This is a genomic window from Herbiconiux sp. VKM Ac-2851, assembly GCF_013205105.1.
Taxonomy (GTDB): Bacteria; Actinomycetota; Actinomycetes; order Actinomycetales; family Microbacteriaceae; genus Herbiconiux; species Herbiconiux flava.
Map to the genome: position 1 here is coordinate 283,743 of NZ_JABMLJ010000002.1, position 54,193 is coordinate 337,935.

Consider the following 54,193-nt stretch of genomic DNA (forward strand, 5'->3'; position numbering starts at 1 on the left):
TCGGGCATCAACCAGCTGTCATAGCTGCCGTCCGCCCGCGCTTCATCCAGGAGCCCACGTTTGAACTCATCGGCGTCGACCACGAGATACTTGCCACGGTCCGCGCCCAGAACCTGCTGAAGGACGGTGCTCTTGCCGGCGCCGGGAGGGCCAGCAAGCACGATCGCGCGGCGCTGCTGCTCGACCTCCGGCGCTGCGTCTCGCGCCTCTTCGAGGAGGCGTCGATGGAGTCGACGCCTCGAGGGCATCGGCTCCTCGGCATTGAACCACCAGGCGGGGTTGTTGATGGTCGCTGTAGGGGCGAACGGTGCAAGAGCCTGGCCAGGCTTCGAGAGCTCGCGCACCGCTTCCATGTGGCGAGTAATTACCTCCGAGGACACGCTTTAGACACTCCGCCGATTGCGACTGTTCCTAGTGATCTTGATGACCCCTTTGCCATCTCGGCGAGTGACGACGGATTTTCCGCTCTTCGCGTCGCGGGTTCCGTAAGCGTTCTTCGCAGCCTTAGCGGCCGGCGCCGGCCGCTTCGCTTCCTCGACGTCGAGACCGTGCCTCCTGTTGAAGATCTCTTCGTAGAGGTCATCCTCGATGAGACCGCGACGGTTGGCGTCATCGACCTCGGCCCACGTTCCGGGAGGATCGACGATGAGCGAGTCATACCCGTCGGTCGTTCCACCCTTGGCGTAGGGGAACCGGGTGAGCTCATCGACGAGTTGCGCGCGCTCGAGGAAGCCAGCGGCGTAGCGTTGGCAGATCTCGGCAGGCGTAGCGCCTGAGAACCCATTCAGTGGCATGGCAACCTTTGACGCGGTCTTGAGAGCGCTGAGCACGGACGGCTGCGCGATGTTCAGCCACTTGGAGATCTCTCGCTGGCTATACCCGAACTCACTGAGGCGGCGCAGCTCACGCCGGTAGTCGAGCTCGTCGATCTCTTTTCGCTGTCGCGCGCGAACTGCGGCTCGCGCTGCGGCTGGGATTTCTGCGATCGTCATGAAAGTCTCCTCCGATAGGACACTCTATCAGGCGGCGATAGAAGAGACTATCAGCGATCCGGAGCGAGATCGGGCTGGGCTCGCCGCTTCTCCGCGGGGGCTCGGAAGGCGAATCAATCGCGGTCGTGGGCAAGGCCCTGGACCTGGTGGCGCTAGTCCGAGGTCGATTCAGGGTCTTACTTGTTGAGGCGAATGCCGAGCTCGGAGATTTCGATAACTCCGCGCTGGGCGAGTCTGTCGAGCAGCTGGCCAATGTCCACGGTCGCATCCGTGTAGGACTCCTGCAGCCGCTCAAGCGGCACCGGACGGAGGTATGGATTCTGGTCTGGGTAGCCGAGAAGAACGTGAACGGCTTCTGCTTCGTCCTCGCTCAGCAGCTCAACTCGTCGAAGTCCCGAGATCACCGCGACCATAAGAGGGGCCGCGCCGCTCCCGCCGGTTAGCAGCGCAACTGCCAGTGCGATTGCCGCGTCGACCCATACGCTCTTGAGCTTGGCGAAGTTGACATACACACGATTGCGGAGGAACGCCGACTCCTCGAGGATCACAATGGCGGGCCCCGGTGGATCGAGGTTGATGCCTTCGACGAAGATCTCGTCTGCGTTCGGCGATTCACGGATGATGTCAGAGATGTAGCCCCGGAAGGCTGCGGGGAATTCGACGCCCGGAGCGATCTTGCTCGGGATGCCCTGCAGTCCCTTTACTTCCACCCACTTCGGATCATTGGTCGTCGGGATTCGGAACGGATTCTCTGCTGCTGACATGCGGCTAGGTACTCCAGGAAAGTCCGAGCGTGTTGAACGCTTCGACGAGCTCAGGGGTTTCCGGAGTGAGCTGGTGCAGTCGTGGCGACGCGATCAGCGGCGACGTGTCACTTTCCGTTGAGGGGCGTTCGAAGATTGCCCAGAGCCGGAGATCATCGCCATGGCGGGAACCGAACTCGACGCCATCGACGACCGGGGACGTCTGGGCATAGAGCCACGAGGCCACTGAGCGGGTCAGGTCGCGGGGACCTGAGTCCTTGAGTGCTGCCGCATCAAAGTCCGCTGCTCCCGCCCCGAGGGCTACCTGCACGAATTCAGCCCACAGAGCGGCGATGCTCGTCGAGGCACTGACGTCGCAGAAAGCGCCCCGAAGTTCACCACTCGACGCGCAGCGGGGCTCGAGCCAATCGAAGCTGACCGTGGCGGCTGGCCGCGGCGGGTATTCGGCTGCGTCAGTCGAATCGATGACGATGTTGCCGAGGGCATTAGCCAAGACCGAATCCAGGCAATATTTGGCGAGCACGTCGATCAGGCATGCGTAGAGCGTTTGGCCATCGTAGACGGTACGGAATTGCCCTCGGATGTCATCCCAGCGGCCGTTGAAGCGGCCATCATCAGTTGCGTACTTCCAGTCGCTCCAAGCCCAGGGATTGGGCTTGAATCCGACTCTCCATACCTGACCTGGGTCGTCGCGGAGCGCAAGTCCCACTCCTTGCATGCTCACTTAGCCGTGCGCGATGAAGGATCGGGCTGCCGACAACACTGCAGGTCCCGCGGTATCGAGATCCTGCTCCCGGAGCACGCGGGCCGGCGCGACATCCTCGAGCTCAGGGTTCATGCCCTGAAACCAGCTCGCCACTGTAGCTGGCGATTCCCTATCCCGGAGCATGGCCATCACGTAATAAGAGGTCCGGAGTCGCTGAACTGCCTCACCTGACGGAGAGCGAACACCTTCAGCCCACTCGCGGACCGCACGCGTCTCACGGACGCCCCCAAGATACGCGACGAGCGCGGCGCCCAAAGTCTCTCTCAACGACGAGACAATCTCGGCGGGCGCCAACCGCAACGAATCTTCGTACGCGCGAAGTCCGGGACGTGAAGTAGCAATAACCATATGCCTATTCCATCCCATCACAGTCAATAAGGCAATCGAAACCCGGCCTATTCGCGGGCCAAATCACACCCCGTATCCCACCCTAAATAGCTGATAACGTTTCTTATGTAAAGAGCAAGTGGAATAGCCGAGGCCCGCGCCTGCAGATGCCTCATTCGGCACCGCTCCAACTGCTGGATCATCCCGCGCGCTCCTCGCGACCGACAGAGACAGTCGGGACGGGTCGGTAAACCAATAGTCCCATCGACTGTCCGCAGTGCAGAATTCATCTATGGCTGCGCGACATCACACCGTCCCCCAGATGTACCTGCGCAACTTCGCCGACGGTTCCGGGGGCATCATGTTGGCCAACCGCGACGATCCCGGTCTCACGTTCAAGACATCGACTCGTAAGGCTGTGGCAGAACGGGGGTTCTACCGCATCGAGACCGAGGATCTCGCCCGCGACGAGGATCGCGTAGAACACGACCCGGAAGCGATCGAGAATGCGCTCAGTCAGGTAGAGGGCGCCATCGCTGCCTCAATAAAGAGGCTCGTCGAGCCCGGCTCGACACCCGATCAGACCGATTGGTACAGGCTCATTCAGTTCGCCGCATTGCAGACGGTGCGGGGGCGCCGTTGGCGGGAAGACATGGTGGCTCTTGCGACACAAGCCGCGCGCACGTCTATTCTTGCGGAGCTCGACGATGAGCACATCCGAGTATGGCTCGTCGCTCAAGATTTGCCGGCGGGTCCCGACGACGTCGCCGCCTTCTACGAATCGCTCCAGGGATCTAGGTTCCCGCGCCTCATTCCTCCCCAGGCGGTGCTCGTCCAAGAGAGTCTCAAGATGGCGTTCGGTGACCCCGCCACGGGAGATCTCGGATTGCAGCAGTTTCTCGCGGGCAAGTCGGTCTCGCTGATTAGGACGTCCAGGGTGGCAGTGTTGACCAGTGACGAGCCCGTGTGTTGGTGGTCGCCGGGTGACGCGCCGATCGGGTATGCCACCGCCCAGATGGTCTGGGTACCACTGAGTCCGCGTCTCATCTTGCAGTTCCGGGACCCGGATTTCGACCCCGCTGCGCACGGTGTTCCCGATGTGGCGGACTACTTGGCGAAGTTCGTAAACGGGCTCGTGGCCGCGCAGGCCGACCGATGGATTATTCATCACCCCAGCGACGCTCCTCTGGCTGACATGCAGCTTCCCGCTCGGGAACTATGGGGTGACGAGCTCGTAGCAGAGCGCGATGAGGAGGACGGCACGCGTCGTGAACTCTTCGTACATCGCCGTCTTCGCCCGCAGGAGTGAACACCTAGAGCGGAGCAACGATGAGCTCGGTCGGCCGTGAACGATCGTTCGTGGCAGGGGCCGTTCGACCGACGTTCGTACTTTCGCAGCGTCACCGGCGTATGCCAGAGTGGGTTTCACTCAACACCTGCCATCGTTCCATCAGCTCCGCTACCTGACGCAGATGAATCCGGAACCGCTCTATCTCGTTCAACTCGGCTTCACCGACGACGAGTCGTCAGCGCGTTGGTTGCAGGGACTACCGCTGATCGGTTGCGGCGGGTCGACGACGAACGTACGGCGGCATGGTCATGTGTCCGGTGAACTTCGCGGAATGCGCTCGAAGCGCCTCTCCTGGCCACTCAGTTATCTCGTATAGGTCTCGGTCGGGATCAAGCCTGGGCGCTGGCGAGCTGACCAACTGACTAACCCGGCCGGGCGATAGAGCTGCCGCTTCAGCGATAACGACTTTGCTAAGTCCGAGAGCTGCGGCCTCCTGGACCTTCGCGGTCTGTATCGCTTCGACTTCAACCGTGAGGGCACGCAACTTGTGCAGCATCCTGGCTGCGCCGACGACGTCAGCGAGAGCATTCTGCATTTCATCATCAGTAGCCATGAGCTAAATTTAGAGCACTAACGGTAAGCTATCAATAGGCCACTAATGATAGGGCGGATCCTTCCGGCCTCCGCTACCTCGACCGGGACGCCCAAGGGTTACAAACTTGTGCGCTTCACAAAGTCCGCCCGGACGCCAAGTTTGGTTGCGATCGACTCGAGGCGATCTTGATCTGGGCGCTCGAGGCGGCAGCTGTCCCACGCGATGAGTGCGAAGAGCAGGTGGGTAGCGGCAACGGCAATCCACGCGCTCGCGTTGGTGTGCGCCGCGTGATCACGCCACACGACGCCGACGGGCGACCGCGGATCTACCTCTGTGTAGAGATCAACGACAGTCGACTCCGCGTGGGACAGTGCAGACGCCGCTCGATACATCAGGTAGAGCCTTTCACCACCCTCAAGAGCACGAAATCGTTGCTGGATCTTGTTATTCGATGGCATGCCGAGGTCATCCAAGAGCTGCTGGCTTTCCGCCATGCGCTCCGCAGCCGGAGTGTTGTCCGGATCCATTTCGAGTACCTCCCGGAGCGCGGTGCGCTTCTTCTGCGCCGCCTCACTCACGAAAGATCGCCACGCATCCTCATCGACAAGCAACCAACCGGCGGTCATCGCGTCCTCCATCAGAGTCCGAACGATCGGCACTGCAGGGAGAGGAAGGCTGTTCTTGTAGAGCACCAGAATTGCTTGCCCGCATTCGACGGCGTGTGCAGCAAGACCACGGATGAGCACCGGCGTCGTAGGTCGCCCTAGGTCACTTCGCACCTCAATAGATCGCTCAGAACTGTGGCTACGCCAGATGGATGTGAGCTCCGCAAGCACCGCTCGGTAGTCGATCTTGTCGACGGTCATCAAGCACCCGTCCGGGGCGGGACCATCGAAGCCACGACATCGGCTCGAGCTCGATCGCGCGCAACGGCCCGATAGACGGTGCCGGCACCGACCTTGTACCGGGCCGACAGCTCGGCCACGGTGTAGTCGCCTGAGTGATACTCCGCGACGAGATGCCCTTCGATCGCTTCCGGCAGCTTCGGCTTCTTCCCCTTCAGTCGGCCCTTCGCCTTCGCCACTCGCATGCCTTCGCGGGTGCGGGACCGAATCAGGTCGGACTCGAACTCCGCCACCATCGCGAGCGCGTTGAACAGCAGCCGACCAGTCGGGTCGTGCGGGTCGTGCACGCTCTCTCCTATCCGCAGCCTCACCCCTTTCTGGGTCAGCTCGTCGACGAGATCCCCGGCGTCCGGCACGGAACGGGCGAGGCGGTCGAGCTTGGTGACCATGAAAGTGTCACCGTCGCGGCATGCCGCCATCGCTTCACGCAGCGCGGGGCGTTCCCGGTTGGTGCCGGTGAGGCCATGGTCGACGTAGAGGTTCTTCACATCAACGCCAGCGGCGAGGAGCGCGTCACGCTGGATGGTGGCGTCTTGCTTGTCGGTGGATACTCGGGCGTAGCCGATGAGATGAGCGGTCACTCCCCCACTATGGCGGTCGGGGCCCCATCACCGGAACATTCACCGGAGGGGTGTTACGGAAGACTGGGACGCGCCGAATCTCGCGGCCAGATTCGAGCGGCGAAGCGCTCCGTTCATCGATCCCCTTTCGAGGTGGTCACCTAGGCCGTAGTGCAGCTGGAACAGTGCCAACCGGTGATCGACTCGGACACTCCGCTCTTGCCGCACACGACCGTTTCTGGTCTGCGCCCATCGTCTTGAATCAGGATGAGTGCATGGATATTGCGGAGTAATGGCCTCGGCTCGGAGACGGCATCCGAGAGTGGCTCGTGGACAACAACGGCCATGCGCTACCGCCGGCTGTGCTGACGTCGATCAAAGCCGCTGGAGGTGTCGCGGTCTCAGATGCCTGGCGGGTGGGCCAGAACGCTTCGGACGGTTTCCTTCTCTCCGATGCCGCTGTCGACTGGATCGAGGAGAAGGCGAACGACGAGTAGCGTCTGAAACGATCGCTTATTGGTACTTCCGGTTGTTTGCATAGAAGACTGAAAACCGTGATCAAGAAGATTAAAGGCATCGCATGAGCACCACTCCCCCTACGCCGAAGCCTCCCTACGAGCTGCAACTCGTGCAGGCAGTGTGTGACGTTCTCGGGCAGACGGAGTATCCGGGTCTGTCTGGTTCGGAGATCGATCGCCTGCTGCAGGGCATCGGTCTCTCTGGTCGACCACCGGGGTACAACAAGCGCGAGGGCCTTTGCGTGGTGTTGTTCAACGCGCAGCTGAAGAACGGCGGCCTCTTCATTCGGTTCATCCATAGGGCCATGGAGCCGGTGCGGTACGCGAAGAACCATGCACGGTTCGAGGATCTCCGGGGGCAGCTGTCTGAGGTGATGACGTTCTACGGGTTCACGATCAACGCGGAGGGCAAGGTCGCGAAGTCCGCTCGAGCGAAGACGCTCAGCGAGGGCGCCAAGCTCAGCGGCCGGCTGCACACCGAGTTGAGGCACCGCGGTGCGCACGAGCTGCTGTTCGAGTACTGCGCGGAGGAGCTCATCAACAGGTCGCTGTTCCACGCGCTGACGGAGGCCTCGAAAAGCATCCCGAGCAGGGTGCGTAAGATAACCGGGCTGGCGGGTGATGGTGCTGCCCTCTACGATGGCGTATTCGGCACGAACACCGAGCGGCCGTTGTGGTTCATCAACGCCTTCGACTCGGCCTCGGACGTCAGCGAGCACCGCGGCTTCAAGCAGATCCTCTTGGGCGTCCACGGTCACTACCGGAACCCGCGCGCGCACTCGAGCAGGATCGACAACACCGAAGTTCTGCCTGACTTTTACGACGCGATGTCGCTGTTCTCTTACGTGCACCGTCGCCTCGACACGGCATCACGCACACCGCTGACGTAGCTCGCCCGGGTCGACGTGGTTGTCGGGTGGCGGTTACAGTGGTGGTGCGGACCCGCCCCACACACGTGGATTGGCGGGTCTGGCTCGTTAAGCCGTCAGATTTCGATCGGCCCGCCGGCGACGTCGGATGCGGCGAGGTAGTTGGCGTGCCAGTTCCACGCGAACTTGTTGCCCGGGTGGCGGTTGAGGCTCATGAACGCGGTGTAGGCGACGAGGTCGGCCATCTGCACGAGCTGCGATCGCCGGGAGTCATGGAAGGTGGGGTCTTCGATGATGTGGCGGGTGTCGAGCTCGAGGCTGCGGTGTGTGTCGAAGTAGGTGGGGTCGGTGCCGTTGCCGTCCATGCTGATGATCGTGAACGTGCTCTCCACGCGGTGTTCTTCGTTCCAGCGGTCGACGAGCTCGGCGTACACGCGGCCGCGTTCCTGGTAGTAGGCGTTGCCCTTCAAGGTGGTGCGGCGGAACACGGCGCCGACGCGGATGTCGGGGCAGCGGGCGAGTTCTTCGAGGCACTGGATGGCGACGGCCCGGCCGAGGGTCTTCCACTCCTGCAGGTCGGTGATGGTCGCGGTGGAGATCCGGTTGCGGCCGTTGATGAACTTCGTGGCGTGCAGTTCCTCGGCCGGCGGCACCTGGTGGTCGCGGTAGAGAGCCTCCGGAGCTCGAGCAGAGATCGTAGGGCGTGACGCCACCGGGTGGGGTCGCATTCGATCCACCCGTAAACGATGAGTCCGGAGTCGACGGAGCCGGAGTCGTCGACGTAGCGGAGGCGGGTGATGGTCATGAGGGTCTCTTACGGGGTCGGGTTGCTGGCGGGTGCGGGTGCGGGGCGGTTCTTCTGACGCTTGTGGAAGGCCTTCGCCGCCCGCTTCTGGAGGGCCTTGCGGGACTGGTGGCCGAAGTCGCCGGTGAGCGAGTAGTAGGTGCGGATGGTGTGACCCAGCGGCGAGAGCGGCGCCTTGATCTTCTGCCGGCGCCGGTGGACCAAGCCGAGCTGGCGGAGTTCGTCGAGGCCGTTCTGGGCGCTCTTGGGCTTGATGCCGTACCAGGGTTCGGCGTTCTCGTAGGTGAGCCAGAACTCGTCCTGGTTGCTGGTCTCCTTGGCGACGACCAGGAGCATGACGAGGCCGGGAAGGCTCAGCTGCGCGAAGATCTCCTTCTTCCAGAACGCGTCGGGGAGGGCGAAGTAGGCGTTCCACCGATCGCGGCGCCCGCCCGGGGGTTCGTACGCGCCACCGCCGTCTTCTCGTCGAGGCACGATCCGGATGAGGCGGTTCTCGCGATCCTTCTCGACGAGGCCGAGCTCGATGAGATCTGCCCAAGCACGCGACAGGGTCGACGCGGACCAGGTCGGTGCCCCCTTGGCGGTGAGTGCCCGAATCCACACGCTGGCCTGCAACGGGGTCCACTGCTTCTCGAGCCATGGCCAGCACGTCAGGAGGAGAATGTAGAGCAGCAGGGCTCGATGCTTCCGGGTGCTCATCATCGTGGCGATGGTCGAAGGGCGCGGGAGATCGCGGTCCGGTAGTTGCACGAGGATGTGCCGGATCTGCGTGTAGCCGCGCGCAGAGAGGCGGGTCATTTCCTCTCGTGTTTCTGCCGGCGTAGCGGCACCCAGTTTCATCGTCATGGGTAGATAGAACCACATCGCTCGAAATCCGATCCCAAAAAGAGCGGATCGCCGATTGCGATGCGACACCAGATAGTGCGAAGCCCCGATGCTATGCGCCGTGCAAGACACAATGCGATGCGATGCGATGCGCCATACCCCAGTCCCGCAAGAGCGGGTTTCACTTGGCGGCCGGGACCGTTGTCATCACGACTTGAGGGAGATTTTCACTCCAGCGACGGGAAGGGGTGTCGCGGGCCGATCTGGGGACGTGTGCAACTCCGACGCCGCTAGTTGCCGGTCACGCCAGCGCATGATGGTCGCTCATTCGGGCCGGCTGTCCTCGGGTTCGTCGTTGGGAGCCGGGGTCGTGCTCGGGTCGGGTGTGCTCGAGCCATCCATTCAGTCCTGCTCGAGGAACGGGAGCCCGATCGCGGCGAGCTTGGTCTGCAGGTTGAGGTCTCCGGTCACCACGGTCACAACTGATCCCGGGTGTTCCGACTGCAGCAAGAGCACGGCGGCGATCAGGCGATCGTCCGGAACGTCCAGATCCAGCCACGAGGGCAGATCATCGCTCTGCGGGTCGGCGTGCTCGAAGCGCACGTGGGTGTCGCCAGCCACTCGAGCAGCTGCCCGAACATCCCCGTTGGTGCGGTAGCCCTTCAGCCGGCGGTCGGCGCGTTTCGCTGCGTTCCGAAGTTCTTCGGTTCTCCCGGAACGTTTCAGATCGTCGAGTTCGCGCATCACGATCGGCATTACGTGCACGAGGTACCGGCCACCCACCTGGTCGGTGTAGATCGACAGATCGGGGTTATCGATCAGCGCATTCGTGTCCGGCACGAGCCGCTGAGTCCATTCATCTGCCGGTAGAAGATCGGCCAACGAGCGCAGCGCCTCGATGTCTTCGCGAGCCTGGCGGCCGTTCTTCGCCTGGTCGGGCGAGATCGAGTGATCCCGACCCATTCGTCGCAACCACAGCTCGATGTGTTTCGTGGACTCGCGAAGGGCGGACTTCACCCGAGGCAGAGGATCGGGGAACAGGAGGCCTTAGCGAGTGATCCAGTCGGAGAACGCGCTCAGGCACTGGGTGCGCGCAACCTCCTCGGGAGCGGTTGACGGGGTCCAGTCCCACACCTGGGCGCCGACGAAAATGACGCTGTCATACCCGCCCCTGTTCGGGTTCACATTCCGAATCGGAGTCGAGCCGGCGATTGCCACATACTGCTCCTCGATCGCGTCGAGCTCGAGAAGCAGATTTTGGAGGTAGCTGGCCATAAGTCGAGTATCCCAACACCCGCCGACCCGCCAGTACTCCGCTCGATCAACAACATGGGGGCGCGGAAAATCTGGGAGGACCCGGACCTTCCGCAGCCGATTTGTGTCAGTTTTTGGCGGGTCAGCTGGGCGTTTTGAGCACGGCGGCGAGCACGGCGGTCGCGCGGGCTGCGTGCTCTCGGGTGGTCTCGCGGTCGAGCTTGATGTGATGCACGGTTCCGTCCGTCCGGGCGGTCGCGTTCGAGCGAAGTGGGCGGGGATGGGACGGGGCGGTCAGCGGATGGCGTGGGCGGGGTGGGCGGCGTCGTAGGCGGCGCGGGCGTCCGCGATGAGGGGGCGGTGGGCGAGCGACCAGTCGGCGAGCGCCTTGACGAGGTGCGTGAGGCTGCGGCCCGGGCCGGTGAGCGTGTACGTCACCTGCGGGGGGATGCTCGCGTGCACCGAGCGGGAGAGCAGACCGTCACGTTCGAGCCGGCGCAGGGTGAGGGTGAGCATCCGCTGGGAGACCCCGTCGATGGCGCGCTGCAGCTCGCTGAAGCGGCGGGGGCCCGAGGCCAGCTCGACGACGACGAGCACCGACCAGGTGTCGCCGATGCGGTCGAGCACGTCGCGGATGCCGCAGTCGGCGTGACCCTCGGCGCCGCACGGCTCGAGCTCGGCGGTTACCTCCGTGTGCGTGAGTGACATGAGAGTGCCTTCTTGTGGGGTGCCGGTCGGCTGGGACACGATCAGCCTAGTTACCGAAGAGAAGCACGGAAGGCATGACCATGATCCTCGTCACCGGCAGTACCGGACAGCTCGGCCGCGCGATCCTGTCGCACCTCACCGGCCGCGGCGCCCCGGCGATCGGGAGCAGCCGCAGCGGCGCGGACGGCACGCGCATCCTGGACTTCGACGACCCGGCCGGCCTGTCGCTGACCGGCGTCGACACCCTCGTGCTCGTCTCGGCCGGCGAGGCGGAGGACGATGTCGTGATCGCCCGCCATGAGGCGGTGATCGCCGCCGCCGAGCGCGACGGCGTGACCCACGTCGTCTACACGAGCCTCGCGGGCGACGGCGATCATCTCGCCTTCGCGCTGGCGCACCGGTGGACGGAGCGGCGGCTGTGCCGGAGCACGCTGTCGTGGACGATCCTCCGCAACGGTCTGTACGCCGAGCTGTTCGGCTCGCTGCTGCCGTGGTCGGGGCCAGAGCTCACGTCGGCGTTCGGCGGCGGAGCCCTGGCCGCCGTGACGCGCGACGACCTCGCGGAGGCCGCCGCGATCGTCGCGACGGCACCCGGGGCGCACGCCGGACGGAGCTACGATCTCGTCGGGCAGCCGATCACGGCGCGCCAGGTCGCCGAGCGTCTGGGTGCGACGCTGAGCGACATCGGGCTGGCCGAGCGGCGCGTCCAGCTGGACGGGGCGGGGCTGAAGCCGTTCCAGCCGGCCATGCTGATGTCGATCCACACCGCGGTGGCGCACGGGTTCCTCGGCCGCACCGGCCCCGATCTGGCCGAGCTGCTCGGCCGCGAGCCGGCCGACACGCTGGCCGTGGCGGCCTTGGCGGCCCTCGCCTCGGCACCGGAAGGATTCGACGGCCGAGGCGCCTAACCGATCGGCATCCCGATCGGAGCACCCTCGGGCAGGAGCAGCACCCGACGCTGCCGTCCCGACAGCCCGAGCATCAGCAGGCCCGCCCCGCCGATGATGATCCCGGCGATCAGCAGCAGCACCCCCACCACGGTCAGCACACTGTCGGGCGGCGTCGCCCCGGCCACCATCAGGGCGATGCCCACCACGAGCGAGAGCACGCCGAACCCGAGCAGCACCCAGATCAGGATGCGCAGGGTGCGCCACGCCCGTGCTCCGTGGAAGCTGGGCCGCACGCCGAAGGGGGTGGCGGTGTACTGCGCCCAGCGCGATCCCGTCCACCAGCGCGAGGTGCGTGGTGCCACCGGGTACCAGCCGGCGCTCGCAGCCTCGGCGAACCCGGGGAGCGGATGCACGGAGTCGAGCGCGACCACGGCGGCAGACGGGCCGGCGGCCGGCGCGGGCATCCGCCGCACAGCCGTCGACTGCGCCGCGATGCCCAGCCAGAGCCCGGCGAGCAGCAGCATGGCCGCGCCGCTCACCCCCGACCCGGGCGCCACGAGCGCGAGGGAGAACTGCAGCAGCGCCAGCACGGCGAAGACGGCGCCGAACGTCCAGGCCAGGCCGGGCTGCTCGGAGGTGGCCCAGTCGATGCCCGGCACACCCCTCCGGATGCGCATCCCGGTCCACCTCGAACCGTCCCACCAGCGCACCACCCCCGACGACGTCGGGTACCACCCCATCGGCGACACTGTCACGCGATCATCCCCCGCACGCCCTGAGGCTCAGAGCCGGGCGAACCGCGCCCGCACGAAGGTGTAGACGCCGTAGGCGATCAGCCCCACGCCCACAGCCACCAGGATGACCACCCCGAACGGCAGCGACGCCAGCGACTTCAGCGCCCCGTCGAGCCCGGTCGAGCTGCTCGGGTCGACGGTCACGGCCGCCACCACGATCAGCACGCCCATCACGAACACCGCGACGCCCTTGGCCACGTAGCCGACCACGCCGAGCACCCGCACGGCCTTGCCGGTCGTGCCCGACGGCATGCGCAGGTCCTCCTCGAACTTGCGCGTCACACCCTTGTAGACGAAGTAGCCGCCGATGGCCGCCGCGCCCACACCCACGATGCCGAGCAGGAACGGCCCGCCGGGCAGCGACAGGATGCTCGCGCTCGCCTGCTGCGTCGAGTCGCTGTTGCTCGTCGAACCGCCCTGCGCGAACGTCAGCGCGGTCACCCCGAGCGCGATGTACGCCACCGCCTTGCCGGCGGGGATGAGGCTGCGCACCCAGCGCTTGTCGGAGGTGGAGCCGATGCCGAGCACGGCCTGCACGATCAGCCAGAGGCCGAGGGCGAACAGGCCGACGACGACGACCCAGATCACGATCGTCCCGCCCGGCAGCTTGGTGATCTCGGCCATCGCGCCGGACTGGTCGGACGACTCCCCGCCCTGGTTCACGGCGACGCGGATCGCGAGGTAGCCGAGCAGCAGATGCACCAGCGCGCTGGCGCCGAAGCCGACGCGGGCGAGGATCTGCAGGGCCCGGCTGTTGCCGGCGCTCGACGCGGCGCGGCGGGCGGTGGAACCGGCTCGTGTGCTCATGGGATGCCTTTCGGGAAGGGGTCGGGTCAGGTCAGGTGCCGTCGCGCTGCGGCTGCGAGGCGGGCCCGGTGACGGGTTCGCCCGCGATGCGCACGGTGCGGTGAGTGTCGATGGCGATGATCGCGCCGAGGATGACGAGGGAGAGGGCGACCGAGGCGGTGGTGTCGCTGATCCAGTGGTAGCCGAGGTAGAGACGGCTGACGATCTGCGCCGCGATCGCGACGACCGCCACCGAGAAGGCGGCCACGGTGAACCAGGTGCGCTGCAGCCGGCTCGCCAGCAGGTACGCGGTGATCAGCAGGAAGTCGCAGGTGCCGAGCACATGCCCCGAGGGGAATGAGAACGAGCGGTCGGGCCCGAACAGCATCTCGCCGATCGGCGGCCGCGGGTGCTGCACGATCGGCGCGATGACCTGCGCCAGCACGACGCCGGTGACCATGCCGATGGCCAGCAGGAACGGCCGCCACAGGTGACGGGCGGCGACGATCCAGCCGATCAGCACCACGAGGATGATGATCGGCAGCGCCACCGGCCCGAAGGCGACCGCGAGCACGATCATGAACGAGGTCGTCGACTCGCGCACCGTGGTGTCGAACCAGTCCTCGACGGGCTGGTCGAGGCGCTCGAAGCCGGTCTGGGTCAGCACGCCGACGAGCAGGGTGACGAACGCGATCGCCCCCACGACCATCAGCACGACGGCCGTGACGTAGAGCCGGCGCCGGGTGGCCTCCGGGAGGTAGCGCTCCTCGACGATGAACTTCTCGTTCCACGCGGCGATGCGTCCCGACCTCAGCGTCGTCATGGAACCGCCCTCTCGCCGTCCGGCCTCACGGGCCGAAGCAGCCTCGAGTCCTGCCTACCACGGTTCGGTCAATCGCGGTTGACCGAACCGAGCGAGAAGCAGCTAGAACGAGTGAGAACGAACGAGAACGAGCGGATGCGCGGCGGCGCCCTCAGTCGTCGCCGAGGAGGATGGCGGCCGCGGCGATCATCTCGAGCATCCGCTCTCTCATGTGGCCGATGTGCTTCTTGACCGCCGGCTCGATGCCCGCGTAGTCGTGGGCGACGATGGCCTGGTAGAGCTCGTCGTACTCCTCGGCGCAGGAGAGCAGCCGGCTCTGCAGCGAGGCCGCGCGCAGCCAGAAGCGCTGGATGCGGCGGCGCGTCTCACGCACCGTCTCGGCCACGAGCACGTTGCCCGCGAGCGCGTTCGCCTTGCGGTGGAAGAGCTGGTCGGCCAGCGCCCACGAGGCCCGGTCGTCGTTCGCGGCCGCGCGGTACATGTCGTCGACGTAGCCCTTGAGGGCAGCGGCTCCCTCGTCGGTGAGGGTCGAGGAGGCCTTGCGGGCGATGTAGGTGTCGAGCACCTCGAGCAGGTCGCAGGCGTCGTTCACCTCGGTGGCGGTGAGCTGGGAGACCGTGAAGCGCGCGTTGTCGGTGCGCTTGACCAGGCCCTCCTTCTCGAGCCGCTGCAGGGCCTCGCGCACCGGGGTGCGGCTGATGCCGAGCTGGTTGGCGAGGCGGTTCTCGGACAGCGGCGAGCCCGACCGCAGCCGGAACCCCGTGATCTCGGCGAGCAGCCACTCGTACGCGTCGTCGACGCGACTGCCCGTCTCGGTGCCCGTGGCCATCCATCACCTGCCTTCGGGTCGATTCTACCCGGGCTGCGGGGGCTCGGGCCCGGTGCGGCGGCTTCGCATGCGGTGACGGATGCGGCAGTGCATTCAGAGGGGGCGCTCCCGAGCACCGGGTCCAGAATGGTCGTCATGGCCCAGCAGATCCAGTACCGCACTCTCGGCGGCCCCGAGGTGCTCGAGTTCGTGACCGTCCCCACGCCCACCGCGCCGCCCGGCGGGGTCGTCGTCGAGACCCGCGCGATCGGCGTGAACCCGATCGACGTGAAGCTGCGGACGGGACTGCGGCCGAGCCCGCCGATCACCGAGCCGCGGGTGCCGGGGTCGGATGCGGCCGGCGTGATCGTCTCGATCGCCGAGACCGGTGCCGGCGCCGAGGCCCGCGCCGGAGCCGGCGCGTGGAGCGTGGGCGACGAGGTGATCGTGCGCGACGCCGCCGGCGCCTACCGCACCCATGTGCCGGCCGACGCCGCGCAGCTCGTGGCGAAGCCGGCCGCGGTGAGCTGGAACGAGGCCGCCGGCATCGGCATCCCGGTCGGCACCGCGTACCAGGCGCTGCGCTCCCTCGGGGTCGACGCCGGTCAGACGCTGCTCGTGCACGGCGGCTCGGGCGCGGTCGGCCAGGCGGCCATCCAGTTCGCGCGCGACTGGGGAGCCACCGTCGTCGCCACGGCGAGCGCCCGCAACCTCGACCGCCTCCGGGCGCTCGGCGCGATCGCGGTCGAGTACGGCGAGGGCCTCCTCGAACGGGTTCAGGATGCTGCTCCCGACGGCATCGACCGTGTCCTCGACGCCGCGGGCACCGACGAGGCGCTCGACGTCTCGTTCGCCGTCGTGAAGCACCGCTCGCACATCGGCACCATCGTGGTCGGAGCCAAGGCCGACGCCCTCGGCATCCGCGCCTGGATGGGCGGCAGCCCGCACCCCCTCACCGACCAGGAGCAGGCCTGGCGCCGCGAGGCCTACGGCGTGGCCGCCGACCTCATCGCCGAGGGCCGCTTCGAGATCGAGATCGCGGCGGTGTACCCCTTGGCGGAGGCGGCCGCGGCGCAGAGCGCCCTCGCCGACGGCTCCCTGCGCGGCAAGCTCATCCTCGACCCCCGGGCCTGACGCGGGCCCCGAGGCGGCGCGGGCCCCTACGAGCCCGCGCGAGCGGCGCCGGCGGCGGCCGAGGAGCCGAGGTCGCTGCCCGGGAGTTCGGCGCCGGAGGTGAGGGCGGCCGCCCAGGCTTCGGTCGTCGCGACGCGCGCCCAGCTCGAGCCGAGCAGGGTCATCAGGGTCTCGTGCACCGTGCGCGCATCCGCCGACCCCGCGCTGTTGGAGAGGTGGATCGCGCCCGTCGCGTCGGCGAGCACCTCGATGGTGAACCCGAGGTACTCGGCCTCGACCGCCGACGCGAGCACGCAGTTGTTCGTCATGTAGCCGACGAACGTCACGGTGTCGACGTCGCGCTCGCGCAGCCACTCGGTGAGGTCGGTGCCCGCGAACACCGACGAGTGCTCCTTCGTGAGCAGCTTCCAGTCACCGGATGCGCGGCTCTCGATCTCGGGCCGCAGCACGAACTCGGCCGACCCCGGGTCGAACACCGGAGCCCCCGCGCCCGAGCTGTGCTGCACGGCCACGACCGGGATCCCGGCCGCCACCGCGGCATCGACGGCTTCGACGATCCGCGGCAGGGAGGAGGCGTGCGGGGGGTACTGGATCTCGAGCAGTCCGTCGAAGTACTGCTGCTGCACGTCGATGACGACGAGGGCGCGGCGGGGTGCGGTCATGGCGGTGTCTCCTGTCGTCGGCCGGCGGGCCGGGCGTGCTCCTATCGTGGCCCAGCGGAGCTCTGGCGCGCGACGCTCGAACCCGCGGGGCGATTCAGGCCGCGAGCAGCAGAGCGGATGCGCCCGGGCTCTCGACGGCCGGGCCGGCCAGGGCGTGTTGGGGCCCCAGATCCAGCCGCAGCACCGGCGCCACAGGCCGGGTGCTGCGGGCGTCGTCCTCGGCGAGCACCGCAGCCGACGCCGTGAGCAGCTCGCCCGCCGAGACGTCGAGCACGCGGCACAGGGTCGCGAGGATCTCCGACGACGCCTCATTGCGGCCGCGCTCGATCTCGGAGAGGTACGGCAGCGAGATGCGCGAGCGTTCGGCCAGGCGCCGCAGTGTCAGCCCGCGCTCCAGACGCAGTCGTCTCAGAACGTGCCCGATCGCGTGGCGCAGCAGCATGAGGTCAGGCTAGGCCGTGAGGGGCGGGACGCGCATCCGCTCGCCCCGCCCTTCTGCTCACAGCAGAACCCGGGCCCCGGCCACGGGGTCAGACCCGCGCCGGCTCCCGCAGCGACGCGAGCACCTCGGCCAGCTGGTCGACTGCCCAGTCGAGCTCGCTCTGCTCGACGACGATCGGCGGCGCGAGGCGGATGGTGGAGCCGTGCGTGTCCTTCGCGAGCACGCCCCGCTCCATCAGCAGCTCGCAGACCGCGCGGCCCGAGGCCAGCCCGGGGTCGATGTCGATGCCCGCCCAGAGGCCGGCGCCGCGCACGGTGACGACGCCCCGGCCGACGAGCTCCTCGAGCCGGATGCGCAGGTGCTCGCCGAGGCGGGCGGCGCGCTCCTGGTACTCACCGGTCGCGAGCATCCGCACCACGGCGAGGCCGACGGCGGCCGCCAGCGGGTTGCCGCCGAAGGTCGAGCCGTGCTCGCCCGGGTGCAGCACGCCGAGCACGTCGCGGTTCGCGACGACCGCCGACACCGGCACGATGCCCCCGCCGAGCGCCTTGCCGAGCAGGTACACGTCGGGCACGACGCCCACGAGGTCGCAGGCGAAGGTGGCGCCGGTGCGGCCGAGGCCCGACTGGATCTCGTCGGCGATGAAGAGCACCTCGTGCTCGGTGCAGAGCTCGCGCACCCGCGGCAGGTACTCGGCCGGCGGCACGATGATGCCGGCCTCGCCCTGGATGGGCTCGAGCAGCACCGCCACGGTGTCGGGATTCGCGGCCAGGGCGGCGGCCAGGGCATCCGCATCGCCGTAGGGCACGCGGACGAAGCCGGGGGTGAACGGGCCGAAGCCGTCGCGGGCGGTGGCGTCGTCGCTGAAGCTGATGATCGTGGTGGTGCGGCCGTGGAAGTTGCCGTCAGCCACGATGATCGTCGCCCGGCCCTCCGCCACGCCCTTGACGCGGTAGCCCCAGGCGCGGGCGACCTTGATGCCCGATTCGACGGCCTCGGCGCCGGTGTTCATGGGCAGCACCATGTCCTTGCCGGCGAGCGCCGCCAGCTCCTCGACGAAGGGGCCGAGGCGGTCGGAGTGGAACGCTCGGCTGGTGAGGGTGACGCGGTCGAGCTGCGCCTTGGCGGCGTCGACGAGCAGCGGATGCCCGTGCCCGAAGTTCACCGCCGAGTACGCCGCGAGGCAGTCGAGGTAGCGGCGTCCCGTGACGTCGGTGACCCACGCTCCGTCGCCGGTGGCGACCACGATGGGGAGGGGGTGGTAGTTGTGGGCGGCGTGCTCGTCGACCTGGCGGATGGCCTCGGCGGCGAGGGCCTGGCCGGCGGTCATGCGCGCAGCTCCAGCGTGCAGCACTTCACGCCGCCGCCGCCGAGCAGCAGCTCGGACAGGTCGACGCCGATCGGGTTGTAGCCGCGCTCGCGCAGCTGCTTCTCGAAGCCGGTGGCGCGACGGGCGATGACGACGTTCAGGCCGTCGGAGATGGAGTTGAGGCCGAGCACCGAGCCGTCCTCCTCGGAGACCAGGATCGCATCCGGATACAGCTGCTCGAGCTTCGCGCGGCTGGCGTCGTCGAAGGCGCTCGGCAGGTAGGCGATGTTCGCGGTGACGTCGTCGGTGAGTGGGTCGAGCACCGAGATGGCGGTGTCGAGGTGGTAGAAGTTCGGGTTGACCAGCGTGAGGCTGACGACCTCGCGGCCGAAGAGCTCCGCGACCTCCTCGTGGCTGCGGGTGGCGCTGCGGAAGCCGGTGCCCGCGAGGATGCGCGAGCCCACGAGCAGGAAGTCGCCCTCGCCCTCGTTGACGTTCTGCGGGTCGACGACGCGGTAGCCGCGCTGCTCGAACCAGCGCATGAACGCGGGGCCCTCGGGCTGGCGCTGCTCGTGCGTGAAGCTGGCGCCGTAGGCGATGCCGTCGATGACGAAGCCGCCGTTCGCGGTGTAGACCATGTCGGGCAGGCCCTCGATCTGGTCGATCAGCTCGACGGTGTGGCCGAGCCCGACGTAGGTGTCGTAGAGCGTCTGCCACTGGCGCACGGCGAGGGAGGTGTCGGTGGGGACGGCCGGGTCCATCCAGGGGTTGATGCGGTAGGCGACCGTGAAGTGGTCGGGGCGGCACATCAGGTAGTGGCGGGGGCTCGCGGTGCGGGCCTCCGGCGTCTGGCGGGTGGTCTCTTCGAGCGTGGGCGTCGACATACGTTCTCCTACAGGGTGAAGTGCGAGAGGCGGATGGCGGACCAGCGTGCTGTCCTGAGGCCCCGACCGGGGCACGCCGCTCCCAGTGTCCCACGCACGATCCGACGGATGCCGCGCATCCAGCTCGCGTTTCATGCGTGTGATGCGGCTTGGCGCACGATTCTGCCGTAGGCTCGTCGATCATGGACGCCCTGGACCACCGCATCATCGACCTCCTCAAGATCAACTCCCGCAGCGGCTACGGCGACATCGGGCAGGTCGTCGGCCTCTCGGCCTCGGCGGTGAAGCGGCGCATCGACCGGCTCGTGGCCGACAACGTGATCACCGGCTTCACCATCCAGCTCAACCCCGCGCTCGACGGCACGGTCACCGAGGCCTACGTCGAGCTGTTCTGCCGGGGCACGGTGGCGCCGGCCGAACTCAAGCGCATCCTCTCGGGGGTGCCCGAGGTGGTCGACGCCGGCACGGTCACGGGCAGCGCCGACGCGATCGTGCACATCCGCTCGCGCGACATCCCCAGCCTCGAGGACGCCCTCGAGCGCGTGCGCATTGCTCCGAACGTCGACCACACGCGCAGCGCCATCGTGCTGTCGAACCTGATCAGGCGGTGAGCGGATGCCCGCTGCGACGCCGTCCGACTTCTCGCTGCCCATCGACCACCGTGCGGCGACTCCTCCGTTCGAGCAGCTCCGGACGGGCATCCGGGACGCCATCGTCTCGGGGTCCCTCGCCGCGGGGGCGCGGCTGCCGACCGTTCGCACCCTCGCCGCCTCGACGGGGGTCGCGGTGAACACCGTGGCTCGGGCCTACCGCGAGCTCGAGACGGATGCGCTGATCGAGACGCGGGGGCGGCTCGGCTCGTTCGTGGCGGCCACCGGGTCGCCGGTGCACCGGGAGATGCAGGCGGCGGCGCGGGCCTACGCCGACCGCGCGACGGCTCTCGGCGTCGCGCCGGAGGAGGCGGCGGCGCTCGTGGCAGCCGCCCTCGGCATCACCCCCTGACCACGCTCGCGACCGCCTCGCTGCGCGACCCTCGGGTGCGGATCTCGTCGCTCCAGGCGAGGGCGATGCCGAGCCGGCCCGAGAGGAGCTGCTGATAGTCCTCCAGACGGGTGCGGTCGGCGTGCACCGCCTCGGGCGAGGCCGCCGTGTCGAGGCAGTAGGCCGCGAGCGCCCCAGCCGCCTCGCCGATCGACCACTCCACCGGGTGCAGCCGGTACGCCCCGTTCGTGATGTGGGTCGTTCCGATGTTCTTGTTCGCCGCGAGCAGGTTCGTGACATCCCTCGGAATGAGTGCTCCGAGCGGAATCTGGAAGGGGTAGCAGTCGATGTCGACGTAGCTGCGGCCCGAGGTCGAGGGGTGCAGGTCGATGCGGTAGAAGCCGATACCGACGCTGTCGGGGAACAGGGCCGAGCCGGCGCCCTCGCCGCGCATCTCCCGGCCGATGTGCTCCTCGGTCACGGTGAAGAGCGCCCGGATGCGGCGGGACTCCCGAATATAGGCCTCCTTCGCGAGGCCGTCCGGGGTGCCGAGCACATCGCCGCGCGGGCGCAGTTCGGGGTAGCCGGTGCCGCCGTCGCTGCGCGGAGCCTCGGTCTGCAGCCAGTAGATGAACGAGGTCGTCAGCTCGCGGGCGCCGGCGAGCGCGGCGGCCTTCGCGGCGGCGTCGACATCGACCAGCGGGGCGTCCCAGTAGTCGATCTGGGGCCAGTTCACCAGGGTGACGTCGGTGCCGCCCCACTCCGGAGTCATCGCGCGGCGGGACAGGATGCGGCGGTAATGCCAGAGGTCGAGGTCGTCGTTGCCGACGGCGTCCTCGGGCGAGCCGAAGAAGATCGGCCGCTCGCGTCGCTCGAGGGTGATGGGTTCGACGTCGACCCAGGAGAGCTGGGGTCCCGGCCAGAACGAGGGCACCGCCGTGCGCCAGTGCTCGTAGTTCTGCGGGCGGTCGATCACGTGCGACTCACCCGGCCGCAGCTCGAGCGCCGCGCACCAGGTGATGGCCTGCTGATCGAGCGGGTCGGCGACCAACGGGGCATGCAGCTCGCCGGTGTCGTAGCTCGCCTCGGCCCCGATGACGTGGTCCAGACCGCCGAGATCGAGCAGGTCGCCGAGCTCGGTCGCATCGGCGACGAAACGGCCGCGCAGCACCACCTCGTCACCGCTCCGACGGTCGACGAGCCGCACCGATTCGATGCGGTCGCCGTCCCGCAGCACGGCGGTCGGCTCGTGCTCGGTGAGCACCGTGAGCAGCCCCGACGCCTGCAGGGGCGAGATCATCTCGAGGATCGCGAGGTGGCCGACCCGCGGCTCGTGGCACAGCCGCGACACGAAGCCGTCGCCGGGATTGAGGTTGACCGTGGCGCGCATCGCATCGGCGAGCGGGTACTCGCGCCTGTAGTGGTCCCGGATGCGCTCCCGCATCTCGGAGTAGCTGGGCGAGATGGGCTGCCGGTCGATCCATTCGTGCTCGTCGGGCGGCACACCCTGGCTGGTGAGCTGGCCGCCGAGCCAGTCACTGGATTCGGTGAGGATCACGCGCACCCCCAGACGAGCGGCCGTGATCGCGGCGGCGAGCCCGCCGAGACCGCCTCCGATCACGACGAACGGTGCTTCGAGATGACGAATGGGCATGAGAGTCCTTTCTGCCGGGCGATCGCCCGTGGGAGGAGAGGGTGGGGCTTGGGCGATCAGCCCTTGACGCTGCCGTCGGCCAGGCCCGAGATGAAGCTGCGCTGATTGAAGAGGAAGACCACGAGCACGGGGATGGTCGCGATGACGGTGCCCGCCATCAGCGGGCCGTACTGCACGTTGCCGCTGCCGAGGAATCGCGCGAGGGCGAGCTGCACCGTCTGCATCTCCTCGGAGCTGGTCACGACGAGTGGCCAGAGGAAGTCGTCCCACACCCCGGTGAACGAGAAGATGGCGACGACGGCGACCAGCGGCTTGGCCAGCGGCAGGTAGACCCGGGTGAAGATGCGCAGCTCGCCGGCCCCGTCCATCCGCGCCGCCTCGCCGAGCTCGAGCGGGGCGGAGAGGAAGAACTGCCGGGCCAGGAAGATGTTCATCGGCATCACCACGTAGGGCAGGATGACGCCCGCGAGGGTGTTGAGCAGACCGCTGCCGCCCTGCCCCAGGATGTCGTTCCCGCCGGCCAGCGGGATGCCGCGGGCCATCAGGAACAGCGGGATCAGCGTGACCGAGATCGGGATCGCGGCCGTCGAGATCAGTGTGTAGAACAGCGCCTTGTTCCCGGGGAACGGGAGCATCGCGAAGGCGTAGCCGGCGAGCACGGCGAGGATGCAGTTGCTCGCGACGGTCACCCCACCGACGACGGCCGAGTTGAACAGGGCCCGCGCGAGGTCGGCGTCGACGAACGCCGTGGCGTAGTTCTCGAGGGTCGGATGCGCGGGGATCAGCGACACCGATCCGAACGCCTCCTCGGCCGGCGTGAACGAGAGCGAGATCACCCAGACGAACGGCGTCAGCACCGCGAGCGTCACGAGCACCAGGACGACGATCGAGCCGATCCTGCCCTCGCCTGGCGCCCCGCGCATCCGTCGCCCGCCGTGGCGGAAGGTGCGCAGGGCGCTGGCCCGGCGGGTGTCGGTGGAGGCGCTCATTTCTGCCTTCCCGAGACGCCGCGCACAGCCAGCACCGAGAATCCGACGATCAGGGCGAAGAGCACGAACGCCATCGCCGAGGCCGAGCCGAGCTGGTTGTACTGGAACGCCTCGTTGTAGATGAGGTAGTTGACCGTGGTCGTGCTGCCGAGCGGGCCGCCACCGGTGAGCACGTAGATCTCGGCGAAGCCCTGGGCGAGGTAGATGATGTCCATCGCCACGACGTAGACGAGCATCGGGCGAAGGCCGGGCAGGGTGACGTAGCGGAAGGCGTTCCACCGTCCGGCGCCGTCGACGCGGGCGGCCTCGTAGAGCTCCTTCGGGATGGACTGCAGGCCCGCGAGCAGCAGCACCATGTTGCTGCCGAGCGCCTTCCACACCCGCATCGCCGACACGGCGTTCAGCGCGGAGTCGGAGTCGAGCAGCCACGACTGGGCCGGCAGGCCGATGCCGGTCAGGATCTCGTTGAACAGGCCCGTCTGCGAGTACATCCAGAGCCAGACCATGCTGACCGCGGTGAGCGAGACGATGTGGGGCACGTAGAGCGCCGAGCGGAAGATGCCGACGCCCTTGAACGGCCGGTTCACCAGCAGCGCGAGCACCAGGGCGATGACCACCGTGACGGGCAGCACCTGGAGCACGTAGCGCCCGGTGACCAGCAGCGCGTTGCCGAACTCGGCGTCACCGAGGAGGTCGGTGTAGTTGTCGACCCCGGTGAACTCCGGGCCGGAGCGGCTGAGGGGGCTGTAGGTGGTGAACGAGAGCACGAGCCCGTAGATCACGGGCACGAGCTGGAAGATCACCACGTAGACGGCGGCCGGCAGCACGAACAGCAGGCCGACGAGGGCCAGGCGGTTCCAGCGGCGCCGGCGCCTTGGCCGGGGTTCGGGCGGGGCGGCCCCCGCCGGCGCGAGTTCCGTCGCGCCGGCGGGGATGATGGTCGTGGTCATCGCTGCTCCGCCGCCTAGCCGTTCGCCGAGAGGATCTTGTCGGCCTCGGCCGCGGCCCGGTCGAGCGCGTCCTGCGCCGGCGAGGCCTCGTTCAGGGCCTGCTCGAGCTCCTTGTCGAGCGAGTCGCGCACCTGGGTCCAGCCGACCACGTTCGGGTTCGCGACCAGGTGCTCGGTCTGGCTGAGGAACATCGAGATCACGGGGCTGCCGGTGGCGTAGTCGCTGTCGACGGCCGAGGCGCGCACGGGGATGGACCCGGTGCCCTCGGTGTACTCGGTGCTGACCTCGGGCGAGAGCATGTAGTCGATGAACTGCCAGGCCAGGTCGGGGTTCTCGGTGTCGGAGTTGATCATCAGGCCCGGGCCTGCCCCGCCGAAGGCTGCGGGGTCGCCGCCCTCGAAGCTCAGCGCCGGCATCACCCGGAGGTCCTTGTCGGGTGCCGCCGCGAGGATCTGCGTCATGCCCGGCGCGCTCTGCACGGTCATCGCGGCGGTGCCCTGTACGAGCGGCTGCTGCGCCGCCGGGGCGTTGAGATAGTCCTCGCCGAGGTTCGCCGAGACGGCGTCGTCACCGGCGTAGAGGGCGGTGAACCAGTCGAGTGCCGAGACGCCCTCGTTCGAGGCGAAGGCGGCCTTCGTGCCGGCGTCGTCGAGCAGCGCTCCTCCCTCGCCGGCCAGCAGTGTCGTGAACGACTGCTGACGCGCGAGGGCCTGGCTCGGCATGAGGAAGCCGGAGCGCGTGATGGTGCCGGAGGCATCGCGCTCGGTGAGCTTCTCGGCCGCGCTGCGCAGCTCCTCCCAGGTGGTGGGCGGAGCATCCGGATCGAGCCCCGCCGCGGTGAAGGCGTCGGCGTCGTACATCACGAGGTAGCCCTGCAGCGAGAGCGGCATCAGGTACTGCGCGCCGTCGACGGTGCCGCCCGCCAGCGCCGTCGCGAGGTCGTCGCGGTCGGCGGCGTCGAGCTCGGCCACGTAGTCGTCGAGGTTCAGGATGCGGTCGTTGGCCACGAAGTCCGCCGCCGCCGCCGGGCCGTGCCCGAAGAGGTCGGGCGCCGTGCCTCCGGCGAAGGCCGAGTTGAGCTTCGTCGAGATGTCGGCCCAGTCGACGAAGGTCACCTCGACCTCGGTGCCGGTCTCCTCTTCGAAGGCGGGCACGATGGTGTCGGTGACGAGGTCGATCTCCGTCTGGTTGGTGCCGGGCATCCAGACCGAGAGCGTCTTCTCGGTGTGGCCGCCGGCATCGCCGGATCCGCTGGCCGAGCAGGCGGTGAGGCTGAGGGCGGTGAGGGCCACGGTGGCGAGGCCGAGGGCCCTGAGGTGCGGGCGAGAGGGGCGAGTAACGTCCATGTTGACTCCTTATTCGTATTAGCTGGGTGGTCTGGTGGGGTTGTCCGGTGGGTGGGTGCGGCGCGCGGTGCAGCTCAGGCGGGGATGCCCACGGGGGCCGCGACCGTCTCGGCACCCGGGGGGTCGCAGGCGATGGGCGCGAGCAGGGCGGGATCGAGGGCGTCGTCGATGACGCTCAGCAGCAGTCGCACCGCTCGGCGGCCCATCTCGCGGCGGGGCACCTGCACGGTGCTGAAGACCTCGTCGCCGCGCGGGTCGGAGTCGAGGCTGATCACCGAGAGCCGTTCGGGCACCGGGACTCCGGTCTGCCGGAGCACGCGGTTCAGCCCCCCTGCGAGATCGTGGGTCTCGACGACGACAGCGGTGACTCCTCCAGCGAGCAGCTCGGCGAGGAACTCCTCGGTCATCTGCCCGACCTCGCGCTCCCGCACCTCGACGGCGTCGAGCCCGAGCTCGTCGGCGAACCGGCGGAAGCCCTGCAGGCGTTCGGTCTGCGCGATGCCGCGCACCGGGGTCGCGAGGTAGCAGATCATGCGGTGACCCGCATCCGCCAGCAGCTGCGCGACCGGGCGCATCGCCTCGGCGTAGGCGGCCGTGACGGCAGGGATCTCGATGCCCGGCACGTCGCGGTGACCGATGAAGACGAAGGGGAAGCCCTCGTCGACGAGACGGGTGAGCTCGTCGTCGTTGGTCTCGAAACCGAGCATGATCGCGCCGTCGGCGAGCCGCAGCCGGTTGCTGCCGTTGCCGTAGATGGTGCGTGTGCCGTCGGGGCGCTGGGTCGAGGCGAAGAGCACCAGGTCGAGGCCCTCGGCGACCGCCTGCTCCTCGATGCCGTTGAGGAACTCGTGGTAGTAGTCGTCGGGCGAGACCGGGAAGACGCGCTCGAAGGTGTGCACGCCGATCAGCCCGTTGCGGCCACCCCGCAGCGACTGGGCGGCGATGTTCGGCACGTAGCCCAGCTCGGCCATCGATTCACGGATGCGCTGCTGAGTCGATTCGGGGATGCGGTTCGAATCGGCGCGACCGTTCAGCACCATCGACACCGTGGCCTGCGAGACCCCGGCGAGCAGGGCGATGTCGCTCTGGCGGGGCGTTCTGCTGCGGGGCACGCGGTGTCTCCTTCGACTGGTTGCAGCGAACCTATTCGCTCATACGTATAACTGTCAAGGGGCGGCGCGCTTGTAGTTATACGAATTAGCGGTTAGGAAGGGCGCACACCCATTCAAGGAGGAACGCGTGAGGACAATGAAGTTCATCGCCACGATGGCCACGGCAGTGGCGCTCGTGGCCGGGTCCCTGGTGGCCGCCGCACCGGCCGCTCCGGCGGCCGCCGCCGACACCACCTACTACATCGACTCCGTCACGGGGAGTGACGCGAACGCCGGAACCAGCACCTCGGCGCCGTGGAAGTCGCTGGCGATGGCGAGTGCGCTGACCGCGACGGCCGGCACGCGCATCCTGCTCAAAGCGGGATCGACGTGGAACGGCCAGTACCTCGACCTGAAGGGTTCGGGTACGGCCGCAGAGCCGGCCACGGTGGGCCGCTACGGCGGCACCACCCGCCCGGTGATCGACTTCGACGACACGGCCGTGGGCGGCGAGGGATTCGGCGTGCGCATCACCAACGGCTCGTACTGGCACGTCGAGGACCTCGAGATCACGAGCGGCCAGTTCGCCACCTCGAAGCGGCGGAACGGCATCCTCGTGCTCGGAACGGGGGCCGGGGGCGGCGCGTTCCGGCACATCCACATCGTGAACAACTACGTGCACGACGTGTTCGGCAACGACCGTCGCACCGGGGGCATCAACGTGCACGCCCGGCAGGTGACCTCGACCTCTCCGGAGAGCACCTGGGACGACGTGCTGATTCAGGGCAACACGGTGACGAACGTGGCCGACACGGGCATCCAGACCATGACCGACGCGCTGCTCGCGAACTCGAACTGGACGCACGAGTACGACGCCTTCCAGCACGTCGTGATGCGGCGCAACACGGTCTCCCAGATCCACCGCGACGGCATCCTCGTGCGCGCGGCGACCGCGCCGCTGGTGGAGTACAACACCACCGACCGCATCGGCAAGTACACCACCGCCGACCCGGCCGTGGTCGGCTACCTGCCGCAGGTGGCGGTCGTGGCCGCGCAGTGGGCGTACTACGCCGACCGCGCCGTCTTCCAGTACAACCAGGCGTCGCGCACCCGTCGCATCGACGGCGACGGCCAGCCCTGGGACTTCGACATCGGCGTCACGAACAGCGTCTACCAGTACAACTACAGCTTCGCCAACGAGGGTGGCGTGCTGCTGACGATGAACGGCACCTCGGGCAACATCTTCCGGTACAACATCTCGCAGAACGACCTCGACCGCTCGGTGGGCGCCTTCCACATCGTGTCCGGAGCGGGGAGTCTGGCCGTCTACAACAACGTCTTCTTCCGCGACCAGGGGCAGACGAATCCGTTGACCAATCCGAACCCCACCTCGACGGCCGCCTACACGAACAACATCTTCCTCAATCGTGCGTCGGGCAGCTACAGCACGGGGGGCGGCATCAGCTACACGGCCAACACCTACGTGGGCGCGAACGCCTCCGTGGCACCCGACGCGCAGCGTCTGACCGCCGACCCGCTGTTCACGGCTCCCGGTGGGGCGACCGGCATCGCGGATGCCGCGGCCGCCTACACCCAGGGAAGCGGGTCGGCGTCACGCGACTCCGGGGTGACGGTCGCGAACAACGGCGGGCTCGACTTCGCCGGCCGGCAGCTCTATTCGGGGGCGCCCGACCGCGGGGCCGTCGAGGGTGCTGCGGTCTCAGTGCTCTCCGGAGAGACGTTCGAGTCGGCCTCGCTCGGCGGCTGGACGGGGATCAGCGGCAGCTGGGCGGCGGGCGGCACCCCGGGAGCGCTCCGCCAGAGCGCGACAGCCGGCGAGGCCATCGCGAGTACCGGCAACCCGGCGTGGACCGACTACACCGTGTCGGCGCGCGTGACCCCGCTGACGGCAGGCGGCAACGCCGGCGTGCTCGTGCGCTACACCGACACGTCGAACTTCGCGATGCTGCGCGTGGACGTGGCCGCCTCGACACTGGACCTCTACACGAAGGTCGCCGGGGTGCTGACACTCGTCGCCTCGCAGCCCTTCGCCAGCCGTCCCGGCGAATTCGTCAGCCTCCGGGCCGACGTCCGCGGCAGCACGATCACGGGCTGGGCCGACGGGTCACCGCTGATCACGTGGACCAACCCGGGCACCTCCCTCGCCTCCGGCAAGGTCGGTGTGCGCACGGCGGCCTCGTCCGGCGCCTTCGACGAGGTCGTCGTGCGGGGGTAGGCGCAGCTGCGAGCCCCGCCCCTGCCCCCCTCCCGCAAAGCCGCGCGGCGCGGCGGGGGGGGCGGGCTCTGGCTTGCCGAAGGGCGGCTGGCGGCACGGCTGCCCGGCGCCCCGGCTGCCCGGGTGGCCGGGTGGCCGGTGCCCCGGTGGCCGGCGTGCAGCCGGCGGGCCGCGGGCTAGAGGATGCCGTCGAGGAGCGGGGTGGGGTTGCCGAAGCGGTGGGCCGTCGCCGAGACCGCCTGCTCTCGGAGGAACGGCAGCAGCTCCAGGCGGCCGGCGCGGGTGACCTCGCCCGCGTGCACCGCGAGCTCGGGCGAGCCGTCGAGGGCCACGGCGAGCGCCCCGGCGTCACCGCCGATCAGACGGATGCGCGGCACCTCCCCCACGAACTGCGGCGCCCGCTTCAGCCACGCGGCGTCCTTCTCGATGACGACCTTCACGCCCCGCTCCTTCAGCAGCACCCGGAGCGGCCTCGGCAGCTTGCTCGCCGAACTGACCGACACCTTCGACCCGGCGAGCGTCGCGGCGGCGAGCACCCGCACGAGCTCGTGCAGCGGCCGGCCCTCCGACAGCCGGATCGCGACGGGCACCGGCAGGTACCGCAGCACGTTGCGCTCGACCACGAGCGCTGAGGGGTCGCTCGGCTGGAAGAACGAGCTTAAGGCGGCCTGGTCGCTCTTGGCCCCGCGGCGGGCGGCGTCGAAGTCCTCCCAGTCGAGCCCGGCGGTGGCCGACTCGAGCAGCTGCACGACCGCCGGAGAGAGCCCGGCGAGGTTCGGCCCCTCACCCGGCTCGCCTGGCTCGGTGCGCCAGGTTCCGAGGTGCACGAGGTAGTTCGGGCCGCCGGCCTTGGCGCCTGCTCCGACCGACGACTTCTTCCAGCCACCGAACGGCTGTCGGCGCACGATCGCGCCGGTGGTGCCGCGGTTGACGTAGAGGTTGCCCGCCTCGACCTTCGCGAGCCACTGCCGCACCTCGTCGGAGTCGAGCGAGTGCAGCCCCGCGGTCAGGCCGTAGGGCACCGCGTTCTGCAGCTCGATCGCCTGCTCGAGGCTCGTGGCGTGCATGATCCCGAGCACCGGCCCGAAGTACTCGGTGAGGTGGAAGGCCGTGCCCGGCATGACGCCCTCGCGCACCCCCGGCGACCAGAGGCGCCCGCTGCCGTCGAGCTGCTTCGGCTCGACGAGCCAGCGCTCGCCCGACCCCAGGGTCGTCAGCGCTTCGGCGAGCTTGCCGCTCGCCGGCTCGATCAGCGGCCCCATCCGGCTCTCGGGGTCGGACGGGTAGCCGACCCTGAGCGAGGTCACCGCATCGATCAGCTGACGGCGGAAGCGCTCCGAGCGCGCCACCGAGCCGACCAGGATGACGAGGCTCGCGGCCGAGCACTTCTGCCCCGCGTGTCCGAAGGCACTCGACACCAGGTCGGAGACGGCGAGGTCGAGGTCGGCGCTCGGAGTCACCACGATGGCGTTCTTGCCGCTCGTCTCGGCGAGCAGCGGGAGGGTCGGCCGCCACGAGCGGAACAAGGCGGCGGTGTCGTAGGAGCCGGTCAGGATGAGCCGGTCGACCCGCTCGTCGGACATCAGCTGCCGACCGAGGTCGCCCTCGTCGACGTCGACCAGCGTGAGGAGCTCGCGCGGGATGCCCGACTCCCAGAGCGCCTCGACCATCACCGCCGCCGACCGCCGCGCCTGCGGGGCCGGCTTGATGATGACGGCGCTTCCGGCGGCGAGCGCCGCGAGCACTCCCCCGGCCGGGATGGCGACCGGGAAGTTCCACGGCGGCACCACCACCGTGAGCCGAGACGGCACGAAGACCGCGCCGTCGACGGTGTCGAGCTCGAGGGCCGTGTGCGCGTAGTACCCGGCGAAGTCGATGGCCTCGCTCACCTCGGGGTCGGCCTGATCGATGGTCTTGCCCGTCTCGGCCGCCATCACCTCGATCAGACGGTCGCGGTTCGCCTCGAGGGCGTAGCCGGCCCGACGGATGTACCGGGCGCGCTCGGCGGCACTCCGGGCTCCCCACCGTTCCCCGGCGGCGACCGCGGCGGCGACGATCCCGTCGAGCTGCACCTCGTCGTCGACCCGCGCGGACTCGATCGTCTCGACCCCGAGCGTCGACCCCGCCACCCGCGCGAGGATCCGCGCCCCCCAGGCCCGGTTCGCCGCGAGCGACGTGTCGGTGTCCGGCGTGTTCCGGAACTCCGCCGCCGCCGGCTCCAGATCCCCCGTCAGCCGGTTCTGCGTGCGCCGCGGCCCCACGTCCGCGCCCGCCGCACGGCCCGCCGAACCGACAGCTCCCGATCCCCCGGCACCAGCCGAGCCGTACGATCCGGACTCCGCCCCACCCACCGCACCGATCGACCCGGACCCCGGCCCACCAGCCGGTGAACGTTCGCCCACCGGGCCGTCTGCTGCGACCGTGCCGGACGCACTCGGGCCGCCACCACTCGGCGAGATCTCCGCGGCCGACTCCGACGCGTCCTCGCCGCTCTCGGCGTCGAGATCGATCGCGGCCGTCTCCGCCCGCAGCTCGGCGAGCGACACCTGGCGTGCCTGCTCGGCCTCCAGCTCCGCGAGCGCCACGCGCAAAGCCTCCTTGGCCTCCCGCTCCAGCTCCGACGGCTCCGGCTCGCCGCCCGAAGCGCCCTCATCCGGGCTGGCGTCGGACGGCTGCAAGTCGCTGTCCGCCTCCTCCACATCGGAATCGCCCACCGCTGGCTGTGGCGCATCGCCGTCGTGGGCCGGCGCATCCTCCACCTCGAGCTCGGCCTCGAGGGCAGCGAGCGAAGCCAGGAAGCGGTCGCGCTCCTTGTCGAAGGCCGACGGCGTCGACGCGAGCTCGAACAGCGACGACATGAAGTTCTCGTCGGACGCGTTCTCCTCGAGCCGGCGCACGAGGTACCCGATGGCCACGTCGAACTCCTTCGGTGCGACCACCGGCGTGTAGAGCAGCAGCGAGCCGACGGTCTTGCGCACGGCCTCGGCCTGGCCGGTCGCCATGCCGAGCAGCATCTCGACGTCCACCGCATCCGTCACCCCGCGCCGCTCGGCGAGCAGCCAGGCCCAGGCCAGGTCGAACAGGTTGTGGCCGGCCACGCCGATGCGCACGGCGTCGACGTGCTCGGGGCGGAGGGCCCAGTCGAGCACCCGCTTGTAGTTGGTGTCGGTCTGCCGCTTCGAGTCGTAGGTGGCCTGGGGCCAGCCGTGCAGCACGGCGTCGACGTGCTCCATCGCCAGGTTCGCGCCCTTGACGACACGCACCTTGATGGGCGCCCCACCGCGGCTGCGGCGTTCGGCGGCCCACTCGTGCAGACGCTGGAGGGCGGGCAGCGCATCCGGCAGGTAGGCCTGCAGCACGATGCCGGCCTCGAGGTCGAGGTAGTCGGGCTCGTCGAGGATGCGCTGGAAGACCGCGATCGTCAGATCGAGGTCGCGGTACTCCTCCATGTCGAGGTTGATGAAGGTGCGATCCGGATGCTCGCCCGGCGCCTCGAGCCCCAGGGGGCTCTTCTTGGCGGCGATGCGGTAGAGCGGGATGAGGGTCTGGGCGACGCGCTCGACCGTCTCGTCGAACGCCCACATCGACAGCTGGGCCGCGACCGACGAGACCTTCACCGAGACGTAGTCGACGTCGGGCCGCTGCAGCAGCTTCTTGGTGCCGTTCAGGCGGTTCTCCGCCTCGCGGTCTCCGAGCACGGCCTCGCCGAGGAGGTTGATGTTCAGACGCACGGCCCCGTCGCCGGCCTCGCGGAGCTTCTTCACCGCGGGCCCGAACTTCGAGGGGCGCGAGTCGACGATCAGGTGGCCGACCATCGCGCGCAGCACCCGCCGCGCGACCGGCACCACCGCCTGGGGCAGCACCTCGCCGACCGCGCCGCCGGTGACGACCGCCGCCCGGAGCGCCGGCGGGAGGAAGTGCGGCACCCGCTCGGCCAGCCGCTTCAGGTTCTTGGCGGCCACCGCGAGGTCTTCGGGCCGGGCCACCCCGTCGACGAACCCCACGGTGAACCCGAGCCCGTCGGGATCTTTCAGCACCCCCGCGAGCCGAGCCGCCGCCGGATCGACCGGCGCCCCCGCGCTCTCGTCGACCCACCGCCGGGCCAACGCCACCGCGGCCTCGGCCAGCGGCACCGACGCGTCGACCCCGGCAGAGTCGACCCCGGCAGAGTCGCCCACGGCAGAGTCGCCCCCCGCCGCACCCACAGCACCCGCCGCCTCGGCATTCCCGACGGAGGCGGCGCCAACGCCCGCGCCCGCACTCGCACTCGCACCCGACCCCACCCCGTCGTCCGAAGGCTCGCCCGGAGCGGGCTGGGACGGGTGGGAGTGCAGCTCGGTCATGCTCCGAGGATAGATCGCGGGTGCCGCCGTTAGGCTCAGGGCATGCCAGCTGTGCAGAACTTCGACGTCGTGGTCGTCGGTGGAGGACACAACGGCCTCGTCGCGGCCGCCTACCTGGCCCGAGCCGGCCGAAGCGTGTGCGTGCTCGAGAAGAACGACGTGCTCGGTGGCGCCGCCGTCTCGGCGTATGCCTTCGAGGGCATGGACGCGCGCTTGAGCCGCTACTCCTATCTCGTCAGCCTGCTCCCCCGCACGATCATCGACGAGCTGGGGCTCGACCTCGAGCTGATCCGCCGCCGCTACTCCTCCTACACGCCCGAGCCCGGATCCGACCGCGGTCTCCTCATCGACAACCACGACCCGGCCGCCACCCGGGCATCCTTCAGCGCCCTCGGTGCCGAGCACGACGCCGACGCCTTCAAGGGCCTGACCGCCGACCTCGCTCGCGTGGCCGCAGCCGTCTGGCCGACGATGACCGGCCCGCTGCCCACCGAGTCCGAGGTGCGGCGGATGCTCGGGGACGACGCCCTGTGGACCGAGCTGTTCGAGCATCCGCTCGGCCGCACCCTGCGCGCCCGCTTCGAGAACGACCTGGTGCGGGGCGTCGTGGCGACCGACGGCCTGATCGGCACCTTCGCCTCGCTCGACGACCCGTCGCTGCAGCAGAACATCTGCTTCCTCTACCACGTGATCGGCGGCGGAACCGGCGACTGGGACGTGCCCGTCGGCGGCATGGGCGCGGTGACGGGCGAGCTCGAACGGGTGGCCCGCGAGGCCGGTGTCGAGTTCCGCACGGGCGCCGAGGTGGTGAGCGTGTCGCCGACCGGCGCGGTCGCCTACCGCAGCACGGCCGACGAAGGCGGAGACCACGTCGAGGTGCGCGGCGGATACGTGCTCGCGAACGTGGCCCCCACGGTCCTCGATCACCTGATGGCGGCCGGACCGAACGACGAGCCAGAGCCCACCGCCGAACCCGAGGGCGCCCAGACCAAGGTCAACCTCCTCCTCCGCCGCCTTCCCCACCTCCGCGACACCTCGGTCTCCCCCGAGGCGGCCTTCGGCGGCACCTTCCACATCAACGAACTCGAGTCGCAACTCGAGCAGGCGGTGCGCGACGCCGAGGCCGGACGCATCCCCAGCCCCGTGCCCGCCGAGATCTACTGCCACTCGCTCACCGATCCGAGCATCCTGGCGCCCGAGCTGCAGGATCAGGGCGCGCAGACGCTCACCGTCTTCGCCCTGCACACCCCGCACCGCCTCGGCGCCTCCCGCGACGAGCTGCAGGCCGCCGTGCTCGCCTCGTTGAACAGCGTGCTCGCCGAACCGATCGAACCGCTGCTGCTCACCGACGCCGCCGGCCGCCCCTGCATCGAGACCAAGACGACCGCCGACCTCGAGCGGGCCCTCGGCCTTCCCGGCGGCCACATCTTCCACGGGCCATTGAGCTGGCCGTTCCTACCCGACGACGCTCCGCGCAGCACCGCCGCCGAGCGCTGGGGAGTCGCGACCCGTCACGCGCGCATCCTGCTCTGCGGCGCCGGCACGCGTCGCGGCGGCGGCGTCTCGGGCCTCGGCGGCCACAGCGCAGCCATGGCCGTGCTCGACGACACCGCCTGACCCCGCCTGGCAGCAGCCGCCACCTGCGACGAAGAGCCCCACAACCCGCGACCACCGACCCGAAGCAGATTCCGGATGCCCGCCCCCTTCGACCGCCCCACCACCCATCACCTCCCCGCCCTCCGCCACCTCACGGTCGCCGGCGTCGCCCGCGTCACCCCCGTCTTCGCCCGCGTCACCCTCACCGGCGCCGACCTGGACGGCTTCCCCGCCACCGGTCCCGACGACCACGTGAAGGTCTTCTTCCCCGACTCGGCGACCGGCGAGATCACGGTTCCGACCCCGCGTCTCCCCGGCACCGACCCCGATGCCGGAGCCCCCCGCGCCCCCGTCCTCGCCCGCGACTACACCCCGCGCGCCTTCCGCCCCGCCACCGAGGCCCGCCCGGCCACCACCGACCACCCCGCCACGGAGGCCCGCCCCGCCGAACTCGACCTCGACATCCTCCTCCACGGCACCGGCGTCGCCTCCACCTGGGCCGCCTCCGCCCGCCCGGGCGACCGCCTCGTGGTCGGAGGCCCCCGCGTCTCGAAGGCCCTCCTCGCCGACGCGACCGCGGTGCTCCTCCTCGGCGACGAGTCAGCCCTCCCCGCCATCGCCCGCTGGCTCGAGCAGCTGCCCGCCGGAACGCCGATCTCCGTGCTGCTCGAGGTCGCCGACGCCCGCGCCCGCAGCTACTTCCCCGACGAGCTCCGGATGCGCGCCGACATCCTCTGGCTCCTCCGCGAGCACGGCGCCGGCCAGCTCCTCGCGGCGCTCCGCGGCCTCGGCCCCCTCGACGAGCACGCCTTCGTCTTCGGCGCGGGCGAGGCCGCCGCCCTCGTCCCCCTCCGCCAGCACCTCCGCAAAGACCTCGGCCTCCCCGCCACCCGCGTAGCCCTGAACGGCTACTGGAAGGCCACCGCCTGACTCAGAAGCGGTCCTTCTCGTCGGCCTCGAGCACGATGTCGCGTGCCCAGCGGATCAGGTCAGCTGCCTCGCTCGCGCTGATCGCGTCGGCGCCGTACTGCACCGGCGTCTTCTGCGTGAGAAGGCGCTTCAGGCTGTTCGCCGCCTTGGTCGAGGGGTGCGTGGCCTTTCTGATGAGACCGATGGCCTGGGAATGGTCGTCACCGGAACTGCGCTCGCCCAGCACGAGGCCGCAGATCGCATCGGCTGCGGCGATACCGGCCATGATCGCGTTGGACCCCGCGACCTTGTTCTCCGCTGCACCGCCCGAGTCGAGGAGTTCAGCGGCCGAGAGGTAGAGATGCGCTTCCTTCAGCCGGGCTCGAGCCCCGGCCCTGTCCAGACTCACGGTGGTGGTTCTAGGCATGCGAGCGCGCTTCTACCCGGAGTTGACGGAGGAGCTGCTCGAAATCCGGGCCGATCACGGTCACCGCATCCTGACGGATCGACACGATGACAGGGTCGGCCGCATCGACCGACTCCCGGACGACCGTTCGCGTCGCGTTGTAGAGGTGTCCCTCGTTGCCCGTCCAGGCCAAGATCTTCTCCCCGAGATCGAAGGCGAAGTCCACGATCGTGTCGTGCGAGGTGTCGTCCGGATGCACGATGAGGATGTCGATGTCCGATTCCGGGCCCGCTGATCGTCTGGCGAACGATCCGTAGAGGTAGGCCGCGAGCCCGTCGCGCTTCGCCAGTTCGCTGCGAAGACGGTCGAGGAACATCCGCCGGGCATCGACGGCCGCCTCGATCGCGGGCCAGAGGACGTGCCGGCGATTCCCCTTCCAGAAGGTGGAGTTCCCATGGGTCGTCGAGTGGACGAGCCCCGTCTCGGACAGACGCACTAGAGCCTTGCGAACGCCGAACTGCGAGGCTGACCCGACGAGTCGGTGAACCTCCGGCGCACTGAATTCGGCATCCGCTCCGGCCAGCACACGAAGAACCTCGGCCTCCACCGGTGAGGCGATCGTGCGAAGCGGGGACTCGAGATCCATGACGCCAGTATGCAACTGAAGTTGCTCAGGAGCAACCCTGGTTGCTCAACGACAACTCGGGTTGCACTCAGCTCCAGTCGCTGCGCGCGGGCACCTTCGTCGAGGGCAGCTGGGTGCCGGCCGCCCAGCCCGCGATCCACGAGGGCATACGCCCGTCCGAAGGCGCCGCGCCGACCCCGGGCAGCTCCATCACCTCGGGCACCGTCACGATGCCGCCGGATCGCTTCAGCAACCGCGCCCGGATGAACGCCCGCGCATACACCTCGCCCTTCACCACGAACCGCTGCTCCACGTAGAGCGAGCGCTCGTCGAACCCGAGCATCCGCGTCTCGATCTCGAACCGCTGCCCCAGCTCGAGCGAGCGCCGGAAGCTCATCGTCTCGGCCACCACGACCGGGTACCACCCGCGCCGCTGCAGCTCGGGCCACAGCCCGCTCCGGGTGAGCAGGTCGAGGCGGGCGATGTCGAGCAGCGAGAAGTAGACGCCGTTGTTCATGTGACGCAGCACGTCGAGGTCGGTCGGCAGCACCCGGAACGGCCGGCTCCCGACGTCCCAGATGCCGAGCGGGGAACGGAAGCGCGCGCTGAGCATGCCGAGGAGCGTCCGGAAGAAGAAGTGCACCCAGCGATCGTAGACATCGTGCGGCGGTTCGCGCTGACGACTGTGAAGACCTACAAGCACCAGGGGCGCCGAGAGGCCGGCCATCCAGCCCCGACGACTAAAATCAGCGGATGCCCGCGCCGAAGATCATCCTCTACTACGTCTTCGCGCCGGTGCCCGACCCCGACGCCGTGCGGCTGTGGCAGCGCGATCTGGCCGAGTCGCTCGGCCTGCGGGGGCGCATCCTGATCTCGAAAGACGGCATCAACGGAACGCTCGGCGGTGAGCTCGACGCCGTGAAGCGCTACGTGCGGAAGACGCGGGAGTTCGCGCCGTTTGCGGGACTGGACGTGAAGTGGAGCGAAGGCACGGGGCTCGAGGAGGGCCGCGCATCCAGGCACACCGTGTATCGGGCGAGCACCGACTTCCCCCGGCTGAGCGTGAAGGTGCGCGACGAGATCGTGAGCTTTGGCGCCCCCGGGGAGTTGACGGTCGACGCCGGCGGCGTGGTGGGCGGCGGCACGCACCTCGCGCCCGAGGCCCTGCACGAGCTGGTCGAGGCCAAGCGCGCGGCGGGCGAGGAGGTCGTGTTCTTCGACGGGCGCAACGCCTTCGAGGCCGCGATCGGCCGGTTCGAGGGCGCGGTGGTGCCCGAGGTGGCGACCACGCGCGACTTCGTGGCCGAGCTCGACAGCGGCAAGTACGACCATCTGAAGGACAAGCCGGTCGTGACGTACTGCACGGGCGGCATCCGCTGCGAGGTGCTGTCGGCGCTGATGACCGCGCGGGGCTTCGGCGAGGTGTACCAGCTCGACGGCGGCATCGTGCGCTACACCGAGGCCTTCGGCGACCGGGGCCTCTGGAAGGGCGCCCTCTACGTCTTCGACGGCCGGGGCTCACTCAGCTTCGGCCGCGACCCGGCGCCGATCTCCCGCTGCACCGTCTGCCAGGCCCCCACGTCGACCCTGCGCAACTGCGCCGACCCGTCCTGCCGCGAGCAGCTCGTCGCCTGCGCCGAGCACCCTCCGCTGCACTGCGCGGCGCACGCCCCCGCCGCGACGCCCGCCCCCGCCTCTGCGCCCACCCCCACCTCGACGCCGGCCCCCGCCTGATCGGCCGGGGGCCCGCCGCGCAGGCTAGCGTGGAGCCATGCGGCGTCTCGTCACCACGGTCCTCGTCCCGCTGCTCGCCGTCGCGGTGATGGCGGCCGGGCTCGTGGCAATCGTCGTCTCGACACCGCAGTCCGCGTCGTTCGGCTGGTTCGCGTACGCGCCCCTGTCGGCGACGGTGTTCAGCCCGACCGGCGCGATGGTCATCGGCTGGGGCTCGATCGCGGGAGCGGCGGCCGTCGCCCTAGGGCTGGCCGCGCTGGCGTTCTGGGCGGGCTTCACCCTGGCCACGGCGCGCACCCGCCGACCGCCCCGAGGCCCGAACGCCTGAGCGGGCCCGACCGACCCTCGGGCTGGGCCTAGACGGCCGCCGGGGCGAGGGGCTCGGCGACGGTCTCGCTCAGTCTCTCGAGGAACTGCGTGATGATCGCCGCGTTCTCCGCGGGAAGGGTGTCGAAGAGCCGGTCGCTCGCCGTGCTGGTCGCGTGGGCGGCCGCCGACAGGGCGATGCCCGCTTCGGTCGGCCGGAGCAGCAGGGCACGGCGGTCGGTCGTGCTGGCGGCACGGCGCAGCAGTCCGCGCTTCTCGAGCCGATCCAGCATGACCGTGATCGAGGCAGCCGTGATCTCCAGGGCCTTGGCCAGGTGCGCGGGCCCGACGGGCTCGCCGCTCGCCCCGCCGTCGACGACCACGCGGAGCGCCTCCTGGTCGTTCTCGCTGAGGCCGGTCTGCACCTTGACGATCTTGCGCTTCTCCTCCTCGGCGGCTCGCAGCCGCACCAGAGCGTCGAGAACCGCTCGTCCGGCAGTCTCATCGGTGTTCGACATCGCGATCCCTTCCGAGCGGCAGCCGGTGCCGCACTCCCCACTCTGCTCCCTTCGGGCCCGATTACCTAGGCCGAGCGCGAAGCGGCGGTCTGCGACGAGGGCCGACCCGAGCCGTATGCTCGCTGCATGACCGACCCGCAGCGCACCTCCGCCGCCGGCAGCGCCGACGCCTACGACCCCACCGTCGCCCACCCCAGCCACGAGCTCGTGCACGACCGCGCCGACGCGCTGCTCGCCCTGCATCACGCCCCCGAGATCCTCACGGTCGTCAACGTCTGGGACGTCGCGAGCGCGCTCGTGCTCGCCGACCTCCCCCAGACGAAGGCGCTCGCCACGGCCAGCCACGCCATCGCCGCCTCCTACGGCTACGAGGACGGCGAGCGCATCCCCGTCGACCTGATGATCGAGGCCGTCGGCCGCATCGCGCTGTCGACCTCGCTGCCGGTGAGCGCCGACCTCGAGAGCGGCTACGGCGACCCGGGCGAGACCGTGCGCCGCGCGATCGGCGTGGGCGTGGTGGGTGCGAACCTCGAGGACGCCATGCGCCCGCACATCGAGTCGGTCGAGAACGTCGCCGAGGTGGTCAAGGCGGCCGAGGCCGAGGGCGTGCGCTTCGCGCTCAATGCGAGAACGGATGCTCTGCTGCTGCGCGGCGACCGGCCGCTCGACGACGCGGTGGCCGACGCCATCGAGCGCGGGCGGGCGTACCTCGACGCGGGCGCCTCCTGCGTGTTCGTGCCGGGGCTGATCGACGAGGAGCTCGCCGGGCGGCTCGTCGAGGGCATCGGCGAGCGCCGAGTGAGCGTGATCGGCGTTCCCGGGTCGCTCTCGCCGAAGCGCTACGAGGAGCTCGGCATCGCGCGCATCTCGTACGGGCCCTGGCCTCAGCGGGTGGCGCTGACGGCCCTCCAGCAGTCCGCCCTCGAGCTCTACGCGGGCGGCTCGCTGCCGCCGGGCACCCAGCTGCTCACCTGAGCCGCAGCAGCACCGACCGCAGCCCCGACCACCGCCGGGCCCGCTAGCGACCGCGCCGCGCCGCCCGGGCCTCGCGCCGCTCGAGCGCCCGCCGGTGCGAGAACCGCCGCGCATCCGTGCCCGACAGCGCCAGCAGCACCAGCACGTCGAACGACAGCCCCACCAGGTTCGTCTGCAGCGTGATCTGCGGCCCGCCGCCGAAGAAGTCGACGGCGGTGATCAGGATGGCCGCCGAGCCCAGCCCCATCGCCGTGAAGCGCGCCCAGTTGTGCCCGTGGAAGATCAGGAACGCGAGCACCGAGTACAGCGCGCTGATCACGAGCGCCAGCGCCACGAACACGGCCGCCACCAGCGACGACAGGTAGGCCGAGTCGGCCGGGGTCAGCGCTCCGGTCAGGGTGCGGAAGTCGAGCTGCCCGTCGCCGATCGAGAACGCCACGACGATCACGGCGATCAGCGCCGCGACCACCCGCGCCGCCATCAGCAGCACACCGAGGTAGATCGAGGCGGGCCGGCCGGTGCCGGCGATCGGCGACTCCGAGAACACCGCGGCAGGGCTCGGCGCCACCGGCTTCTCGGCGTGCGGGAGCCCGTCGCTCTCGGCCTCCTCCGACGTGGGCAGCGGCACCGCCGTCAGGTCGACCACGGGCAGGTCGCCGTCGGTGACGATCGCGTCGCCCCCGCCGTTGATGTGGTGGTAGCCGGTGGAGAAGTTGCGGATGAGCTCGACCGACGCCGCGGGATTGCCCTCGACCAGCGTCGAGACGATGTGGTCGCGCTCCTTGTCGGTCTCCTTGTCGATGCGGTGCGTGACCTGGAGGGTGAAGAAGGAGATGCCGATGCTGCGGTCGTAGGTGCCGGCGGCGAGCCAGTCGGCCTCGTGCCCGCCGGGCAGCAGCCAGCCCGCGGGGCAGCGCCAGAACCGCACGTGGTGGCGCTTGGAGGGGGTGCCCTCCACCTCCTGCTGATAGGTGAAGGCCTGCACGGTGCCGAAGAGGTAGAGCCGCGAGACGGGGGCGCCCGGGTAGCTGCGGTTCAGCAGGGTGCCGCGCACCGTGCGGAGCGCCGAGGTGAGGCCCATGTCGTCGGCCCGGTGCCAGCCCGCGCGGATCATCGCCTCGTGGATCTGCTCCTCATTGCCCCGCAGCGCCACGTTGACCGGGTCTCCGAGCAGCCCCTCGCGGGTGCGGGCTCGCCCGATGAAGTAGTCGGGCACGTAGAACAGGGTCAGGATGCTGTGCACCCGCGGGAGCAGCAGGTACGCCACGACCACCCAGAACACCAGCAGGAACCACAGCTGCTGCCAACCGCGGGCGAACGACTCGGTCACCACCAGGAAGGCCAGCCAGCCGATCGACACGGTGCCGAAGAAGAAGAACACGCTGTCGACGACGAGGCCGACGGAGGCGCGGAGGGTGCGGCGACGGATGTGCTCGGCGAGCGAGGAGTCCTCGAGCTCGCGCTCAGCCGCGTCGGCGTCCCGTGGAGCCATCCACAGCATCCTTTCGTCTCTGGGATTCTCTCAGATTCCCGGGATTCCTGTGACAAGCCGCGACCGCCACCCTAGGCTGGATGAGCGGTGGCGGCCGCGCGTTCCCCATCCGGACACCGACAGGACAGGCATCCATGCCCACCGGCGTACCCATCGAATTCTCAGGCCTGACGAAGAAGTTCGGGCAGGTGGCAGCGGTCTCCGACCTCACCTTCACCGTCGAGCCCGGGCAGGTCACCGGCTTCCTCGGCCCGAACGGCGCCGGCAAGACCACCTCCCTGCGCATGCTGCTCGGTCTGGTGCAGCCGAGCTCGGGCAGCGCGAGCTTCGGCGGCACCGCCTACGCCGCACTCGACTCGCCGCTGTCGACCGTGGGCGCCTCGCTCGAAGCCGCGAGCTTCCACCCCGGCCGCTCGGCCCGCAACCACCTGGCCGTGTACGCGCAGGCCGCGGGGCTGTCGAAGACGGCTCCGGATGCGGCGCTCGAGAAGGTGGGGCTCGCCGGCTACGCGAACCGCCGGGTGGGCGGCTACTCGCTCGGCATGCGCCAGCGCCTCGGCCTCGCCTTCGCCCTGCTGGGCGACCCGGGCGTGCTCGTGCTCGACGAGCCGATCAACGGCCTCGACCCCGAGGGCATCAAGTGGATCCGGCTGCTCCTTCGGGCGATGGCCGCCGAGGGCCGCACCGTGCTGATCAGCTCGCACCTGCTCAGCGAGGTGGCGCAGACCGTCGACGAGGTCGTCATCATCTCGCACGGCACCCTGGTGCACCGCGGCGAGCTGTCGACCCTCGACACCTCCGACACGAAGCAGGTGCAGGTGAACGCGACTGACCGCGACCGACTGGCCGAGATCATCCGGGGGGCGGGGTACACCGTCTCCAACCTGCGCTCGGGGGTGCTCGTCGACAACGCCGAGGCCGGCGAGATCGGGCGGCTGGCGTTCGACGCGGGCATCCCGTTGACCGGATTGTCGCAGAAGCGCACGGGGCTCGAAGAGAGCTTCCTCACGCTCGTCGGAGAGGAGGGGTCGCTGTGAGCCTCCTCCGCTCGGTCCGCTCCGAGACCACCAAGATCACCAGCACCCGCCTGTGGTGGGTGCTCGCGCTCATCATGGTCGGCTACGTCGCCCTCTGCGCGGGAGGCCTCGGCGCGATCTTCGGCGGGCTCGGCACGAACACGAACGGGCCGGTGCTGCCCGACGCGCAGATCCCGCTGCTCATCTACAGCTTCGCCACCTCGGTCGGCTACGTCTTCCCGGTGCTGTTCGGGGCGCTGGCCGTCACGAGCGAGTTCCGCTTCCAGTCGCTGACGCCCACCTTCCTCGCGATCCCGCGCCGGGGCGTGGTGCTCACGGGCAAGCTGATCACGCTCTTCCTCGCCGGCGCCGGCTTCGGGGTGCTCGCGCTGCTCGCCTCGATGGGTGCCGGGGCGGCCGTGCTCGCGGGCTTCGGCATCGACCCGCTGCTCGGCGACCCCGACACCTGGGCCTTCGTCGGCCGCTCGCTGCTCGCCATGGCGCTCTGGGCCGCGATCGGCGTCGGGCTCGGCACCCTGGTGCCCAGCCAGGTCGCGGCGATCGTGATCGTGCTGGCATTCACGCAGTTCGTCGAGCCGCTGCTGCGGCTGGGGTCGACGATCACCGACTGGTCGGCGCAGATCGGGCAGTTCCTGCCGGGGTCGGCGAGCGACGCGCTCGTGGGCTCGAGCATCTACACCGCGATGTCGGGCACCGGGGGCGTGGCGTTGGAGTGGTGGCAGGGCGGGCTCGTGCTCGCCGCCATCGCCGCGGTGACCACGCTGATCGGCTTCGCCACGAGCTGGCGGCGCGACGTCTCCTGACCGTGTCCGCCCCATTCAGACCGTCTCGATTCGAGGAGGAATCATGTCCCGTGCCTACCTGGTGACCGAGAAGGGTGCGGCGGCCGAGCTGGTCGACCGCGACCTGAGCGAGATCTTCGGCGACGACGAGAGCGGCGGCGATGAGGGTGCGGGCGGCGAGGGCGCGGGCGGCGCCGGAACCGTCGACCTCGACGTCCTCGCCACGAGCATCAACTACAAGGACGGCATGGCGCTGACGGGGAAGCCCGGCATCGTGCGCCGCTACCCCCTCGTGCCGGGGATCGACGTGGTCGGGCGGGTCACGGCGTCGCGCGCATCCGCTTTCTCGGTGGGAGACGTGGTGCTGCTGAACGGCGACGGTCTCGGCGAGACGCGGCACGGCGGGCTGGCCGAGCACGCGCGGGTGCGGGCGGATGCTCTGCTGCCCCTGCCCGAGGGCCTTACCCCCGAGCAGGCCGCCGCCGTCGGCACCGCGGGCTTCACGAGCATGCTCGCCGTGCTGGCCCTGGCCGACGCGGGGGTCGAACCGGGCGACGGCGAGGTGCTCGTGACGGGCGCGGCCGGCGGGGTCGGATCGATCGCGATCGCGCTGCTCGCGGGCCGCGGGTACACGGTGGTCGCCTCCAGCGGGCGCGCCGAGGCGGAGGGCGACTACCTCCGGCGGCTCGGGGCGTCCCGCGTGATCGACCGCGCCGCGCTCTCCGAGGAGGGCGGGCCGTTGCAGAAGGCCACCTGGGCGGGCGCCGTCGACAGCGTCGGCAGCCACACCCTCGCGAACGTGCTCGCCCAGACCCGGTACGGCGGCACGGTCGTGGCGTGCGGGCTGGCGCAGGGCTCGGATCTGCCGACGACGGTGCTGCCGTTCATCCTGCGCTCGGTCACGCTCACCGGCGCCAACTCGGTCGAGGCCCCGCGGGCGCTGCGCGAGCGCGCCTGGGCGGCCCTCGCCGGGGAGCTCGACCTGGAGCTGCTCGACTCGCTCACCACCACGGTCGCGTTCGAGGACGTGCCGGCCGTGGCCGAGCGCATCCTCGCGGGAGAGGTGCGGGGCCGCACGGTGGTGACCGTCGGGAACTGAGTCCGGCGCCCGCCCGCGCTGACGGCCCGTACTGCTCGCCCGCGCTACTCGCCCGGTGCTACTGGATGACCTCGGTGCCCTCGAGCGGAGGCAGCCGCAGCGCGCGCAGCAGCTGGATCGAGTGCGACGTCGTGACGATGATGCGCGAGAACTCCTGGCCCTCGAGGTCGATGACCACCGAGGTGCGGGTGCCCTTGACGAGCAGGAAGTCCTTGCCGTCGTGGAACTTCCAGGTGCCGACCGCGAGCGTCAGCGGCACGGCGGCGCCGGGCGCACGGATGCCGCGCACCCACACCCACGGGTCGTCGGTGAGCGCGGCCGAGCGGATGCTGTCGAGCGGCACCACGATGTCGGTGCGGCGGAACGACAGCACCTTCTCGGCTCGCGTGAGACGGATCTCGAGACGATCGGTGTGGACGAAGAGAACGGCCATGCCTCTATCCTGCCGTGGGCGACCCGGCGAGCGGGAGGCTGGTTGCCGAGTAAGCGGTAACGATTCGAGAAAACGTCGGCAACGGGGACGTGATCGGCATCGGCGAAGCAAGCGTCATGGGCGTCAGGCGGGCGTCGCGGCGGCGGCCGCCCGGGCTGCGGCGGGCAGAGCATCCACGATGCGGCCGATCGCGGTGTCGTCGTGCGCGGCCGAGACGAACCAGGCCTCGTAGACCGACGGCGGCAGCGAGACGCCCGCCTCGAGCATGCTGTGGAAGAAGGGTGCGTAGCGGAACGCCTCCTGGCGCTGCACGTCGGCGTAGTCGCGCGGGGCGACGTCGGAGCCGAAGGTGAAGCTGAACAGGCTGCCCGCGCGCTGCAGGCTGTGCGCGACGCCGGCCTCGGTGAAGGCCGATGAGACGGCATCGGAGATGATCAGCGACGCCGCGTCGAGCTTCTCGTAGACGGCCGCGTCGGCCAGGCGCAGGGTGCTGAGGCCCGCGGCGACGGCGATCGGGTTGCCCGAGAGCGTGCCGGCCTGGTAGACGGGGCCGAGCGGGGCCAGGTGGTCCATCACGTCGGCCCGGCCGCCCAGCGCGGCGAGCGGCATACCGCCGCCGACGACCTTGCCGAAGGTGACGAGGTCGGGGGTGTACGGATGCACGACCACACCGTCGGGAGCGGGAGCGTTCTCCAGCCCCCACCAGCCGGCGGAGCCGACCCGGAAGCCGGTGAGCACTTCGTCGACGATCAGGAGGGCGCCGTGCTCGTGGGCGGTGGCGGCGAGCGCCGCGTTGAAGCCGGGCGCCGGAGGTACGACGCCCATGTTCGCCGGGGCGGCCTCGACGATGATCGCGGCGATCTGCTGGCCGAACTCCTCGAACGCGGTGCGCACGGCGTCGAGGTCGTTGTACGGCAGCACGATGGTGAGCGCGGCGGTGGCGGCGGGCACGCCCGCGGAGGCGGGGAGCGCGAGGGTCGCGAGACCCGAGCCGGCCTCGGCCAGCAGCGGGTCGGAGTGGCCGTGATAGTGGCCGGCGAACTTGATCAGCACGTCGCGGCCGGTGAAGCCGCGGGCGAGGCGGATGGCCGTCATCGTGGCCTCCGTGCCGGTCGAGACGAGCCGCAGCTTCTCGATCGGGGCGACGCCGCCGGCCGTGACGCGGGCCCGCACGAGCTCGGCGAGGTCGGTCTCGGGCGGGGTGGTGGCCCCGAACGAGAGACCGCGGGCCGCGGCATCCTGAACCGCCCTGACGACCTCGGGATGCGCGTGCCCGAGCACCGCGGGGCCCCAGGAGCAGACCAGGTCGACGTACTCGCGGCCCTCGGAGTCGGTGATGTAGGGGCCCCGGGCCGAGACCATGAAGCGCGGGGTGCCGCCGACGGAGCGGAAGGCCCGGACGGGCGAGTTCACGCCGCCCGGGATGGAGCGCTGGGCGCGGGCGAACTCGCGGGCGTTGGCGCCCTGCTCCGGGGCTGGCGTGGCGTCGGCCGCGGTCGCCGCGCCGGCCGCGTGCTCGCCGCTCGTGTCGGTGCCGCCCAGGTCGATCTCGCTCGTCATCACAGGCCCTTCAGGGTTCGGGCGACCTCGACCGCCCAGTAGGTGAGCACGGCCTCGGCGCCGGCTCGACGGATGCTCGTGAGCGACTCGAGGATCGCCCGCTCCCGATCGATCCAGCCGTTGGCGGCCGCCGCCTCGATCATGGCGTACTCCCCCGACACCTGGTACGCCCAGACCGGCACGGGCACCGCGGCGGACACGTCGGCGACGAGGTCGAGGTAGCTGAGGGCCGGCTTCACCATGACGATGTCGGCGCCCTCCTCGACGTCGAGCACGGCCTCGCGCAGGCCCTCGCGGCGGTTCGCCGGATCGAGCTGGTAGGTCTTGCGGTCGCCGCGGAGCGTCGAGCCGACGGCCTCGCGGAACGGGCCGTAGAACGCCGAGGCGTACTTGGCGGCGTAGGCGAGGATCGCGACGTCCTGGAAGCCCTCGCCGTCGAGCGCGTCGCGCACGGCGGCGACCTGGCCGTCCATCATGCCGGAGAGGCCGAGCAGGTGGCTGCCGGCGCGGGCCTGCTCGAGGGCCATGTCGCGGTAGCGCACGAGGGTGGCGTCGTTGTCGACGGCTCCCCGCGCATCCAGCACGCCGCAGTGGCCGTGGTCGGTGAACTCGTCGAGGCAGAGGTCGGTCTGCACGACGAGAGCGTCGCCGGCCTCCTCGACCGCGATGCGGGTGGCGGCGTTCAGCACGCCGTCGGGGTCGGTGGCGGCGGTGCCGACCGCGTCCTTGTCGGCGTCGGCGGGTACGCCGAAGAGCATGACGCCGCCGAGCCCGACCTCGGCCGCCTCGGCGACCGCGCCGCGGAGGCTGTCGAAGGTGTGCTGCAGCACGCCGGGCATGGAGTTCAGCGGAACGGGGGCGTCGACGTCGTCGCGCACGAAGAGCGGGAGCACCAGCTGGGCGGGGTCGATGCGGGTCTCTGCCACCAGGCGGCGGAGCGCCGGGGTGCCGCGCAGCCGGCGCGGTCGGATCTCGGGGAAGGAGCCGGAGTTCATGACCTCCAGCTTAGATCGGCGCACCTGGGCCGAGGCCGGGCGCGGGCGATCCGGGTGCCGACGATCCGGCCACTCAGCTGCCCGGCGGTACGGCCTCGACCGGCTGCCGCAGGATGGTCCGGAGCCGCTCGGGCGCGGTGCGCCGCCGATCGCTGAGGTAGACCTCGTGGTGCCGGCCGCGCATCCGGAGGCCCTCGCCCGGGATGACCTCGTCGTGCATCCGTGCGAGCACCGGCCCCTCGTCGTCGAACGGCCCGAGGTGCAGGGTCTGCACGCACAGCCCCTCGTCGAGCTGCTCGAAGCGCAACCGGTCGAGCGCGTCGTGCTCGCCCTCGGCGCGCTTCGCCCGTGCGGTCGCCATCGCGGTGTCGACGAGCTCGGAGGTGATCCAGTCGGGCTGCAGGATCATCAGCGTCCAGCTCCAGCGGGACTTGTCGCGGGCGCTGGTGAAGTCGGCCCAGTCGTCCGACCACCACAGCCCCTCGAGCGGCATCACCACGTGATCGCGGTCGAGCTGTCTGCGGGCCGCCGCCTTCACCCCGTAGGCGACGGGGTAAAGCGCCTGCACCGCCTCGCCGAACGCCGACGCCGTGTTCGGGTCGCCGCGGCCATCCAACATGAGGTACCCGCGCGGGGGCACCGTCACGACGTCGAACCGCCCTCGGGCAGCGGTGTAGTCGCCCAGCTCGCTCTTCAGATCGACCTTCATCGGCACCTCCCGGTGGGTCGAGCATAGAGGGATCGGCTCGGCAGCACTAGAACACATGTTCGAATGTGGGTAGGGTTGGGGCATGAACATCGACTTCCAGACCTCGCTCTTCGACGACCTCGACGCCGACCCCGGGCTCGAGCCGCTGGGCGGCACGGTCGAGCGCACGATGCTCGGCGACGGGGCCTGGGTCGACCTGCGGCCGGGCTGGGTCACGAACTCCGACGCGCTGTTCGAGCGGCTCGCGGTCGACGTGCCGTGGCAGGCCGACAAGCGCGAGATGTACGACCGGGTGGTCGACGTGCCGCGGCTCGTCTCGCGCTTCGGGGTGGGGTCGCTCTACCCCGACCTGGTGCTGACGCGGGCGCAGGATGCTCTGAACGACCACTACGGGCGCCCTCCGGGCCAGGTGTTCGAGACGGCCGGGTTGTGCTTCTACCGCACGGGCGGCGACAGTGTGGCCTGGCACGGCGACCGCGTGGGCCGCACGATCGACCGCGACACCATGGTGGCGATCGTCTCGGTGGGGGCGGCGCGCACGCTGTCGGTGCGGCCGAAGCCGGTGAACGGCCGGGCGGTGGGTGAGACGCTGCGATTTCCCGTGGGCCACGGCGACCTGATCGTCATGGGCGGCAGCTGCCAGCGCACCCACGAGCACGCCATCCTCAAGACGAAGCAGGCGGTGGGGCCGCGCATCAGCGTGCAGTTCCGTCCGAACTGGCCGCGCTGACCCGCCGCACCGCGGGCGGCGGCGGAGGGGTGGCGGCTGAGAGGTGACGGCGGATGGGTGACGGTCAGTCGTCGTCGTCGGCCGCGCGGCGCGACTTGGCGACCTCGATCACCGCGTTGATCAGCGACTCGGCCGAGCGGCCCTTCGCGATCACGTCGACCCGCAGCCCGTAGGCGCGGGCGTCCTCGGCCGTGCGCGGGCCGATGGCCGCCACGAGCGTCGACGACGGGATCGGGCCGAGCTGCAGCTGCACCTGTTCCGCCACCGACCCCGACGTCACGAAGATCGCGTCGATCGAGCCCTCGGCCACGTCGGTGCGGATCTGCGGATCGACGGCGACACCGACCGTGCGGTACGCCACGACCGACTCCACGGTGTGCCCGCGCGCGATCAGCCCTTCGGTGAGCACCGGCTTCGCGATATCGCTGCGCAGCGTCAGCACCTTGAGCTCAGGCCCGAACTGCTCGAAGCGCTTGAGCTCCCGCAGCAGGCCGGCCGCCGAGTTGTCCTCCGGCGGAACCAGGTCGACCTTGTAGCCGGCCGCCGACAGCGCGGCCGCGGTGGTCTCGCCGACCGCCGCGATGTGCGTCTCCGGCGGCACGACGGCCTGGTGCGCGGTGAGCACGTCGACCGTGGTGGCACTCGTCATGGTGAGCCAGTCGAAACGCCCGGCCGCGAGCGCCTGCAGCGCCTGCTGCAGCGTCTCGTCGTCTTCGGTGGGCGCGAAGTTGATCATGGGGGCGACGATCGGCTTGGCGCCGACGGCGCGCAGATCGGCCGCGACACCGTGGCCCCAGGGGCCACCGCGCGGAACGAGGATGCGCCAGCCGCCGAGCGGCCGCTGCGCCCAGGCGGTCATTCGGTGCCGCCCGACCAGCGTGCGGCGGTGGTGGGGTCGGCTCCGCCGTCGGCCGCGGGGCCGACGGGTGCGAGCTCGGCCGCGCCGTCGTCGAGCAGCTGCCGCGCCACGGCCTCGCCGAGCAGCGACGCCACGTGGATGTCGTCTCCGAGCAGCCGCGCCGACCGCTCGCAGCCGAGCTCGACGGCCCCGTCGGCCTGGTAGACCGTGGCCGAGAGCGTCAGCTCATCGCCCGAGACGGTGGCCGTGGCGCCGATCGGGGCGGCGCAGCCGGCCTCGAGGGCGGCCAGCACCGAGCGCTCGGCGAGCACGGCCGTGCGCGTCGGCGGGTGTTCGATGCTGAGCAACTCGGGAATGCTGTCTCCCTCTCGGGTCTCGATCGCGAGGGCACCCTGACCTGGCGCCGTCGGCCAGAGGTCGAGGGCGAAGATCTCGGATGCTGCGTCTAGCCTATCGAGCCTGGTGAGCCCCGCTGACGCCAGCACCACGGCGTCGAGATCGCCGTCGCGCACGCGACCGAGCCGGGTGTCGACGTTTCCGCGGATGTCCACCACCGTGAGGTCGGGCCGGAGCGCCAGCAGCTGCGCCACCCGGCGGGGCGACCCCGTGCCCACGCGGGCGCCCTCGGGCAGCTCGTCGAGGGTGAGTCCGTCGCGGGCGCAGAGCACGTCCCGCGGGTCCTCGCGGAGCGGCACCGCGCCGATCACGAGCCCGTCGTAGCGGGCCGTCGGCAGGTCTTTCAGGGAGTGCACGATCATGTCGCAGTCGCCGGCGACGAGCGCTTCGCGCAGCGCGCTGGCGAAGACGCCGGTGCCGCCGAGCGACGCCAGCGACTCCTTCGAGCGATCGCCCTCCGAGGTGATGATGACCGTCTCGACCTCGATGCCGGTGGCCTCGACGAGCGCCGCGACGACGTGGCCCGTCTGGGCGCGCGCGAGGGCGCTCCCTCGCGTCGCGACCCGAAGCTTGCTACTCACGATGACTGCTGTTCCTTACATACCTCTGTTGATGCGACTGCGGCCCGGCTCAGGGAGCGAGGCCCGAGACGGCCGGCTTGAAGCCGAGCCGCACGTTCTCGCAGCAGCCCGCGCGGCACACGTCGTACCACGGGCCGAGCTCGGTGACGTGGGGGCGCGCAGCGGCCGGCGTGCCCTCGATGCGCTCGATCACGAGATCGACGAGACCGGCGACGTAGGCCGGGTCGACGCCGGGCGTCGGCGTGCGCACGCCGTACAGGCCGTGCTCGGCGCAGCTCTCCAGCGCCTCGTTGTCGAGGTCCCACATGACCTCCATGTGGTCGCTGACGAAGCCGAGCGGCACGATCACGACGGCCCGGATGCCGCGGGCGGGCAGCTCGGCGATCGCGTCGTTGATGTCGGGCTCGAGCCACGGCTGCGTGGGCGGGCCCGAGCGGGACTGGTAGACGAGCTGCCACGGCACGTCGGGCTGGCCCTCGAGCCCGGAGGTCGCCGCCATCAGCACGACCTCGGCGACCGCCTTGTGCTGGGCGGCGTACGCGCCCTCGGGCCCGAGCTCGCGGAACGACGGCCCGGAGCGCTCGGCGTCGGCGCTCGGGATGGAGTGCGTGCTGAACAGCACCTCCACCTCGGTCGTCAGGTCGATGTCGTCGAACTTCTCGCGGATGCCGGTGAGCGCCGCCGAGAGGCCGTCGATGAACGGCTGCACGAATCCGGGGTGGTCGAAGAACTGGCGCACCTTGTCGATCGTCATGGTCGACGCGAGGCCGGTCTCGTCGAGCGCCATGGCGAAGTCCTCGCGGTACTGGCGGCACGAGCTGTACGAGCTGTAGGCACTGGTGGCGACGGCGATCAGGGTGCGCAGCCCCCGCGCATCCGCTTCTTTCAGCACCGAGGGGAGGTAGGGGTCCCAGTTGCGGTTGCCCCAGAGCACGGGCAGGTCGATGCCGCGGGTGGCGAGCTCGGCCTCGAGTGCCGCCTTGAGCGAGCGGTTCTGCGCATTGATCGGGCTGACGCCGCCGAAGGCGCGGTAGTGGTGCGCGACCTCCTCGAGGCGCTCGTCGGGGATGCCCCGGCCGCGCGTGACGTTGCGGAGGAAGGGGATGACGTCGTCCTGCCCCTCCGGCCCGCCGAAGGAGGCGAGCAGGATGGCGTCGTACGCCGTGGGCTCCGAGACGTGCTCGGCCCCGGCGGCCGCGGCGGGGCTCGCGTTGCGCACCACCGGTGCGGCTTCGGAGGACAGGGTCACTGGAGCACCTCGACGATCTCGGCGGCGTCGATGCGCCGGCCCGTGTAGAACGGCACCTCTTCGCGCACGTGCCGCCGCGCCTCGGTCTGGCGGAGGGCCCGCATCATGTCGACCAGGTTGGTGAGCTCGTCGTCCTCGAGCGCGAGGATCCACTCGTAGTCGCCGAGGGCGAAGGAGGCCACCGTGTTGGCGAGCACCGAGCGGAACGCACCGCCCTTGCGGCCGTGGTCGGCGAGCATCGCACGCCGCTCCTCCTCGGGCAGGATGTACCAGTCGTACGAGCGCACGAACGGGTAGACCGTCACCCACCCGCGGGGCTCCTTGCCGCGCATGAAGGCGGGCAGGTGGTTCGACGAGAACTCGGCGTCGCGGTGCACGCCCATCGCGTTCCAGGTCGGCAGCAGCGGGGTGAACAGCTGCGTGCGGCGCAGCTGGCGGAGGGCCCACTGCAGGGTCTCGGGAACGCTGCCGTGCAGCCACACCATCACGTCGGCGTCGGAGCGCAGGCCCGAGACGTCGTAGAAGCCGCGGAGCATGACGTCCTCGGCCTCGATCATCGCGACCGCGCCGTCGAGCTCGGCCACCGCATCCGGAACCTCGCTGCCGTCGAGCACCAGAGCGCGCTCGGGGTTGCGGCGGAAGACCGCCCAGAGCGTGTAGCCGAGCGCGGGCACCTCCTCCGAGTCCTCGACGTCGCGGGTGGTCTCGTCGGTTCGGACTGTCGGGTCAGTCATGATCCCTCTTCGTTTCGCTGGCGGTACGCGAGGCGGTGGCGCGCCCGAACGACCGGTTCGAAGCCGGTTCAGACGGGCCGGGGCGAGCGGATGCCCGGGCCTCGACTACAACGCTACCCCTTCGAAGCGGAGCGGAAGCCGAGAACGGCCACACCGGCCAGCACCACGACGGCACCGCCGATCCCCGCGTAGACCGCGACGGGATTCTCGGCGCGGAGCCGGTTGAAGCGGCTCTTCAACCGGTGCGCCGCGTGACGCGCCTGCTTGGGCACGTTCAGCTTGAACTCGATCGCATCGAGCGTCGAACGGAGGTCGTCGCGCGTCTTCTGGATGTCGGCATGCAGGGCGGGCGTGCTGCGCTCGGCGGGGGCATTCGCCGACGGCTTCGACACGGCTGCGTCGCTCACTGGCCGAGCCCCTTCACCGTGTTGACGTCTTTCTTCAGGCTCTCGATGGTCTGCTCCGGCACGGGCGGCAGGCCCTTCTTCAGCGACCGCACGCCGACGAGCACCAGGATGCCCGCGATCAGCAGCAGGGCGACGCCCACGATCAGCGCCGAGAGCCAGGCCGGCAGCGCGGTGGCGATGCCGAGCACGGCGGCGGCGATCAGCGTGGCGAAGGCGAAGAACGCCAGCAGGGCGGCCGCGACGAACAGTCCGACGCCGATGCCGAGCTTCGCGAGCTTGGCGGTGATCTCGCGCTTGAAGTTCTCGAGCTCGTCCTTCAGCAGCTGGATGATGAGGGTGGGCAGCTCGGCCAGCAGCGAGACGAGCGAGCGTCGGGCCTTCTTGTCGCGTTCTTCGGTCACGATCGGCGTCCTTCTGGTCGTCTAGTCGTCGGAGGGCTGGGTGGTGGAGGTGCTGGGCTTCGTGGCCGGCTTCTTCGCGGCGGGCTTGGCGGTGGCGGCGCTGGCCGGCTTCGCGGCGGCCGTGCTGGCCCCGGCGGACGGCGACTCGACCGGCTTCGCCGCCGGCGGGCGAGGTGCGGTCGACCCGGCCTTGGCGGCGGCGGGGCTCTGCGAGGGGCGGTCGAGCGGCTCGCGCCCGATGAACGCGGCGAGCGCCTTGCGCGCCTTCTTCGACAGCTCGACCTTGACGGTGTCGACGCGGGCGCCGGCGAACTCCTGCACCTTCGCCACGCCCGACTGCACGGCGGGCGTGCTCCAGA

58 protein-coding genes (2 of these 58 only partly in view) are annotated in these 54,193 nt (G+C 70.0%); 17 read left to right on the top strand and 41 right to left on the bottom strand.

Annotated elements, in window-relative coordinates; translation table 11 throughout:
* The 4 genes from HQQ85_RS07975 to HQQ85_RS07990 form a co-directional block, all read right to left on the bottom strand.
* Positions 1–353, bottom strand: the beginning of a protein-coding gene (locus HQQ85_RS07975; RefSeq protein WP_173182007.1) for a zeta toxin family protein. 556 nt of this gene lie to the left of the window's left edge; 353 of the gene's 909 nt are visible here — the first part of the coding sequence; it begins with the start codon at positions 351–353; its stop codon lies off the left edge, out of view.
* A gap of 30 nt (positions 354–383) precedes the next feature.
* Complete coding sequence (locus HQQ85_RS07980) at positions 384–992, bottom strand: hypothetical protein (RefSeq protein ID WP_216851587.1); 609 nt, start codon at positions 990–992, stop codon at positions 384–386.
* Positions 993–1,168: 176 nt separating this feature from the next.
* The gene (locus HQQ85_RS07985) at positions 1,169–1,756 is read right to left on the bottom strand and encodes a hypothetical protein (RefSeq protein ID WP_173182008.1); all 588 of its coding nucleotides are present in this window, start codon (positions 1,754–1,756) and stop codon (positions 1,169–1,171) included.
* A gap of 4 nt (positions 1,757–1,760) precedes the next feature.
* Positions 1,761–2,465, bottom strand: coding sequence for an RES domain-containing protein (locus tag HQQ85_RS07990; protein ID WP_173182009.1), 705 nt, complete (start codon positions 2,463–2,465; stop codon positions 1,761–1,763).
* A 676-nt stretch (positions 2,466–3,141) separates the two neighbouring features.
* Here HQQ85_RS07990 and HQQ85_RS07995 point away from each other — a divergent pair.
* Entirely contained in the window at positions 3,142–4,158 is a 1,017-nt protein-coding gene (locus tag HQQ85_RS07995) for a DUF4238 domain-containing protein (RefSeq protein WP_256430665.1), read from the top strand.
* A 693-nt stretch (positions 4,159–4,851) separates the two neighbouring features.
* On the opposite strand, the gene HQQ85_RS08000 is transcribed toward HQQ85_RS07995, so the two are convergent.
* Both HQQ85_RS08000 and HQQ85_RS08005 read right to left on the bottom strand, forming a co-directional pair.
* Positions 4,852–5,601: a DUF5677 domain-containing protein gene (locus HQQ85_RS08000; RefSeq protein WP_173182011.1), complete on the bottom strand. Its 750-nt coding sequence runs from the start codon at positions 5,599–5,601 to the stop codon at positions 4,852–4,854.
* Positions 5,601–6,221 carry a recombinase family protein gene (locus HQQ85_RS08005; RefSeq protein ID WP_173182012.1) on the bottom strand — a complete coding sequence of 207 codons (621 nt, stop codon included), beginning with the start codon at positions 6,219–6,221 and terminating at the stop codon, positions 5,601–5,603. Before HQQ85_RS08005 ends, HQQ85_RS08000 begins: the two co-directional genes overlap by 1 nt.
* A 308-nt stretch (positions 6,222–6,529) precedes the next feature.
* Here HQQ85_RS08005 and HQQ85_RS08010 point away from each other — a divergent pair, with 308 nt between their 5' ends.
* Both HQQ85_RS08010 and HQQ85_RS08015 read left to right on the top strand, forming a co-directional pair.
* Positions 6,530–6,697 (top strand): hypothetical protein, encoded by a 168-nt coding sequence (locus HQQ85_RS08010; protein WP_173182013.1) that lies wholly within the window; start codon positions 6,530–6,532, stop codon positions 6,695–6,697.
* A gap of 83 nt (positions 6,698–6,780) precedes the next feature.
* Positions 6,781–7,608, top strand: coding sequence for a TIGR02391 family protein (locus HQQ85_RS08015; protein ID WP_173182014.1), 828 nt, complete (start codon positions 6,781–6,783; stop codon positions 7,606–7,608).
* 95 nt (positions 7,609–7,703) lie between these two features.
* Here the strand turns inward: HQQ85_RS08015 and HQQ85_RS21335 are convergent, their stop codons facing one another.
* The 5 genes from HQQ85_RS21335 to HQQ85_RS08045 form a co-directional block, all read right to left on the bottom strand.
* The gene (locus HQQ85_RS21335) at positions 7,704–8,300 is read right to left on the bottom strand and encodes a DUF3800 domain-containing protein (protein WP_216851588.1); all 597 of its coding nucleotides are present in this window, start codon (positions 8,298–8,300) and stop codon (positions 7,704–7,706) included.
* Positions 8,301–8,401: 101 nt separating this feature from the next.
* Complete coding sequence (locus HQQ85_RS08030; protein WP_173182015.1) at positions 8,402–9,190, bottom strand: ArsR family transcriptional regulator; 789 nt, start codon at positions 9,188–9,190, stop codon at positions 8,402–8,404.
* Between the two features lie 429 nt (positions 9,191–9,619).
* Positions 9,620–10,234 carry a PIN domain-containing protein gene (locus HQQ85_RS08035; RefSeq protein ID WP_216851589.1) on the bottom strand — a complete coding sequence of 205 codons (615 nt, stop codon included), beginning with the start codon at positions 10,232–10,234 and terminating at the stop codon, positions 9,620–9,622.
* 30 nt (positions 10,235–10,264) lie between these two features.
* Positions 10,265–10,492: a hypothetical protein gene (locus HQQ85_RS08040; protein ID WP_173182016.1), complete on the bottom strand. Its 228-nt coding sequence runs from the start codon at positions 10,490–10,492 to the stop codon at positions 10,265–10,267.
* 273 nt (positions 10,493–10,765) lie between these two features.
* A complete protein-coding gene (locus HQQ85_RS08045; RefSeq protein ID WP_173182017.1) occupies positions 10,766–11,179 on the bottom strand; it encodes a helix-turn-helix domain-containing protein in 414 nt (137 codons plus the stop codon).
* 74 nt (positions 11,180–11,253) lie between these two features.
* On the opposite strand from HQQ85_RS08045, the gene HQQ85_RS08050 reads away from it, so the two are divergent.
* Positions 11,254–12,087 (top strand): NmrA family transcriptional regulator, encoded by an 834-nt coding sequence (locus tag HQQ85_RS08050; RefSeq protein WP_254069295.1) that lies wholly within the window; start codon positions 11,254–11,256, stop codon positions 12,085–12,087.
* On the opposite strand, the gene HQQ85_RS08055 is transcribed toward HQQ85_RS08050, so the two are convergent.
* From HQQ85_RS08055 to HQQ85_RS08070, 4 genes are all read right to left on the bottom strand, one after another.
* Positions 12,084–12,824, bottom strand: coding sequence for a DUF2510 domain-containing protein (locus HQQ85_RS08055; RefSeq protein ID WP_173182018.1), 741 nt, complete (start codon positions 12,822–12,824; stop codon positions 12,084–12,086). The genes HQQ85_RS08050 and HQQ85_RS08055 overlap by 4 nt on opposite strands.
* A gap of 27 nt (positions 12,825–12,851) precedes the next feature.
* The gene (locus HQQ85_RS08060; protein ID WP_173182019.1) at positions 12,852–13,670 is read right to left on the bottom strand and encodes a DUF1206 domain-containing protein; all 819 of its coding nucleotides are present in this window, start codon (positions 13,668–13,670) and stop codon (positions 12,852–12,854) included.
* A 31-nt stretch (positions 13,671–13,701) separates the two neighbouring features.
* Positions 13,702–14,472 (bottom strand): phosphatase PAP2 family protein, encoded by a 771-nt coding sequence (locus tag HQQ85_RS08065; protein ID WP_173182020.1) that lies wholly within the window; start codon positions 14,470–14,472, stop codon positions 13,702–13,704.
* A gap of 151 nt (positions 14,473–14,623) precedes the next feature.
* Positions 14,624–15,301 (bottom strand): GntR family transcriptional regulator, encoded by a 678-nt coding sequence (locus tag HQQ85_RS08070; RefSeq protein WP_173182021.1) that lies wholly within the window; start codon positions 15,299–15,301, stop codon positions 14,624–14,626.
* A gap of 135 nt (positions 15,302–15,436) precedes the next feature.
* On the opposite strand from HQQ85_RS08070, the gene HQQ85_RS08075 reads away from it, so the two are divergent.
* The gene (locus tag HQQ85_RS08075; protein ID WP_173182022.1) at positions 15,437–16,414 is read left to right on the top strand and encodes an NADP-dependent oxidoreductase; all 978 of its coding nucleotides are present in this window, start codon (positions 15,437–15,439) and stop codon (positions 16,412–16,414) included.
* 26 nt (positions 16,415–16,440) lie between these two features.
* On the opposite strand, the gene HQQ85_RS08080 is transcribed toward HQQ85_RS08075, so the two are convergent.
* From HQQ85_RS08080 to ddaH, 4 genes are all read right to left on the bottom strand, one after another.
* Positions 16,441–17,076: an isochorismatase family protein gene (locus HQQ85_RS08080; protein ID WP_173182023.1), complete on the bottom strand. Its 636-nt coding sequence runs from the start codon at positions 17,074–17,076 to the stop codon at positions 16,441–16,443.
* A 94-nt stretch (positions 17,077–17,170) separates the two neighbouring features.
* Complete coding sequence (locus HQQ85_RS21460; RefSeq protein WP_173182024.1) at positions 17,171–17,518, bottom strand: helix-turn-helix domain-containing protein; 348 nt, start codon at positions 17,516–17,518, stop codon at positions 17,171–17,173.
* 88 nt (positions 17,519–17,606) lie between these two features.
* Positions 17,607–18,848 (bottom strand): ornithine--oxo-acid transaminase, encoded by a 1,242-nt coding sequence (rocD, locus tag HQQ85_RS08090; protein ID WP_173182025.1) that lies wholly within the window; start codon positions 18,846–18,848, stop codon positions 17,607–17,609.
* Positions 18,845–19,711 (bottom strand): dimethylargininase, encoded by an 867-nt coding sequence (gene ddaH / locus HQQ85_RS08095; protein ID WP_173182026.1) that lies wholly within the window; start codon positions 19,709–19,711, stop codon positions 18,845–18,847. The genes rocD and ddaH overlap by 4 nt, the downstream gene beginning before the upstream one ends.
* Before the next feature lie 182 nt (positions 19,712–19,893).
* Between ddaH and HQQ85_RS08100 the strand changes: the two genes are divergently transcribed.
* Together HQQ85_RS08100 and HQQ85_RS08105 are read left to right on the top strand one after the other, a co-directional pair.
* A complete protein-coding gene (locus HQQ85_RS08100; RefSeq protein WP_173182027.1) occupies positions 19,894–20,322 on the top strand; it encodes an Lrp/AsnC family transcriptional regulator in 429 nt (142 codons plus the stop codon).
* A gap of 4 nt (positions 20,323–20,326) precedes the next feature.
* Positions 20,327–20,713 carry a GntR family transcriptional regulator gene (locus HQQ85_RS08105; protein WP_173182028.1) on the top strand — a complete coding sequence of 129 codons (387 nt, stop codon included), beginning with the start codon at positions 20,327–20,329 and terminating at the stop codon, positions 20,711–20,713.
* Here HQQ85_RS08105 and HQQ85_RS08110 read toward each other — a convergent pair.
* The 5 genes from HQQ85_RS08110 to HQQ85_RS08130 form a co-directional block, all read right to left on the bottom strand.
* Positions 20,703–22,346 (bottom strand): FAD-dependent oxidoreductase, encoded by a 1,644-nt coding sequence (locus HQQ85_RS08110; RefSeq protein ID WP_173182029.1) that lies wholly within the window; start codon positions 22,344–22,346, stop codon positions 20,703–20,705. The genes HQQ85_RS08105 and HQQ85_RS08110 overlap by 11 nt on opposite strands.
* Positions 22,347–22,402: 56 nt before the next feature.
* The gene (locus HQQ85_RS08115; protein ID WP_173182030.1) at positions 22,403–23,335 is read right to left on the bottom strand and encodes a carbohydrate ABC transporter permease; all 933 of its coding nucleotides are present in this window, start codon (positions 23,333–23,335) and stop codon (positions 22,403–22,405) included.
* Positions 23,332–24,285 carry a carbohydrate ABC transporter permease gene (locus HQQ85_RS08120; RefSeq protein WP_173182031.1) on the bottom strand — a complete coding sequence of 318 codons (954 nt, stop codon included), beginning with the start codon at positions 24,283–24,285 and terminating at the stop codon, positions 23,332–23,334. Before HQQ85_RS08120 ends, HQQ85_RS08115 begins: the two co-directional genes overlap by 4 nt.
* Before the next feature lie 14 nt (positions 24,286–24,299).
* On the bottom strand, positions 24,300–25,631 hold the full coding sequence (locus tag HQQ85_RS08125; protein WP_173182032.1) for an ABC transporter substrate-binding protein: 1,332 nt from the start codon (positions 25,629–25,631) through the stop codon (positions 24,300–24,302).
* 74 nt (positions 25,632–25,705) lie between these two features.
* Positions 25,706–26,743: a LacI family DNA-binding transcriptional regulator gene (locus tag HQQ85_RS08130; RefSeq protein WP_173182033.1), complete on the bottom strand. Its 1,038-nt coding sequence runs from the start codon at positions 26,741–26,743 to the stop codon at positions 25,706–25,708.
* A 136-nt stretch (positions 26,744–26,879) separates the two neighbouring features.
* Between HQQ85_RS08130 and HQQ85_RS08135 the strand changes: the two genes are divergently transcribed.
* Entirely contained in the window at positions 26,880–28,958 is a 2,079-nt protein-coding gene (locus HQQ85_RS08135; RefSeq protein ID WP_371741882.1) for a family 16 glycoside hydrolase, read from the top strand.
* A gap of 176 nt (positions 28,959–29,134) precedes the next feature.
* On the opposite strand, the gene HQQ85_RS20990 is transcribed toward HQQ85_RS08135, so the two are convergent.
* Positions 29,135–33,301, bottom strand: coding sequence for a proline dehydrogenase family protein (locus tag HQQ85_RS20990; RefSeq protein WP_254069296.1), 4,167 nt, complete (start codon positions 33,299–33,301; stop codon positions 29,135–29,137).
* A gap of 42 nt (positions 33,302–33,343) precedes the next feature.
* On the opposite strand from HQQ85_RS20990, the gene HQQ85_RS08145 reads away from it, so the two are divergent.
* The gene (locus HQQ85_RS08145; protein WP_173182035.1) at positions 33,344–34,918 is read left to right on the top strand and encodes an NAD(P)/FAD-dependent oxidoreductase; all 1,575 of its coding nucleotides are present in this window, start codon (positions 33,344–33,346) and stop codon (positions 34,916–34,918) included.
* Between the two features lie 75 nt (positions 34,919–34,993).
* A complete protein-coding gene (locus tag HQQ85_RS08150) occupies positions 34,994–35,827 on the top strand; it encodes a siderophore-interacting protein (RefSeq protein ID WP_173182036.1) in 834 nt (277 codons plus the stop codon).
* A gap of 1 nt (position 35,828) precedes the next feature.
* Here the strand turns inward: HQQ85_RS08150 and HQQ85_RS08155 are convergent, their stop codons facing one another.
* The 3 genes from HQQ85_RS08155 to HQQ85_RS08165 all read right to left on the bottom strand — a co-directional run bounded on the left by HQQ85_RS08155 (position 35,829) and on the right by HQQ85_RS08165 (position 37,480).
* Positions 35,829–36,233 (bottom strand): hypothetical protein, encoded by a 405-nt coding sequence (locus HQQ85_RS08155; protein WP_173182037.1) that lies wholly within the window; start codon positions 36,231–36,233, stop codon positions 35,829–35,831.
* Positions 36,226–36,819, bottom strand: a complete 594-nt coding sequence (locus HQQ85_RS21615; RefSeq protein WP_173182038.1) for a nucleotidyltransferase domain-containing protein — start codon at positions 36,817–36,819, stop codon at positions 36,226–36,228. Before HQQ85_RS21615 ends, HQQ85_RS08155 begins: the two co-directional genes overlap by 8 nt.
* 106 nt (positions 36,820–36,925) lie before the next feature.
* Positions 36,926–37,480: an acyl-CoA thioesterase gene (locus tag HQQ85_RS08165; protein WP_371741816.1), complete on the bottom strand. Its 555-nt coding sequence runs from the start codon at positions 37,478–37,480 to the stop codon at positions 36,926–36,928.
* A 110-nt stretch (positions 37,481–37,590) separates the two neighbouring features.
* Here HQQ85_RS08165 and HQQ85_RS08170 point away from each other — a divergent pair, with 110 nt between their 5' ends.
* Together HQQ85_RS08170 and HQQ85_RS08175 are read left to right on the top strand one after the other, a co-directional pair.
* Positions 37,591–38,571: a rhodanese-related sulfurtransferase gene (locus HQQ85_RS08170; RefSeq protein ID WP_173182040.1), complete on the top strand. Its 981-nt coding sequence runs from the start codon at positions 37,591–37,593 to the stop codon at positions 38,569–38,571.
* Positions 38,572–38,608: 37 nt separating this feature from the next.
* Entirely contained in the window at positions 38,609–38,899 is a 291-nt protein-coding gene (locus tag HQQ85_RS08175) for a hypothetical protein (protein WP_173182041.1), read from the top strand.
* A gap of 28 nt (positions 38,900–38,927) precedes the next feature.
* On the opposite strand, the gene HQQ85_RS08180 is transcribed toward HQQ85_RS08175, so the two are convergent.
* The gene (locus tag HQQ85_RS08180; RefSeq protein ID WP_173182042.1) at positions 38,928–39,395 is read right to left on the bottom strand and encodes a MarR family winged helix-turn-helix transcriptional regulator; all 468 of its coding nucleotides are present in this window, start codon (positions 39,393–39,395) and stop codon (positions 38,928–38,930) included.
* A gap of 126 nt (positions 39,396–39,521) precedes the next feature.
* On the opposite strand from HQQ85_RS08180, the gene HQQ85_RS08185 reads away from it, so the two are divergent.
* Entirely contained in the window at positions 39,522–40,370 is an 849-nt protein-coding gene (locus tag HQQ85_RS08185) for an isocitrate lyase/phosphoenolpyruvate mutase family protein (RefSeq protein ID WP_173182043.1), read from the top strand.
* A gap of 43 nt (positions 40,371–40,413) precedes the next feature.
* On the opposite strand, the gene HQQ85_RS08190 is transcribed toward HQQ85_RS08185, so the two are convergent.
* Entirely contained in the window at positions 40,414–41,862 is a 1,449-nt protein-coding gene (locus HQQ85_RS08190; protein WP_173182044.1) for an LssY C-terminal domain-containing protein, read from the bottom strand.
* Positions 41,863–41,996: 134 nt separating this feature from the next.
* On the opposite strand from HQQ85_RS08190, the gene HQQ85_RS08195 reads away from it, so the two are divergent.
* From HQQ85_RS08195 to HQQ85_RS08205, 3 genes are read left to right on the top strand one after another with little or no spacing between them, the layout of a single operon-like run.
* Complete coding sequence (locus tag HQQ85_RS08195; protein WP_173182045.1) at positions 41,997–42,899, top strand: ATP-binding cassette domain-containing protein; 903 nt, start codon at positions 41,997–41,999, stop codon at positions 42,897–42,899.
* On the top strand, positions 42,896–43,702 hold the full coding sequence (locus HQQ85_RS08200; RefSeq protein ID WP_173182046.1) for an ABC transporter permease: 807 nt from the start codon (positions 42,896–42,898) through the stop codon (positions 43,700–43,702). Before HQQ85_RS08195 ends, HQQ85_RS08200 begins: the two co-directional genes overlap by 4 nt.
* A 43-nt stretch (positions 43,703–43,745) precedes the next feature.
* Positions 43,746–44,780, top strand: a complete 1,035-nt coding sequence (locus HQQ85_RS08205; RefSeq protein ID WP_173182047.1) for an MDR family oxidoreductase — start codon at positions 43,746–43,748, stop codon at positions 44,778–44,780.
* 58 nt (positions 44,781–44,838) lie between these two features.
* On the opposite strand, the gene HQQ85_RS08210 is transcribed toward HQQ85_RS08205, so the two are convergent.
* From HQQ85_RS08210 to HQQ85_RS08225, 4 genes are all read right to left on the bottom strand, one after another.
* Positions 44,839–45,213: a hypothetical protein gene (locus HQQ85_RS08210; protein ID WP_173182048.1), complete on the bottom strand. Its 375-nt coding sequence runs from the start codon at positions 45,211–45,213 to the stop codon at positions 44,839–44,841.
* Positions 45,214–45,336: 123 nt separating this feature from the next.
* Positions 45,337–46,773: a glutamate-1-semialdehyde 2,1-aminomutase gene (gene hemL / locus HQQ85_RS08215; protein ID WP_173182049.1), complete on the bottom strand. Its 1,437-nt coding sequence runs from the start codon at positions 46,771–46,773 to the stop codon at positions 45,337–45,339.
* Entirely contained in the window at positions 46,773–47,768 is a 996-nt protein-coding gene (gene hemB / locus HQQ85_RS08220; protein ID WP_173182050.1) for a porphobilinogen synthase, read from the bottom strand. The genes hemL and hemB overlap by 1 nt, the downstream gene beginning before the upstream one ends.
* Positions 47,769–47,841: 73 nt before the next feature.
* Entirely contained in the window at positions 47,842–48,477 is a 636-nt protein-coding gene (locus tag HQQ85_RS08225) for a GyrI-like domain-containing protein (protein ID WP_173182051.1), read from the bottom strand.
* An 82-nt stretch (positions 48,478–48,559) separates the two neighbouring features.
* On the opposite strand from HQQ85_RS08225, the gene HQQ85_RS08230 reads away from it, so the two are divergent.
* Positions 48,560–49,207: an alpha-ketoglutarate-dependent dioxygenase AlkB gene (locus HQQ85_RS08230; protein ID WP_173182052.1), complete on the top strand. Its 648-nt coding sequence runs from the start codon at positions 48,560–48,562 to the stop codon at positions 49,205–49,207.
* 64 nt (positions 49,208–49,271) lie between these two features.
* On the opposite strand, the gene HQQ85_RS08235 is transcribed toward HQQ85_RS08230, so the two are convergent.
* The 7 genes from HQQ85_RS08235 to HQQ85_RS08265 form a co-directional block, all read right to left on the bottom strand.
* Positions 49,272–50,066 carry a uroporphyrinogen-III synthase gene (locus tag HQQ85_RS08235; protein ID WP_173182053.1) on the bottom strand — a complete coding sequence of 265 codons (795 nt, stop codon included), beginning with the start codon at positions 50,064–50,066 and terminating at the stop codon, positions 49,272–49,274.
* On the bottom strand, positions 50,063–51,043 hold the full coding sequence (gene hemC / locus HQQ85_RS08240) for a hydroxymethylbilane synthase (protein ID WP_173182054.1): 981 nt from the start codon (positions 51,041–51,043) through the stop codon (positions 50,063–50,065). The genes HQQ85_RS08235 and hemC overlap by 4 nt, the downstream gene beginning before the upstream one ends.
* Positions 51,044–51,092: 49 nt before the next feature.
* Positions 51,093–52,286 carry a ferrochelatase gene (locus HQQ85_RS08245; RefSeq protein WP_216851662.1) on the bottom strand — a complete coding sequence of 398 codons (1,194 nt, stop codon included), beginning with the start codon at positions 52,284–52,286 and terminating at the stop codon, positions 51,093–51,095.
* Positions 52,287–52,288: 2 nt separating this feature from the next.
* The gene (gene hemQ / locus HQQ85_RS08250; RefSeq protein ID WP_173182055.1) at positions 52,289–53,026 is read right to left on the bottom strand and encodes a hydrogen peroxide-dependent heme synthase; all 738 of its coding nucleotides are present in this window, start codon (positions 53,024–53,026) and stop codon (positions 52,289–52,291) included.
* A 113-nt stretch (positions 53,027–53,139) separates the two neighbouring features.
* The gene (locus HQQ85_RS08255; RefSeq protein ID WP_173182056.1) at positions 53,140–53,433 is read right to left on the bottom strand and encodes a DUF3618 domain-containing protein; all 294 of its coding nucleotides are present in this window, start codon (positions 53,431–53,433) and stop codon (positions 53,140–53,142) included.
* Positions 53,430–53,834 (bottom strand): phage holin family protein, encoded by a 405-nt coding sequence (locus HQQ85_RS08260; protein WP_371741818.1) that lies wholly within the window; start codon positions 53,832–53,834, stop codon positions 53,430–53,432. The genes HQQ85_RS08255 and HQQ85_RS08260 overlap by 4 nt, the downstream gene beginning before the upstream one ends.
* Positions 53,835–53,855: 21 nt before the next feature.
* A protein-coding gene (locus HQQ85_RS08265; protein ID WP_216851590.1) for a YtxH domain-containing protein crosses the window boundary here: on the bottom strand, positions 53,856–54,193 show its 3' portion. It continues 106 nt past the right edge of the window; only the last 338 of its 444 coding nucleotides appear in the window; its start codon lies beyond the right edge, outside the window — the gene reads right to left on this strand; the stop codon is at positions 53,856–53,858.

Bases quoted from the DNA above. Each gene is read 5' to 3' on its own strand.
- HQQ85_RS07980 (WP_216851587.1), bottom strand. From the start codon at position 992: ATGACGATCGCAGAAATCCCAGCCGCAGCGCGAGCCGCAGTTCGCGCG.
- HQQ85_RS07985 (WP_173182008.1), bottom strand. From the start codon at position 1,756: ATGTCAGCAGCAGAGAATCCGTTCCGAATCCCGACGACCAATGATCCG.
- HQQ85_RS07995 (WP_256430665.1), top strand. From the start codon at position 3,142: ATGGCTGCGCGACATCACACCGTCCCCCAGATGTACCTGCGCAACTTC.
- HQQ85_RS08000 (WP_173182011.1), bottom strand. From the start codon at position 5,601: ATGACCGTCGACAAGATCGACTACCGAGCGGTGCTTGCGGAGCTCACA.
- HQQ85_RS08015 (WP_173182014.1), top strand. From the start codon at position 6,781: ATGAGCACCACTCCCCCTACGCCGAAGCCTCCCTACGAGCTGCAACTC.
- HQQ85_RS08030 (WP_173182015.1), bottom strand. From the start codon at position 9,190: ATGACCCGCCTCTCTGCGCGCGGCTACACGCAGATCCGGCACATCCTC.
- HQQ85_RS08040 (WP_173182016.1), bottom strand. From the start codon at position 10,492: ATGGCCAGCTACCTCCAAAATCTGCTTCTCGAGCTCGACGCGATCGAG.
- HQQ85_RS08045 (WP_173182017.1), bottom strand. From the start codon at position 11,179: ATGTCACTCACGCACACGGAGGTAACCGCCGAGCTCGAGCCGTGCGGC.
- HQQ85_RS08050 (WP_254069295.1), top strand. From the start codon at position 11,254: ATGACCATGATCCTCGTCACCGGCAGTACCGGACAGCTCGGCCGCGCG.
- HQQ85_RS08060 (WP_173182019.1), bottom strand. From the start codon at position 13,670: ATGAGCACACGAGCCGGTTCCACCGCCCGCCGCGCCGCGTCGAGCGCC.
- HQQ85_RS08065 (WP_173182020.1), bottom strand. From the start codon at position 14,472: ATGACGACGCTGAGGTCGGGACGCATCGCCGCGTGGAACGAGAAGTTC.
- HQQ85_RS08070 (WP_173182021.1), bottom strand. From the start codon at position 15,301: ATGGCCACGGGCACCGAGACGGGCAGTCGCGTCGACGACGCGTACGAG.
- HQQ85_RS08075 (WP_173182022.1), top strand. From the start codon at position 15,437: ATGGCCCAGCAGATCCAGTACCGCACTCTCGGCGGCCCCGAGGTGCTC.
- HQQ85_RS08080 (WP_173182023.1), bottom strand. From the start codon at position 17,076: ATGACCGCACCCCGCCGCGCCCTCGTCGTCATCGACGTGCAGCAGCAG.
- HQQ85_RS21460 (WP_173182024.1), bottom strand. From the start codon at position 17,518: ATGCTGCTGCGCCACGCGATCGGGCACGTTCTGAGACGACTGCGTCTG.
- rocD (WP_173182025.1), bottom strand. From the start codon at position 18,848: ATGACCGCCGGCCAGGCCCTCGCCGCCGAGGCCATCCGCCAGGTCGAC.
- ddaH (WP_173182026.1), bottom strand. From the start codon at position 19,711: ATGTCGACGCCCACGCTCGAAGAGACCACCCGCCAGACGCCGGAGGCC.
- HQQ85_RS08100 (WP_173182027.1), top strand. From the start codon at position 19,894: ATGGACGCCCTGGACCACCGCATCATCGACCTCCTCAAGATCAACTCC.
- HQQ85_RS08105 (WP_173182028.1), top strand. From the start codon at position 20,327: ATGCCCGCTGCGACGCCGTCCGACTTCTCGCTGCCCATCGACCACCGT.
- HQQ85_RS08110 (WP_173182029.1), bottom strand. From the start codon at position 22,346: ATGCCCATTCGTCATCTCGAAGCACCGTTCGTCGTGATCGGAGGCGGT.
- HQQ85_RS08115 (WP_173182030.1), bottom strand. From the start codon at position 23,335: ATGAGCGCCTCCACCGACACCCGCCGGGCCAGCGCCCTGCGCACCTTC.
- HQQ85_RS08120 (WP_173182031.1), bottom strand. From the start codon at position 24,285: ATGACCACGACCATCATCCCCGCCGGCGCGACGGAACTCGCGCCGGCG.
- HQQ85_RS08125 (WP_173182032.1), bottom strand. From the start codon at position 25,631: ATGGACGTTACTCGCCCCTCTCGCCCGCACCTCAGGGCCCTCGGCCTC.
- HQQ85_RS08135 (WP_371741882.1), top strand. From the start codon at position 26,880: ATGAAGTTCATCGCCACGATGGCCACGGCAGTGGCGCTCGTGGCCGGG.
- HQQ85_RS20990 (WP_254069296.1), bottom strand. From the start codon at position 33,301: ATGACCGAGCTGCACTCCCACCCGTCCCAGCCCGCTCCGGGCGAGCCT.
- HQQ85_RS08145 (WP_173182035.1), top strand. From the start codon at position 33,344: ATGCCAGCTGTGCAGAACTTCGACGTCGTGGTCGTCGGTGGAGGACAC.
- HQQ85_RS08150 (WP_173182036.1), top strand. From the start codon at position 34,994: ATGCCCGCCCCCTTCGACCGCCCCACCACCCATCACCTCCCCGCCCTC.
- HQQ85_RS08155 (WP_173182037.1), bottom strand. From the start codon at position 36,233: ATGCCTAGAACCACCACCGTGAGTCTGGACAGGGCCGGGGCTCGAGCC.
- HQQ85_RS08170 (WP_173182040.1), top strand. From the start codon at position 37,591: ATGCCCGCGCCGAAGATCATCCTCTACTACGTCTTCGCGCCGGTGCCC.
- HQQ85_RS08175 (WP_173182041.1), top strand. From the start codon at position 38,609: ATGCGGCGTCTCGTCACCACGGTCCTCGTCCCGCTGCTCGCCGTCGCG.
- HQQ85_RS08180 (WP_173182042.1), bottom strand. From the start codon at position 39,395: ATGTCGAACACCGATGAGACTGCCGGACGAGCGGTTCTCGACGCTCTG.
- HQQ85_RS08185 (WP_173182043.1), top strand. From the start codon at position 39,522: ATGACCGACCCGCAGCGCACCTCCGCCGCCGGCAGCGCCGACGCCTAC.
- HQQ85_RS08190 (WP_173182044.1), bottom strand. From the start codon at position 41,862: ATGGCTCCACGGGACGCCGACGCGGCTGAGCGCGAGCTCGAGGACTCC.
- HQQ85_RS08195 (WP_173182045.1), top strand. From the start codon at position 41,997: ATGCCCACCGGCGTACCCATCGAATTCTCAGGCCTGACGAAGAAGTTC.
- HQQ85_RS08205 (WP_173182047.1), top strand. From the start codon at position 43,746: ATGTCCCGTGCCTACCTGGTGACCGAGAAGGGTGCGGCGGCCGAGCTG.
- HQQ85_RS08210 (WP_173182048.1), bottom strand. From the start codon at position 45,213: ATGGCCGTTCTCTTCGTCCACACCGATCGTCTCGAGATCCGTCTCACG.
- hemL (WP_173182049.1), bottom strand. From the start codon at position 46,773: ATGACGAGCGAGATCGACCTGGGCGGCACCGACACGAGCGGCGAGCAC.
- hemB (WP_173182050.1), bottom strand. From the start codon at position 47,768: ATGAACTCCGGCTCCTTCCCCGAGATCCGACCGCGCCGGCTGCGCGGC.
- HQQ85_RS08225 (WP_173182051.1), bottom strand. From the start codon at position 48,477: ATGAAGGTCGATCTGAAGAGCGAGCTGGGCGACTACACCGCTGCCCGA.
- HQQ85_RS08230 (WP_173182052.1), top strand. From the start codon at position 48,560: ATGAACATCGACTTCCAGACCTCGCTCTTCGACGACCTCGACGCCGAC.
- HQQ85_RS08235 (WP_173182053.1), bottom strand. From the start codon at position 50,066: ATGACCGCCTGGGCGCAGCGGCCGCTCGGCGGCTGGCGCATCCTCGTT.
- hemQ (WP_173182055.1), bottom strand. From the start codon at position 53,026: ATGACTGACCCGACAGTCCGAACCGACGAGACCACCCGCGACGTCGAG.